The following is a 41,171-nucleotide window of genomic DNA, read 5'->3' as shown; positions in this document are numbered from 1 at the left end:
AACTCAGACGTCTAAACAACGCTTCATGAACCGCCCTGTACGGAACCGTTCGCACGGTCGTGTGGGAGGAGGGACGCCGCAAGGCTCCCTCCTACTCGATTGCGGGCACTGCCTTCGCCGTGGGGCCATGCGGGCATGACCGAAGCTCTAGGTCGTAAAGCGGGCGTCAACGACCGGGGTTGCGAGGCCGCAAAGGATCGTCGGATCGAGCTGCAGGCCGCAGGATTGTATCATGCGGCGCGAAACTGCATTGTCGGCGTGCACGAACTCAACCACTTCATCTGCGCCCAGCGTTTCGAATGCGGCCATGATCGCCAGAGCGTTGACAAGGCGGCCGAGCCCTTTTCCGCGCTGATCTGCCGTTACCGTTATCAAGCCGACCCAGGCCATGCCCCGATACCTGCTGTGGGTGTTGAAGGGCATATTCGCGTGAGCCGTGGCGACGATATTGCCATCTCCGTCTGCGAGGGCGACCGTCACAGCCGGCACGATCTTGCCAAGGAGCATGTAAGCGGAGAACGGCGCGATACCGTTGTCCGTCATGCAGATCTGTATACGCCGAATCGTCTCGTCCTCGTGACGATCCGAAAGCCCGAGGCACGTTAGCCCATTGGGTAGGTCGGCAGCCTGGATCGGGGTGCAAGCGGCGACTGCCATCGTGCGGTCCGCCCTACAGACGTTCCACACGTCAATACGGTAGGACGATCCGAGCTTCTGACGGATGTCTTCGATGTGCGTCGTCGGCATCATGCGAAAGCCAAAGACGCCGTCCTTCGCGAGGCGTTCATCGACAAAAGCCCAGTCAATGAGGTTGACATTGTCGACCGAGAAGAACCGACCTGCCTGCACGAGGCCAGGTGTGGCCGCAATCCTCGCCTGTGCCTCGTCGGACTGGCGCTGCAGTCGCTGTTGTTTTTCGGTGCCGTAGTAGTTCATTGCTCCCTCGCAACAGCTTTCCTACTTTGCAGGCAGTTCCACTATCCCCGAAATGAAGTCTGCGATCGCCTGTGTATCATCAAGATTGAATACCGGCAGAAAGCCTTCGGCAATCGGGTGATCGGCCGCGATGGCGGCGATGAAGGGATCCGTCGACGCAAGAGGCTCCCGGCTGGCTGCTTCCAGCCGCCGGGCTTCGATCTTCGGGATCGGCTCGCGCTTGTAGCCTTCGATCAGCACGAGGTCGCAGGGTGCAATCCGGCCAAGGATTTCTTCGAATGTCGGCTCGGGGGCGCCGCGCAATTCGTGCATGATGGCGTAGCGTGTACCTGAAACGATGGTGACTTCGTGTGCGCCGGCCTGTCGGTGGCGGTAGCTGTCGGCGCCGACCTTGTCGATATCGAAATCATGATGGGCGTGCTTGATCGTCGAAATGCTATAGCCGCGGCGGGTAAACTCCTCGACGAGGCGGACGGCCAGGCCGGTCTTGCCCGAGTTCTTCCAGCCTGCGATGCCAAAGACTTTCGGTTTTTCCATCAGACGAGCACCTTCAGCCAGCGTTCCGCCTCGGCGAGATCATCCGGCGTGTTGACATTGAAAAACGGATCGAGAAGGCTCGCCCGCGTCGGGCGCAGCGGAAAGGTAACTTCCGTAACGTCATGCCGTAAGAGGAAGTCTCGCACACGGCGTTTTTCGTCGGCAGCGATCCAGGCTTTCAGATCATCGGCAAGATCGATGGGCCACAAGCCGAACACCGGGTGGCTGCGGCCTTCCGAGGCGGCGATGGCAATCTTCTCGGGCGCATCGATAGCGGCGGCAAGCCAATCGACCAAGTCGCGGGGGAAGAATGGACTGTCGACCGATACCGTGACCACGTGCGTAACACCTCCGAGCGTCGCGCCATAGGCCATCGCGGCATGGATGCCAGCCATCGGTCCCGCTTTGCCGGGAACTATATCAGGAATGAACCGGTGGCGGCAATTTTCTGGCGTCGCGTCGGCGTTGACGGCAAGGGTACTCACCTGCGGCTCAAGTTGTTCGATGACGCGCTCTAGCAAGGTGCGGCCGCTGAGCCGCACGGAGGCTTTGTCGCGGCCCATCCGCGACGAGCGCCCCCCGGCCAGGACGACGCCTGGTATATTGGATCTATCCAGCGAAAAATCGTTCATGATTGCCTCAGACAGGTGTTCTCGGCTCGGACTCCTGGGCGACCGGCGGTACATGGCGTTTGGCCTCACGATAGAACGTATAGAGGCCGGAAGCGATGACGATGGCAGCGCCGGTGAGTGTCCAGAGATCGGGGAGTTCCGCAAAGAAGACGAAGCCCAGCAATGTCGAGAAGATCAGGCTTGTGTAGCGGAACGGCGCCACGAAGGAGATTTCGCCCGTTCGCATCGCCATGATGACGGACTGGTAGCCGATCAGGACGAGAATGGCGGCAAGCAGCAGATGCGAAAGTGAAGTCAGGCTGACTGGCTCCCATCCGCCAAGCAATGGCGTCAGCAACGCGCCGACGATCGTGACGGAGACGGCGGTGACCACGGTGATCATCAGCGAAGGGATCTCGGAGCCGATGCCGCGTGTGGCGAGGTCGCGGCCGGCCGTGGTGAGGACGCTGCCGACGCAGAGAAGTGCTGCCGCCGTAAAGCCGTCCGGTCCCGGTCGAATTATGATCAGCACGCCAAGCAGTCCCACAAGAATGGCCGACCAGCGACGCCAGCCGACCGGTTCCGAGAAAAACAGCGCCGCACCGAAGGTCACGACCAGCGGCAGCGATTGCAGGATGGCGGACGCGTTCGCGATCGGCATCATGCCAAGTGCCGTAATGTAAGTGACCGCTGCCAGTATCTCGCAAATGACGCGGACGATGACCATCGGCTTGAGCACAATGCGCCACGACCGCAATGCACCCATGTAGCGCGCGATGACATAGACAAAGATGCTGGTGAAGAGACCGCGCAGGCACATGATCTGGCCTGCATTCATGTAGGTAATGACTGACTTGGAAAGTGCGTCGCTGCAGGAAAATCCGGCCATGGCCGAACTCATGTAGATGGCGCCCTGGGTATTGCGGGACCGCGGCATGTCGATATTCCGATTCTCGTACACGTCCTTTTAGAGGGTGCCAGGCGGGATGGGAATCGAACGAAAGACACAGTCGAGATAATTCGATTGCGCAGTGCACAATAATGCAGGCCATGCGTGCGCCGGCGCGGCAGGAAACGGGTGGCTGCCAGGCCCGCTGTCTGAAATTTGGAATACCGCCAACAACAAGCGGAGGTTCCGACATGAGATATCTGAATGGCAAGGTTGCGATCATCACAGGCGCGAGCTCCGGCATCGGCCGGGCAGCGGCCAAGCTCTTCGCCGCGGAAGGCGCGCGGCTGGTCGTCGCGGCGCGGCGCGAGGCCAAACTCGGGATGCTGGTGGAAGAGATCGGGGATGCGGGCGGCGAGGCGGTTGCGGTCGCCGGCGACGTGCGCGAGGAGGCCTTGAACAGGCGGCTGGTCGAGGTGGCGGTGGAGCGCTTCGGCGGGCTTGATGTCGCCTTCAACAATGCCGGCAGCACCGGCCAATCCGCACCGGTGGCCGAGCTCTCGCTCGACGGCTGGAATGAGATGCTTGCGGTTAATCTGACCAGCGCCTTTCTGGCGGCGAGGTACCAGGTACCGGCGATGATCGCGCGCGGCGGCGGATCGATCGTCTTCACGTCGACGTTCGTTGGACATACGGCAGGGATGCCCGGCATGGGTGCTTATGCGGCCAGTAAGGCAGGACTGACCGGTCTTGTGCAGGTGCTTGCGGCGGAGCTCGGTCCGAAGAACATCCGTGTCAACGCGCTGTTGCCCGGCGGAACCGATACGGCGATGAATCCGGCCAATTTCGAGAATCCTGATAAGGAGCTCGTCGCCTTCATCCATGGGCTGCATGCGCTCAAGCGCCTGGCGCAGCCCGAGGAGATCGCCAAGGCAGCCCTTTTCCTGGGATCGGATCTGGCGAGCTTCGTAACAGGAACATCCATGCTGGCGGATGGCGGGGTGTCGATCAACCGGACGTAAGCTGCCCGAATCCGGTGAGCGTCACCCGCCGGTGACGCTCATATGGCGGGCAACGGCAGGGCGGTTATGGGTGCGGTCGATGATGAAGTCGTGGCCCTTCGGCTTGCGCGAGATCGCCTCGTCGATCGCGGCATAGAGCAGCCCGTTGTCGTCAGTGGCGCGGACGGCCGCGCGCAGGTCGGCGGCGTCGTTCTGGCCAAGGCACATGTAGAGTGTGCCGGTGCAGGTCAGCCGCACGCGGTTGCAGCTCTCGCAGAAATTATGCGTCATCGGCGTGATGAAGCCGAGCCGACCGCCGGTCTCCTTGACTTCGACATAGCGGGCCGGGCCGCCGGTGCGGTAGCCGATCTCCGAGAAGGTGAACTGCCGTTCGAGATCGGCGCGCAGCTTCGACAGCGGCAGGTAGCGGTCGGTGCGGTCTTCCTCGATCTCGCCCATCGGCATGGTTTCGATGACGGTCAGATCCATGCCGCGGCCATGCGCGAAGCGGATCATCTGGGGCATTTCGACGTCGTTAAAATCCTTCAGCGCCACTGCATTAAGCTTGACCTTGAGGCCGGCTTTCTGGGCCGCCTCGATGCCCTCCATCACCTTGCGGAAGTCGCCCCAGCGGGTGATCTGGCGGAACTTGTCCGGATCAAGCGTATCGAGCGAGACGTTGATTCGACGCACGCCGCAATCGTAGAGCTCGTCGGCAAAGCGGGAGAGCTGCGAGCCGTTGGTGGTCAGTGTCAGCTCGTCGAGGCCGGCGCCGATCTCTTTGCCGAGTTCGCGAACCAGATACATGATGTTCTTGCGCACCAGCGGTTCGCCGCCGGTGAGCCTCAGCTTGCGCACACCCTTGGCGATGAAGGCGGAACAGAGCCGGTGCAGTTCCTCGAGCGTCAAGAGTTCCTGCTTCGGCAGGAAAGTCATGTGCTCGGCCATGCAGTAGGTGCAGCGGAAGTCGCAGCGGTCGGTGACGGAGACGCGCAAATAGGTCACGGCCCGCTTGAACGGGTCGATCATCGGTTTTGCCTCTGCGACCAGTGGCGATGCGCTGCCTGTCGTTCCGACGTTGCTGTTCACGAATGCCTCCGCAATGCTACTAATGTGCGTATAGGTTATTGCCGCGTCAAGGGAAACGCTTCTTGGGCACGGCAAATTGAACTTGCCTCGCCACGCTGCATTGCCTACTCGTGATTTTGAAGGGGAATGGGATCATGAGCGATATTTGGCCGACTGAACTCAGAGTTTCGAAAGACCGGCAGCACCTCGTTGTCACGTTCAACGACGGGCAGAGCTTCGATCTTTCCGCCGAGATGCTGCGTGTGCTTTCTCCATCCGCCGAGGTGCAGGGGCACGGGCCGGGACAGAGGGTGACGGTGCCTGGCAAGCGCAATGTCGCGATCATCTCTCTGACACCGACCGGCAACTATGCGGTGCGCATCGGTTTCGACGACATGCACGATACCGGCATCTTTACCTGGACCTATCTGCGCGAACTTGGCGAGCGTGGCCAAGAGCTGTTTGCTGCCTATGAAGAAGAACTGCGCGAGAAGGGCATGAACCGCGACATCTCAGAAAAACCACGCTGAACGACAACTGCCGCAGGGGGAATGCATGGCGGGAATGACCAAACGAAACTGGCTGCGCGCAAAGGGCAGTCCAGGCGGGAGCAGGGTCACCTTTCTTGAACTGTTTTTCGATCTCGTTTTCGTTTTCTCGATTTCGCAGCTCTCGCATGCGCTTGCGGCGCATTATACCCCACTCGGCGCTGTTGAGGCTGGCCTGATGACCTTTGCGGTCTGGTGGGTCTGGATCTTCACGGCCTGGGTGACGAACTGGCTCGATCCCGACAAGATGCCTGTTCGGGGCATGCTCGTCGTGCTGATGCTGCTCGGCCTCGTTCTATCTGCCTCCATCCCCGAGGCCTTCGGCGACAAGGGGCTGCTCTTTGCGGGCGCCTACGTGCTGATGCAGGTCGGTCGCTCGCTCTTCACCACCTATGCCGTCAAGGAGGCGAGCGCTTCCAACTACCGCAATTTTCTCCGCATCAGCACCTGGTTGATCGTTTCCGGCATATTCTGGATCGCCGGTGGCTTCCTGGAACATGAAGCGCGGCTGATTGCGTGGCTGGTCGCTCTTGCGATCGAGTATGCGGGGCCGGCGAGCGGCTTTGCCGTACCGGGGCTTGGCAAGTCCACTGCTTCCGACTGGGATGTATCCGGGGCACATATGGCCGAGCGTTGCGCACTCTTCGTCATCATCTGCCTTGGCGAAGCGGTGCTGGTTTCGGGCCGGACATTCTCGGAAATGCCGTTTTCGCCCTTGACCGCGGTCGTCTTCGGGACCGGATTTGTCGGAACGGTGGCGATGTGGTGGCTCTATTTCCGCTTCGGCCACGAGCGGGCGGCGCATCGGATCGAACACGACGAAACGCCGGGAAGCCTGGCGCGGCAGGCCTTTACCTATGCCCATATCCCGATCCTGGCAGGCATCATCGTTCACGCCGTCGCAGTCGAGTTCATGTTCTCGCATCCGCACGAGGCCGGCAATCTCGGCGTCATGGCCTCGGTGCTTGGTGGCTCCGGGCTATTTCTCGCCGGCAACCTCTGGTTCAAGGGGGCGACCAGCGGGCGCTTGCCGCTCTCGCATCTGGCCGGCCTCGTCCTCCTAATCCTGCTCGCCTTCATTGCGCCGTTCATCGAGGTCTACATCGCCGGCATGCTCGCGACGGCGGTACTGATCGTTGTGGCCGCCTGGGAGTACAAGTCCCTAGCGGGGCATTCGGTTGGCCATACCGTGCACTAGGAAGTGTGGACTCTTAGGATTCCCAAATCTGAGCAAATCAGATTCAGGACTGTCTTTTGGAGGCAGTCATGGGTGTTTTGGACCGTTTCGTACTTCGTGACGACCAGTGGGAGCGGATGGCTCCGCATATCATCGGTGATGATCGCACGCGCGGTTCTTCGGGTCGCGACAATCGCATGTTCGTGGAAGCGGTGTTGTGGATCGTGCGAACCGGCTCGCCCTGGCGCGATCTGCCTGACGTGTTCGGCGATTGGAACAGCGTCTTTCACCGCTTCAGCGGCTGGAGCCAAAAGGGCGTCTGGTGGCGGCTCTTCGACGCTATGTCAGACGATGGCGACTTTGAATATCTGATCGTCGATTCCACAATCATCCGGGCCCACCAACACGCCTCTGGCGCAAAAAAAGGGGCTGAAGATCAGGCCCTTGGACGCTCGCGCGGCGGCCTGAGCACAAAAATCCATATTGCGGTGCGGGGCCTGGGATGCCTGGTGCGCTTTGTGCTCACTGCCGGCCAGAAGGGCGATGCGCCGCAAGCTGATGGCTCGATCGAAGACCTCCCTGCCAATGTCGTCATGGCCGATACCGCCTACGATAGTGATCGGCTACGCAAGGCTATCGCCGACAAAGGCGCACAAGCCGTCATCCCAAACAATCCTTCGCGTGCCCGGAAATATCCGCTCGACAAGCAACTCTATGCCCAGCGCCACCTGATCGAGTGCTGCTTTTCAAAACTCAAGCAATTCCGACGCATTGCCACCCGATACGAGAAAACTGCGCGAAACTCGATGATCGCTCTTGCCGCGACAATACTATGGCTAAGGTAACTGTCCACACTTCCTAGGGTCAGTCTTCGTCGATAAGGTCGTGCTGCAGCACGCGGATAATCCGCTCCATCGAATCGCCCATCGCCATGCATTGCTCGATCGGTTCGGGTGACAGCACGCGTTCGATGAGGTCGATCTGAATGACCATGGCTTTCTCCGTGACTTCGCGGCCTTCCTGAGTGAGGAAGAGCCGCAGCACGCGCTTGTCCTTCGTGTCGCCACGCCGCTCGATCAGGCCGCGCTTTTCCATCTGCGGCAGCAGCATGCTCATGTTCGAGCGGCCGACCAGCAGTTTGTGGGCTAATTCCTGCTGCGAGATGCCTTCGAAGCGGTAGAGGTTGATCAGAATGTCGAGATGCGGGGTCTTGATATCGAGTTCGGATAGCGAGCGACCGAGTGACTGCTGCATGAGCTGGCAGGCGCGGGCGACGGCGATCCAGCTACGAAAACGCGGATGATCCCAAGGTAGGGATTGATTTTTGTTCATCGTTGTACTTTATTGTTCAGTGTTGAACATTGTTGGATTCCCACTATGACAAACTTTACGCTGAAGGTCACCCGCCTCGGATTTTCCCTGCTGCAGTCGGTTTCGCCGCGCATGGCTGGAAAGGCGGCGTTTCGACTGTTCTGCCTGACGCCGTCGCGCAGACCCAAGGGCGAGAAGGCGAAGGCGGCGCATGCAGCCGGTGCGGCAAAGCTTGCCAGCGCAGAGCGATTCGTGCTTCCCCTTGCCGGCGGCGGCGGCCGGGCGCATGCGTATCGGCTGAATGGCGGTGCGCTGGGACGCCGGCCGCGTTACCTCGTGACGCACGGCTGGGGATCGAGCGGCGAATACATGGCCGATCTTGTCGAGGCGCTGGTGGCGACCGGCGCCGAGGTGATCGTCGTCGATTTTCCCGGACACGGACGCGCGCCAGGGCGGTCCCTCCATATGGGCATTGCGGTGAAGGCGATCGCTGCGGCTGAACGTCGGTTCGGTGCCTTCGACGCCACACTCGGCCATTCTTTCGGTGGCGCTGCGCTGATGGTGGCTGCGTCTGGCATGCTTCCCGGGACTGCCGCCGTGCTGCCGGAAAGGCTGGTGCTCATCGGCTCGCCGAGCGAGATGCACTGGCTCTTCAAGGATTTCGGTAAGATGATCGGGCTTGCGAAGCCCGCGCAGCAAGCGTTGGAGAACGAAGTGCGTTGTGTCGCCGGCCGGAGACTTGAGGAATTCGATGCGGGCAGGGCGGCCGGCGCGATCCGGCGTCCGGTGCTGGTCGTCCATGCGGAGGACGACAAGGAAGTGGGCGCCAACCATGCGCGCCGCTACGCGGCGGCGAGCAATGACGTCAGGCTCCACTGGGCGAATGGGTTCGGCCATCGCCGGATTGTCAGCGCGGCCCCCGTTCTGGAAGCGATCACAGATTTTCTTGCCAGCTCTATTTCCGGCAAAGATGCTGAGATCATTCCACTTTTCGACCTTTCCGCACGGCGCGCGTCATTGTAGCGTTACGTTGGGCAGCTAAAGGCTGCGACAACAACGCGGCAGGTCGATCATGAAAATCATCGAAACGGTGGAAGAACTCGCGGCCATCTATGCTGGCGGGCTGACGCAGGCGTCGGTGGCCAAGGTGACGGACTACCTGACGCCGCTATACCAAGAGATGATCGAGGCCTCGCCTTTTGTGGCGCTTGCGACGGTGGGACCCGAGGGGCTCGACTGTTCGCCGCGGGGCGATATCGGCGGCGTCGTGCGCATCATTGACGACAGAACGCTGCATCTGCCTGACTGGCGCGGCAACAACCGCGTCGATTCGCTCTCTAACATCGTACGCGACCCGCGCCTGGCGCTGATGTTTCTTATTCCCGGCTCGAATACCACGATGCGCGTCAACGGGCGCGGCGTTGTGACGAACGACGAAGCGGTCCTGTCCAGCTTTGTGATGGACGGCAAGTACCCGCGGACGGTGATCGTCATCACAATCGACGAGGTCTATTTCCAGTGTGCCCGCGCGCTGATCCGTTCCGAGCTTTGGAATCCCGAAACCTTCGTTGATCCAAAGAGCTTGCCGACGCCGGGGCTGATGCTGAAGGCGGCGACCGGGGATTTCGACTACGAGACCTATGATCGCGAATGGCCGGAGCGTGCGGCCAAGACGATGTGGTAACTTCAGTAGCTCTTCCAATGGGCTCGCATGCAGGCCATCGATAGCTGTGCTTGCGATAGCGAGGAGTGATCGCGACAAACGCAGATCATCGACTGTGACCGGGAAGGCCAGGGCAGTGTCGCCCAAGACCTATCCCTTGTAGATCAGCCAGCTCTTCGTGAAGTCTTTCTGCATACCGTCTTCAAAGAGGACGCTGCAGTTGCGGCCCGAATTCTTGGCGCCATAAAGCGCAACATCGGCCTTATGGTAAAGCTCACCGGCGTCCTCCGCGTAGGATGCCATACAGACGCCGACCGACACGGTAACAGGTCCGTAATTGATCCTCGTGCGCGAGTTCGTGAAGGGGGTCGTTTCCAGCGTACGGCGGATGCGCTCGGCCGTGCCCATCACTTCCTCGGCAGTATTGCCTTCGATGATCAGGGCGAATTCCTCGCCGCCGGTGCGGGCGACGAAAACGTCGCGGCGCACGTTGGCGCGGATGACCGAGGCAACGGTCGCAAGGATCTTGTCACCGACCGGATGACCATAGGTGTCGTTGATCTTCTTGAAGTTGTCGATGTCAGCGAGTACGAGCGCGGTGACTGGGCGCATGGTCGGATTGTTGAAGACGGCCGACAGGCGGTCGTCGAAGGCGCGACGGTTCGACAGGCGCGTCAACGAGTCGGTGTTGGCGATGCGCTTGTACTCGTCGAGTTCCTTGCGGACCTGATCCATTTCCTGTGAACGCTGGACGACGTTTTCGACCGTGCGTTCGCCGTGCGCCATTGTGTCGCCAGTTGCCTCGGTCAGCAGGGTGAGCGCGTTCTCGATAAGCTCTACGCTTGTGTGGTTCTTCGAACTGATCCGCTTGTAGGTTTCGCCAAGCAGCTTGTTGTAGCTTTCCAGCGATATCTGCTCCTGGCGCAGGACGCGCAGCAGCGTCTCGAGCTCGGCGGCGATGCGGCCATGGGCGTCATCAAACACGCGGGCGGGGCTGTGCGCGAAATATTGCGCGCCGAGGGCGTCCAATTCCTCTTGCGTCGCCTGGCTGCCGAGGGCTGCCAGGTCCCGCGTCAGCGCCGGGTTGGAGCCGATGTAGGCTTCGTAGAAGAGCTCGTAGTTGCGCGGGATCGGCGCAACGCCCATGGAGCGCATGGCGAACGTGATCTGACCTGCCACGTCAGGAACCTGCGCCCTCGTTGGCGCTGCGGCCGTCGTCATGCGACTACTCCTCAATTGAATGTCAAATGCAGTGTTTAATTTGTTAGCTTACAAATATTGGGAAATGATTAAGGGGGGATATACCAATGATTACATGTGAGATTTGGCCGATCTTCTCCATATTTGCTTATCGCATTGATTTTATCTGAGAATTTTTGTCGATTTAACGATCGTTGCGTCTTATGCGCGAATAACGCGAAATAAAGAATCCCACAAGCCGTTTTGGTTGCTTTTGATCGTCTCCAAATTGTTGACAGTCGGTGTCGATTGGAAGCTCTGTTGTGCGTCGCTGAGAAGGCGCACGTTCCTTCCCAGCGAGCCGCGGGGCTCCACTGGAAGGCCAGAGAAGATGGAAACGTCTCGTCACACTTCACCCATCGTACTCGCCGCCGCCGTTATCGCCGGATCTGTCGCGCTGATCCAGCAGAACGGCTTCTTCGACGGGGTCTTCCGCAGCGACATCCTCGCTAGTGTGAAGGCAGAGGAGGTATTCAGCACTGCGGGCTCCAAGAGCCAAAGCGATAGCGCCGCGCTCGACCATGGGGCAACCGCGGCGATCCATTGAGGTCGGTCAGCCGAGGTTGAATTCCTGGAAGAAGTCATTGCCCTTATCATCGGTGACGATAAAAGCCGGGAAGTCTTCGACCTCGATCTTCCAGACGGCTTCCATCCCGAGTTCCGGATATTCCAACACCTCGACTTTCTTGATGCAATCCTGCGCCAGCCGCGCAGCCGGTCCGCCGATGGAGCCGAGGTAGAAGCCGCCGTGCTTCTTGCAGGCTTCGCGCACGGCGCGCGAGCGGTTGCCCTTGGCAAGCATCACCATCGATCCGCCGAAAGACTGGAATTGGTCGACATAGGAATCCATGCGGCCGGCTGTGGTCGGACCGAAGGAGCCGGAGGCATATCCTACCGGGGTCTTGGCCGGGCCGGCGTAATAGACCGGGTGGTTCTTCATGTAATCAGGCATGCCTTCGCCTTTTTCCAGCCGTTCGCGGATCCTGGCGTGGGCAAGGTCGCGCGCGACGATAATCGTTCCCGTCAGGGACAGCCGTGTCTTGACCGGGTGCTTCGTCAGTTCGGCAAGGATCGCGGTCATCGGCTGGTTGAGATCGATACGGACCATCGAGTCCGATAGCTTCGACTCGTCGATTTCAGGCATGTACTTCGACGGATCCGTCTCCAGTTGCTCGACGAAGATGCCGTCGCGGGTGATCTTGCCCTTCGCCTGACGGTCGGCGGAGCAGGAGACGCCGAGACCGATCGGCAGCGAAGCGCCGTGGCGGGGCAGGCGGACGACACGCACGTCATGACAGAAGTACTTGCCCCCGAACTGGGCGCCGACGCCCATCTGTTGCGTCAGCTTGTGGATTTCCCTCTCCATCTCGATATCGCGGAAGGCATGGCCGCTGTCGGAGCCTTCGGTCGGCAGATCGTCGAGATAGCGCGTCGAGGCGAGCTTGACGGTCTTCAGGTTCATTTCGGCCGACGTGCCGCCGATGACGATCGCCAGATGGTAAGGGGGGCAGGCTGCCGTACCTAAGGTGAGGATCTTCTCCTTGAGGAAGTCGATCATCCGGTCGTGCGTCAAGAGCGACGGGGTGCCCTGATAGAGGAAGGTCTTGTTGGCCGATCCGCCACCCTTGGCGACGAATAGAAAGTCGTAGGAATCCGTGCCTTCCTCATAGATGTCGATCTGCGCCGGGAGATTGTTCTTGGTGTTCCTTTCCTCGAACATCTTGATGGGCGCCAGCTGCGAATAGCGCAGGTTCTTCTTCTCGTAGGCGTCCATGACGCCCTTGGCGAGAGCCGAGTAATCCTCTCCTTCGGTCCACACCCTGCGGCCCTTCTTGGCCATGATGATCGCCGTGCCGGTATCCTGACACATCGGCAGGATGCCGCCTGCGGCGATGTTGGCGTTCTTCAAGAGATCGTAGGCAACGAAACGGTCGTTGTCGGTTGCTTCCGGGTCCTCAAGGATCGAGGCGAGCTGCTTCAGGTGGCCGGGCCGCAGCAGATGGTTGATGTCGGCGAAGGCCGTTTCGGCGAGCAGGCGAATGCCTTCCGGCTCGACGGTCAGGATATCCTGTCCCTTGAAGCTGTCGACGGAGACGTAGTCGCTGCTGATCTTGCGGTATTGGGTGGAGTCTTTGCTGAGGGGGAAAAGATCGTCAGCCATCGAAGGACCTTTCATGCGGACCGAAATCGCAGATGGTCTATTCGGGCGCCTTCGCAATTGCAATAATTCTAAAACTTGTCTGTTTTAGTCATGAAAATCCATGAAGACATCGCCGCGAGGGCGGCGCTGTCTGCTATTTTGATGGGGCTCGGCGGCGGATTTACTTCGGGCCGATCATCGTTTCGGGACGGACGATCGTGTCATATTCCTCAACAGTGACGAGGCCGCTCGCCAATGCTTCTTCCTTCAGTGTCGTGCCGTTCTTGTGTGCCGTCTTGGCGATCTTGGCGGCATTGTCATAGCCGATCTTCGGGGCGAGCGCCGTGACCAGCATCAGCGACCGCTCGAGCCCAGCCTTGATGTTGTCCTCACGTGCCTCGATGCCGACGACGCAATTGTCGGTGAAGGAGACGGCGGCGTCGCCGAGCAGCTGTACCGACTGGAGAAAATTGTAGGCCATCATCGGATTGTAGACGTTGAGTTCGAAGTGGCCCTGGCTGTCGGCAAAGGTCAGCGCCGCGTTGTTGCCGAAGATATGAATGCAGACCTGGGTCAACGCTTCGCACTGGGTCGGATTGACCTTGCCGGGCATGATGGAAGAGCCGGGCTCGTTTTCCGGAAGGGCCAACTCGCCGAGGCCGGCGCGCGGGCCAGAGCCTAACAAGCGGATGTCGTTGGCGATCTTGAAGAGCGCGGCGGCGGCGGCATTGATGGCGCCATGGCTGAACACCATGGAGTCATGAGCGGCGAGCGCCTCGAACTTGTTCGGGGCGGTGACGAAAGGCAGGCCGGTGATCTCGGCGATCTCGTCTGCGACCTTTTCGGCAAAACCGCTCGGCGCGTTGAGGCCAGTGCCGACCGCGGTGCCGCCCTGGGCCAGTTCACAAAGACCGGGGAGCGTCAATTCAATGCGCTTGATCGCGGAGCCGACCTGCGCCGCATAGCCGGAAAATTCCTGGCCAAGCGTCAATGGCGTTGCGTCCTGCGTATGCGTGCGGCCGATCTTGATGATGTGGCTGAACTCGGTGACCTTCATGTCGAGCGCGGCGTGCAGGTGCTTCAGGCTCGGAAGCAGGTGCCGCACGATCTGCTCTGCGCAGGCGATATGCATCGCCGTCGGATAAGTGTCGTTCGACGACTGGCTCATGTTGACGTGATCGTTCGGATGCACCGGCTTTTTGGAGCCCATAACGCCGCCCATCAACTCGATGGCGCGGTTGGAGATCACCTCGTTGGCGTTCATGTTCGACTGTGTGCCGGAGCCCGTCTGCCAGACGACCAGAGGGAAGTGGTTGTCGAGCTTACCCTCGATGACTTCCTGTGCGGCACCAACGATGGCGTTCCCGATCTCCGGATTGAGCTGGCCAAGCGCCATGTTCGCGCGGGCCGCTGCCTGCTTGACGATGCCGAGGGCGCGGACGATCGAAAGCGGCTGCTTTTCCCAGCCGATCTTGAAATTGCCGAGCGAGCGTTGCGCCTGTGCACCCCAATATCGGTCATTTTGCACTTCGATCGGGCCGAACGTATCTGTTTCGGTGCGGGTGGAAGTCATGGCCATGCCTTTCTGTCGCGGTGCCTCTCAAAGATGTGGTCTTATAGGTCCGAAACGGGCCGAAGAAAACCGTCCAGGAATGCAAATATGAGTAGAATATTCATGTTAGTTTCTGGGATCCGTGATCTTTTAGACACGGCTGAATTTTTATCTTTCAGCGGCTTTTTGGCCACTGTGTCTGAAGGCAAAAATAAAGTAAAAAATTAACCAATAATTTCATAATTTTGTGTGAACTGCGGATCAACGGAAGGGTTTGTCGCGTTACTGTAGGTTGAGTTGGCTGAGGCTGGCGGCGGCGCCTGCTTTCTGCCATGTGACGCTCGCGCCGGATGAAACGAGTTCTGAGGCGGGTCTCGCCCGCGATTTTAAGACAGCATGACACTGGGACTGGATAAAAGCATGACATTCCTTTTGAAAGGTGCGGCTTCCGCACTCGCGCTTTCCTGCGGTATGGCTGCGATGGGTGTCGCGCCCGCGCATGCCTACACGTTGATGGATATGATCCGCGGGGATCGCGCTCGGACCCAGAGCACGATTGTCAATCCGAGGCCGTCCATTCCTTCGTTCCTTCAGTCGGCGCCGGATGCACCTCTGCCGAAGGTATCGAGCCCGCGCTACTATACCTACCAGCCCGATGCGATGCGCCTCGTCGATACCGGCAAATTCACGGATCCTGTGGTCACCGGAGCAGTCGCCGACGCGTCGGCTGCGACCGAGACCATGCCATCGGTCCAACGCCGCTTCCTCATCGAGGCAAAGGTGCGCGCCCCTGTCGAAGTTGCCAAGGCCCTTGAGGTCTATTACGGCGACGTGAAGAACCCGCTGGTTTGGCTCACCGGAACAGATGTCAACAATCGCGCCAAGGCGGCGATGGCCGTATTGGCGGATGCGGCGTCGATTGGCCTTGACCCGGCTGACTATGCCGTGCAGGTGCCGACTGAGGATCCGGCCAATCCGGATCCAGCAATCCGCGACCGCGCCCTGACGCAGTTCGAGCTGGAGCTTTCTGCCAAGGTGCTCGCGTATGTGCAGGACACCATTCGCGGCCGCCTCGACCCGAACAAGCTGTCCGGCTATCATGATTTCAGGCGCAAGGATGTGAACCTTGCCCCCGTTCTCAAGCTCGCCCGAATGAGCCCGGATACCGCTGCTTATCTCAGAAGCCGCACGCCGGATGGTTCGCAGTTTGTTGCGCTCGAAAGTGAATTGACGAAGCTGAGGGCCGAAGGCGCAGGTGACGACCGCATCGATATCGCCCTGAATGGGTTGCTTCGTCCCGGCGACAACTCTTCCGAAATCCCGAACATCGTCAAGGCCATCGACAAGCACGGTTCGGCTGCGCTGAAGGCCGAGCATGCGGCAACGCTTGGCGCATATGCGGGTAGCACCGAGTATTCGCCGGAGATCGTTGCGCTCGTCGAAGGTTTCCAAAAGGAACATGGACTGAAGCCGGACGGCGTCGTCGGCCAAGCGACGGTTCGCATCATGATCGGCGGCGACAGCAATGCTTCGAAGGTTGAGAAGTTGATCGTCGCCATGGAGCAGGCGCGCTGGTTGCCAGCCGATCTCGGCTCGCGTTACGTCTTCATCAACCAGCCTGCCTATATGGTTTACTACCACAACGACAACAAGGAACAGTTGTCGATGCGTGTCGTCGTTGGTCAGCCGTCGCACCAGACCTTTTTCTTCCAGGATCAGATCGAGACAGTCGAGTTTAACCCGTTCTGGGGCGTGCCGCAGTCGATCATCATCAACGAGATGCTGCCGCGGCTGCGCTCCGATCCGAGTTATCTGGACCGGATGGGTTATGAAGTAACCGTTGGCGGTCGCGCCGTGGCGTCGTCCGGCGTCGACTGGTACGGGTCGACGACCAACGTCTCCGTACGCCAGCCGCCGAGCGACGACAATGCGCTTGGCGAACTCAAGATCCTGTTCCCGAACGCCCATGCCATCTACATGCATGACACGCCCTCGAAAAGCTTCTTCAAGCGCGACATGCGGGCGCTCAGCCACGGTTGCGTGCGCCTTGCGGAGCCGCGTGCAATGGCAGCGGCCGTGCTGAATACGTCGGTCGAACAGATCGGCAAGGAGATCGCGACGGGCAAGAACCACGCAATCCAAGTTCCGCAGAAGATACCGGTCTACGTGGCTTACTTCACGGCCTGGCCGAACAAGGATGGTGTCGTGCAATATTTCGACGACGTGTACGGCCGTGACGTCTATGTGCAGAAAGCATTCGATGCCACGACGAAGGCACGTGGCGCTCAGATCTGACCGCGCCGAGAGGGCGATATGAAAAAGGCGGCCGTTGAGCCGCCTTTTTTCGTTGTGCGCGAGGCATGGCGCGCACAAGGCGCCGCGTTTACGGATTGCGGCGTCGAGCGTGGCGAGGTTCAAGGGGAAGCTAAAGGCGGCCTTCCGGACGGGGCGCGGTCGCGCCCTGGTGCCACCATCAAAGACCTCACCCCGATCCTGCGTGGCTGGATTGCCTATTTCCGGCTGACCGAAGGCAAGGGGATCCTTGAGGAGCTGGATGGCTGGCTGCGGCGCAGGTTGTGCTGCATCCTGTGGCGGCAATGGAAGGAACCGGCCACGCGGGCCATGCGGTTGATGCAGCGGGGTCTGACGGAACAGCGTGCATGTGGATCGGCCTGCAATGGCCGCGGCCCCTGGTGGAATGCCGGGGCCCGCCACATGAACGATGCCTTCCGCAAGGCCTTCTTTGACCAACTCGGGCTGATCTCTCTCCAGCAGGAACTCAGACGTCTAAACAACGCTTCATGAACCGCCCTGTACGGAACCGTTCGCACACGGGTGTGGGAGGAGGGGGCTCCCTCCTACCCGATTGTCTCAGCCTACTGCGGCAGTCGGTCTTGCAGCAAAGTCCGCGATCAACTCGTCCACGAGCGCAGGCGTGAGCTCCTTGAAATGTGCGATCACACGGGTCGGCCCGAGTGTCTCGACGGGAACGTCGGAATAGCCGAATGGCACAGCGATCGAGGGCACCCCGGCATTTCGGGCAACGAGAATGTCGTTGGCGCTGTCGCCGATCATGACGGTGTTGCCGGCGTCGCCGCCGGCGCGCTCGATGGTTCCGAGGAGGTGCTGGGCGTCCGGTTTTCTGACCGTGAATGTATCGCCGCCGGTAATGGCGTCGAAATAGTGGGTGAGTTCAAGCTTCTCGATCAGGCTGCACGCCAGACCTTCGAGCTTGTTGGTGCAAACGGCAAGCTTGCAGCCCGCGCTCTTCAGTTGGTCCATTGCGTCGACTAGGCCCGGGTAGGGTACCGTGCGTCCAGGCATGTTGTTGGCATAGTAAGTGATGAACCGGTCGAGTAGAGCTGGGAGTTGCTCAGGCTGCAGCCCGTGCCCCCGAAGGTTGCAAGCCCGCTCGATCATGACCTTGGCACCGTGTCCGACCAGATGCGTGAGGTCGTCATAGCTGACTGGCGCCATGCCGAGCTCGGCAATCGTATGGTTTATACTTTCGACCAGATCGGAGTGAGTATCGAGCAGTGTTCCGTCGAGATCGAATACAACGAGGGCAGGGGTCAAGGATTCCGCCTTTCAGAAATGATGTTATCAGGCCGTAGGTGATGAGGACGGCAAAAGCAACGTTTCGCGGCAAAGGCGACCAGTTGCAGATGCCCACGGCTTTTCGAAAATCATTACGCTATTTTGGCTTTCGTTTGGCAAGCGAGCCGTGTAAACAGCACATCCAACGCAATAATCGGAGTCAGCGGCGCATGGATGCCCGCGAAATGAAGATCAAGGCCGCCGAGGCCGCACTCGCTCATGTCGAATACGGCATGCGACTTGGAATCGGAACCGGGAGTACTGCCGAGGAGTTCGTTCGGCTGCTTGCGGAGAAGGTTTCAACCGGTTTCAAGGTCGAAGGAGTGCCAACGTCCGAACGCACGGCAAGGCTTTGCGTCGAGCTCGGCGTGCCGCTGAAGTCACTCGATGAACTGCCGGAACTCGATCTGACGATCGATGGCGCGGACGAGGTCGATTCCGACCTGACGCTCATCAAGGGGGGCGGTGGTGCGCTACTGCGCGAGAAGATCGTTGCTGCGGCATCTCAGCGCATGATCGTCATTGCCGACGAAAGCAAACTGGTCGCGACGCTCGGCGCATTTCCACTGCCGATCGAGATAAATCCGTTCGGGTTGGTCTCCACGCGCATGGCAATCGAAAAGAAGGCCTCCAAACTGGGGTTGAGCGGCAGCCTGACGCTGCGCCAATCCGGTGGCGAAGACTTCATGACGGACGGCGGCCACTACATCATCGATGCATCTTTTGGCCGCATTCCTGATGCAGAGGCGCTTTCAAACGAGCTGAATTCAATACCCGGAGTCGTTGAACACGGGCTTTTTCTCAATATGGCGGCACTTGCGATCATTGCGGGTCCAGCAGGTGCACGCACGCTGCGGGCGAATAGGTAACAGGAGCATTGAAACTCATGATTAAATTTGCAGGTCTTGGCCGTTTTGCTGCTGCGACCGTTATTCTTTCGGGCGTCGCATTCGGCTCTGCCGCACACGCGCAGGAGGCTTCTCCGGAGCAGCTGAAGGCGGCGCGCGCTGCCATCGATGCAATCGGCGCCACCGCACAGTTCGACAACATCCTGCCGGGTCTCGCTGAGCGTCTGAAGGCCGATCTCATCCAGGATTCGCCGAACTACCAAGATGCGATCACCGCTGAGGTCGACAAGCAAGCCCTTGCCCTTGCTCCGCGTCGCGCCGACCTCGAGAAGGAAGCCGCGTTGACCTATGCCAAGGCATTCTCTGTCGAGGAACTCAACGCGATCGCCGAGTTCTACAACTCGCCGGTTGGCAAGAAGCTGCTGAAGGATGGCCCGATCGCATCGCGCGAGACGGTGAAGGCTGCCGACATCTGGGCGCAGGGAATTTCTCGCGACCTGCAGAAGCAGACGAGCACTGAGCTCAGCAAGGTCATTAAGGCGCCGCCACCGGCAGTTGATCCGGCCAACCCAGCCGCAACGACCGCGCCGAAGGCTGCGACGCCGGCGGCAAAGCCGAAGCCGTAAGCGGACGTCGATAAGAGATAGAAAAAGCCCGGCATCGTCCGGGCTTTTGTTTTTGCGACGGTCGATACTATATCACCTTCACCTCACAGCCGATTCCAGCCGGAGTTTTTCATGACATCCTACGATTACGATCTCTTTGTCATTGGCGGGGGCTCAGGCGGCGTGCGAAGCGCCCGCGTTGCAGCCTCGCTTGGTAAGAAGGTCGCGATTGCAGAGGAGTACCGCTACGGCGGAACATGCGTGATCCGTGGCTGCGTGCCCAAGAAGCTTTTCGTGTACGCGGCTCAGTTCCACGAGCACTTCGAGGATGCCGCCGGTTTCGGCTGGACAGTCGGCGAGAGTTCGTTCGATTGGAAGAAGCTGATTGCCGCCAAGGACAACGAGATCGCGCGCCTGGAAGGGCTCTACAAGAAGGGGCTTGCGGGCGCCAACGCCGAGATCCTGGAAACGCGCGCCGAGCTGGTCGATGCCCACACGGTTCGACTGATCAACACCGGCAAGACGGTGACCGCCAAGACGATCGTGATCGCGACCGGTGGGCGGCCGAACCCGCATGCGGCCTTGCCGGGGAATGACCTCTGCATTTCGTCGAACGAGGCCTTCGATCTGGAAGAACTGCCGAAGTCGATCGTGATCGCCGGTGGCGGTTACATCGCGGTGGAATTTGCCAATATCTTCCACGGCCTCGGCGTCGAGACGACGCTAATCTACCGTGGCGCCGAGATCCTGTCGCGCTTCGATCAGGACCTTCGCCAGGGGCTGCACGAGGCGATGGCCGCCAAGGGCATTCGCATTCTCTGCCACGACACGCTGCAGAAGGTTTCGAAAGAGAACGGCCGTCTTTCGGTCGGGACGCTGAAGAACGGCACGCTGGCGGCCGATGTCGTCATGCTGGCGCTTGGACGCATCCCCAATACGGAAGGCCTTGGCCTGGAAGCCGCCGGCGTGAAGACCGACGAGCGTGGAGCGGTGGTCGTCGACGAGTATTCGCGCACCAGCGTCCCGAATATCTATGCGCTCGGCGATGTCACCGACAGGGTACAGTTGACGCCGGTGGCGATCCACGAGGCGATGTGCTTCATCGAGACCGAGTACAAGGATAACCCGACCAAGCCGGATCACGACACGATCGCAACGGCGGTATTCTCGCAGCCGGAGATCGGCACCGTCGGGCTGACCGAGGAAGAGGCGAGCAAGCGCTACAAGGAGCTCGAGGTCTATCGCGCCCAGTTTCGGCCGTTGAAGGCAACGCTGTCGGGGCGGGGCGAGAAGATGATCATGAAGCTGATTGTCGACGCTTCCAGTCGCAAGGTCGTCGGTGCGCACATCCTCGGCCACGATGCCGGAGAAATGGCTCAGATCCTCGGCATCACTTTGAAGGCCGGCTGCACCAAGGACGATTTCGACCGGACCATGGCGGTGCATCCGACGGCAGCCGAAGAACTCGTCACAATGTATGCGCCGAACTATCGCATTCGGGACGGCGTTCGCGTTTAACGCCGATCAGCTGGTGATGCGGGGCATGCGGATGACCTTCAGGAACAGTGCCTGCATGGCGTCCGTGATCCCCTGTGTAGGCGTGACTTCGAAATAGAGACCGGGTGAAGCGCAGCTCTGCATCTTCGTCGGGATTTCGCTCTGGAAAGGCTTGATCCAGGTGTTGTACCAGCTGTTCTTCGGCAGCGGCAGGTAGGTCGTGTAGAGTACTGCGATCTTGACGCCCCGATCTTTCAGCGGCTTGCAGAAGGAAATGTCGATTGGCTCCTGGCAACGCTCGCCGGTCTTCGGTTTCGTGCAGTTCGACTTCTTGCTGTCACCGACACCGTCGGACACGAAGAACAGAATCTTCTGCGGCTGGGCCTCGGTGCTGCCATCTCCCGGTGTTGAAATGATCTTATTCATCTGTGTCAGTGAGTTGTCGAAGCTCGTCTGCTGATCGTTGTTGTAGCCCTGTCTCGGAATCGACATCAGAGTGACAGCGTTCGTGTATGTCGCGACCTTGTCGAGGTCCGTAATCGGCGCTGAAATTGTGGTCAGGTTCGCGTCTTCCGCCTTCTTGCCGAACGTGTAGACACCCATTCTGAACTGGTTGTCGGACTGGCGTTCGTTTTTTGCCGTTTCGGTCAGTTTTTGCGTAGCTTGGCGAACCACGTCGACGCGTAAGGTGACGCCATTGTTGCGGGCGATATTGTAATAGCTGTTCTTGTCCTCGACACCAGCTTCCGACACGATGTGGCAGGCAAAGGCACAGGTATCCGGAGTCTTCTGTTCCATGATAGCGACATCGGCCGGTGTCGCGCCGACGCCCATCGACGGCGTGTTGTCGAGCAGGATATAGAAATCCATGAAGGAGGCCGTCTGAAACATGGCCGTGGCGGTGCCAGATATTTCTACACTTTTCCGGCCAAAGATCTGCATGAACGACGTCGGGACTTGTGCGGTGAAGGTCACAGAGGAGTTGAGCTTGTTGGACGCGCGGCTCACCTGAACGTCAACGGCTACATCGCTTGCCGTCAGCTCACCCTGCATCTGCGCGACGAAAATGTTTCGCGCATCGTCTTTTCCGACCGAGATCGGGCCATCGCTTGTCATCTTCATTGCGGCGGTGGTTGCGGCCGACTTTGCCGCGATTGCGCCGACGGCTGCGGCGTCGGCGGCCGCGTAGAGCTGCGTGCGCAAGCTCAGCGCGTGGGCGAAGTCTACGGCCACGCCCGCCGAGCCGATGAGCGGCACCATCAAAATAGCCGTCAATAGACCGAAATTGCCGGAACGGTCAGTGCAGAAACGATACAAGCTGCGCACGAAATCAATCCCACGGTTCCACCTGCCATCGGTGCTCAAGCGGGAGTCATCATGACGCGCCATTAGAATTGAGGGTGTTTCTAAGGTATAAGCCTAAATTAGATACAAACTGTCTTGGTTTCTCGACCGTTAAATTGCGCGCCTATTGTTTGAAAACGCGCCGCGGAATTCCTTTATATCGCCTGTTGTTGGTCGATTGAATCAGTAACGCCAAAGAGCGGAACGCCGCTATGCAAGATGGCGCTAAAGGTTTATAAGCCGCGCAACATTTTTAGGACGGAACATCCGGACGGACCGGATGCGGAAACAGGTGAGTGAGATGGCACAGAATTGGACTCCGAGCAGTTGGCGGCAAAAACCGATCCAGCAGGTTCCGGACTATCCGGACCAGACGGCGTTGGCAGCAACGGAAGCCCAGCTCGCATCCTATCCCCCGCTCGTCTTTGCAGGTGAAGCGCGCCGGTTGAAGAAGCATCTCGCCAACGTTGCTGAAGGCAACGGTTTCCTCTTGCAAGGCGGGGACTGTGCCGAGAGTTTCGCCGAGCATGGTGCAGACAATATCCGCGACTTCTTCCGTGCCTTCCTGCAGATGGCCGTCGTGCTGACGTTCGGTGCGCAACTGCCGGTCGTCAAGGTTGGCCGCATCGCCGGCCAGTTTGCCAAGCCGCGCTCTTCCGGCATTGAGACGCAGGACGGCGTATCGCTGCCGAGCTACCGCGGCGACATCATCAACGGCATCGAGTTCACTGAGGAAGCACGCATCCCGAACCCGGAGCGTCAGGCCATGGCATATCGCCAGTCGGCTGCCACGCTGAACCTGCTGCGCGCCTTCGCGATGGGTGGCTATGCCAACCTGGAGAATGTGCATCAGTGGATGCTTGGCTTCGTCAAGGATAGCCCACAGGGCGAGCGCTACCGCAAGCTTGCCGGTCGCATCAGCGAAACGATGGACTTCATGAAGGCCATCGGCATCACCTCGGAAAACAATCCTAGTCTGCGCGAGACGGATTTCTTCACCAGCCACGAAGCGCTGCTGCTTGGCTACGAGGAAGCATTGACCCGCGTCGACTCTACATCCGGCGACTGGTACGCGACGTCAGGCCACATGATCTGGATCGGCGACCGTACGCGTCAGGCCGACCACGCGCATGTCGAATACTGCCGCGGCATCAAAAACCCGATCGGCCTCAAGTGCGGTCCGTCGCTGCAGGCCGACGATCTGTTGAACCTGATCGACATCCTCAATCCGCAAAATGAAGCGGGCCGGTTGACGCTGATTTGCCGCTTCGGCCACGATAAGGTTGCCGAGCATCTACCGCGTCTTATCCGCGCAGTCGAGCGGGAAGGTCGCAAGGTCGTGTGGTCCTGCGATCCGATGCACGGCAATACGATCACGTTGAACAACTACAAGACCCGCCCGTTCGAGAGGATCCTGTCGGAAGTCGAGAGCTTCTTCCAGATTCATCGCGCCGAGGGCTCGCATCCGGGCGGTATCCACATCGAGATGACCGGCAAGGATGTGACCGAATGCACAGGCGGCGCCCGCGCGGTGACGGCTGAAGATCTGCACGATCGCTACCACACGCATTGCGACCCGCGTCTCAATGCCGATCAGGCGCTGGAGCTTGCCTTCCTGCTGGCCGAGCGCATGAAGGGTGGCCGCGACGAAAAGCGGATGGCCGTCAACGGCTAATAAAACAAGATGGACAAAAAAAGCCCGGTTGATGCCGTCCGGCTGATGCCGGGCTTTTTTATTGGGCAAGGACGGATTGTTGGCAGCAGGCGTCAGGTGGCACGCACGTCGGCCTCGCCGATCTTGATGCCGAGCGTCTCCGCTGCCATCTGGCATGGGCAGCTATGCGACGATTGGTGGTGTGTGCTAGCGGATTTGGCCGGCCGCCCAGTGGATGGCGCTGTCCAATTCGGCGAATTTCGCGGAACTGCCAGTAGAAATAGTCTTCGATGAATATGCGCGAGAGCCACAATGCGCCGCGGTTGCGGGGACTTTCCCAGCCAAGCAGGTTATCGGTTTCGGCTTTCTTGAACATCCGCTTCAGATTGGTGAGGGAGATGCCGAATTCATTGGCGATTTCGCTGATGCTCACGCCTTTGAGCAGAATGCGGTCGTGTTCCCGCGCGTCGTTGGGGAGGCGACTGATTAGATCGTGCAGCACGAGGCCGCCGACATCGGACCAGAGAAAGTGGCCGATACTGCTCCGTGGCTCCTTCCAGATCGGTTCCTGGATGAGAGCACGCGCAGCACGCGGCTGCGCGAGATGAAAGAGCCGGGGGCTGTCTGCAGTCAGCTTTGCACGATTGCCGCCATCGAGTTGATCGAGGCAGGCCATATGCCCCTGGAACCAGGACGCCATGGCCTCCTCGCTGAGTTCGGTCGTTTCGAGGCGACGGAGGCGCCGATCGGGCGTTTCATCAGGAGCATCCCGTAGAAATTTGTAGGCGATGAGTTCGGCAAGAAACGAGGCCGCGGTATTTTTGCTGGCGAGGTCAAACTCCTTGGCGACCTGCATCATGCGACCGGCCGTGAGCCCTGAAACGGGATTGCCTCGATCGCGTCCGGTATGCATGGCGAACAGCGTTTGTGTCAGCAGCCACTTTTGATGCGAAGCGGCGAGGCGGGCAAGACGAGGAGCGCGCTTGTAAATGCCGATAAGATGGAGCGCTATCTGGCGTTCGATCGACAGAAACAGGGGGTGATCAAGAATTTCCTCGCGTGTATGCGGTCGGCCAGTGAGCATCGTCTCGTACGGTCGGTCGGATTGGTTCCAATTGCTCCTCTTACATTTGTGACGGTGTTTCAATGCGAGACTTGGTTAGCGGATCGTTAATCGGTCGGTATAGTTAAATTCAAGCGATCCCCGATCGTTCCATCAACTGGGCAGGCGCTGATTCAGTCGCTCGATGTCTTCGCGCAGTGCTGCAATTTCGGTGAGCACACGCATATCTATCTTCTGATGTAGAGAAAGAACTTCCAGTTCAGCTTTGAGATTGACTTCGTAGTCTTTCGCCGCCTCGAAGCGATCGCGCTCTGCTTGCCGGTTCTGCGACATCATGATGATGGGAGCCTGGATTGCGGCAAGCATCGAGAGCACGAGATTGAGGAAGATAAAGGGATAGGGATCGAAGGCGCGTGTGAGTAGTACGACCGTATTTACGACGCACCAGAAGACCAGGAACAAGAAGAAGGCGACAATGAACGACCATGAGCCGCCGACGCGGGCAATCGAATCCGCAAGGCGCTGTCCGGTGGATGATTCCGCCTGCAAGGCCGCATTGATGTCGGTCGAGATTATCTTACGCTCATGGGCTTTTGCGAGAACGCGCTTCTCGATCTCACCGAGTTCGTCAACAGGTTTGTCGAAGTGATGGTGGATGAAGTCCGATAGATTATGCATGGCTAACTCCGAATGCTAGATCGCTCGGGCGCCAGTATTCCGTAATGTTTTCAAATTGCAATGCGGGCTTGTGCCGCTCTCTTACGTGCCTTGCGCATACAGCCGGGCATGCTGTGGGAAGAAGCGGCCGAGCGTCTGAGCCTTGCCAAACATGATGTCGTGCTGGAGATATCGATAGTCCCGTACGAGAGGATCGAGGTTCTTCGGCTTCAGGACCCAATCGGGCGACGGCGTGTTGTCACGCGCAATCAGTTGGTAACGATCGATGACACTGTACTTCTTCCGCACGCGGCCGAGAAAGCCGGTGTAGTAGGGATGCTCGAAGCCTGCGAACTTCAAGAGATGGTAGGGCAGCAGCGATGGGCTGATCGTGCCGACGTCCTTCTTGCTGCCTTTCTTGTTGGACCAGATGACGAGCGGCGTCTCGTGTTCCTGCTTCATGACGCTGACCGATGCCTTACGCGTGGCAACCTGGTCCGGCATGTAGCCGGTCGCCATATAGACGTTGCCGAGCGGCGGAAGGTGATCGCCCCAGAGGACGATGATCGTCTCGCGATCGCGCTTCTCGGCCCAATTCATCAGCATCTTGAGGCTGTCGTCGGCTTCCTTGATCCCCTGCGTGTAGGTGGCCAGCGTGGCCCGGTCCGCATCGTTCAGGTTGCCCTTGATGTCGACGGTGTTGTGTACGTAACGGTTCGGCTCGTAGGGACCATGTCCCTGCAGGGTGACACCAAAGAAGAAGAACGGACGATCAATACCGTCGGCCTCGCGCATGATCTCCTTCATAAGGGACTCGTCCGAAGCGAAGATGCCCCTCTTTTCCATCGGAGGCATGGTTTCTTCAGAGCGGAACTGCTCGAAACCGAAGTCCTTGTAGACTTCGTTGCGGTTCCAGAACCAGCCGCTGAATGGATGAAGTGAGCGGGCGGCATAGCCTTCGCCGCGGAAGAACGTGGCGAGCGAGGGAACATCGCGACGGATGTATTGCTGATAGGGGATGCTGCCATATGGGAGGAAGGCATTGGAAAAGCCTGTCAACGCCTCGAATTCGACGTTGGCGGTCATGCCGCCGAACTCCGGTGAGAATACATGGCCAGACTGCTCGGCGCGAATAGTCGGCATGGGATCGGGCGACAGGCTCAGCGTCTTCAGTCGGGTCGGATCCCAGAACGATTCACTCATCAGCATGATCACGTCGGGCTTTTCTCGTGGGCCGCTGAGATAGCCGTAGTTGCGGCCGGGGATAGCATCAAGCGCCTGCGTACCGAAGCCGGCCGGTGCTGCAACGTCGGCCATCGGAATATTGAAGATGAAGGCGAGGATGAAGCCGTTGCTCCGGTAGTTTTCCTTCTGGTCCCACATCATCGGGACCACCTGAAGGCGGTCACGGATGAAGGAATACTGTGAATAGTCCATCAATGACCCGAAAGTCGCGATAACGGGCAGGCCGACGCACAGGTGGCGGAGGCGAGAGGTCCTTGAGAGTTTCGGGAAGTTGCGCCAGGCGAAGCGCCAGAGGATGACAAGCGCGCCAGCGGAAAGGGCAATGCCGACAACCATCGCAACGGCAGTCCAGGGGCGGTCGCGCACCATGACAGGAAGCAGTTCCATGATCTGGCGCCCGAAAAGAACGTCGGATGGATAAAGGGGGTCCGTGAGGTAATGCTGCTTCTGGTTGGAGACAATGGCGGGAACGAAGACCAGCGGGAGAACGATCAATGCCGAAATGAATTGTCTTCCCAAGGCGGCATCGAGCGACAGCATCAGGACAGTCAACATTACAACGGTCGTCATTCCGGGACGCGCCGGCGATATCAGGAATTCGCGCACGTCGGCCAGCCCATCGCGGGCAATTATCTCGACGGCGGCCGTAGCAAAGAGAGCAAGCAGGGCGCAAAGAGCGACGCCGAGCGCTGTGCGTATAGCAGGCGACCGGACGCTTCCTCCGAAATCGGTGGAAAGCGACGCAAAGCGCGCTGCCACTGCAGACCTCATTACCAACGCGATCAACCGGAAAACTCCAACGTCATAAAAGCTTCACCGAACTGTCACATCCTCGTCATGAACGCTAGATGAACCGTTAGGTTTCCCGCATTTGTGATTAGTGGATAAGGCGCCGGTCGCCCAAGAGACACGTCCTGTGGTGCAAGCTGGCCTGGTGCATTTGCTTGTGCTGAGTGGCGGGCCGTCGTAGGTCTGACGGAGTCGATGTCAGGAGGATTCAGATTGCGCAGTTCCGTCGAGATCTACAACATCAGGACAGGCGAGGCGCGCGTCGTCTGGCAAACCACGCAACTCGTGGAGGCGCCGAACTTTTCACCCGACGGTAGCTATCTTCTGCTGAACGGTGACGGTCTTCTGTACCGTCTGGCGCTTGACGGTTCGGGCAAGGTCGAAAAGGTCGATACCGGCTTTGCCACGGCCTGTAACAATGATCATGGCATTTCGCCTGATGGCCGTCAGATCGTCATTTCCGATAAGACTGAGTTCGGTAAGTCGACGATTTATGTGCTACCCGCCGAAGGCGGCACGCCGCGTCTGGTGACGCAAAATCAGCCGTCCTACTGGCATGGCTGGTCGCCCGACGGGAAACAACTGGCCTATTGCGGCATCCGCAACGACGTATTCGATATCTACACGATCTCCGTGGACGGCGGCGAAGAAAAGCGGTTGACGCACGGCGAGGTGCGCAATGACGGGCCGGATTATTCAGCCGACGGCCAGTGGATCTACTTCAATTCCAGCCGCACCGGCCTCATGCAGATCTGGCGCATTCACCCGGATGGGACCGGCCTCGAGCAGATCACCAGCGACAATTGTGGGAATTGGTTTGCTCATCCGTCGCCAAACAACGATAAGGTCCTGATCCTTTCCTACGATCCCGACGTCTTCGACCACCCGCGCGATCTCAATGTACGGCTGCGGCTGATGGACATGGATGGGGGCAAGCTGACAACACTCTTCGATCTCTTCGGCGGGCAGGGAACGATCAACGTGCCGAACTGGTCGCCGTCGGGCGATGAGTTCGCCTATGTGCGTTACTACCCAGTCTCTGTGTGAGGGATTGCATCGCGTGATTTTTGCCGGCATAGACCCTTCCGTCGGGTGCCCGTCTTAGGCGGGAGAATCGGGAATTCGGTGTGAGACCGAAACGTGCCCAACGCTGTAAGGCTGACGACTGCCGCAACACGCCACTGGTCCAGTACCGGGAAGGCGCGGCAGTCGGATGACGCCAAGTCAGAAGACCGGCCCGACATCATAGACTGACCCGCGTGGACGGCGGGCGGTTGTGTTGTTGGGGATTGACGATGCGACCAGACCATTCAGGCTCCCTGTCGGGAGCTGCAGCCTTTTCGACCGAGGACCGCGACGCCGTCTACAGGGCGATTTCGACGCGCCGTGACGTGCGTTCGGAGTTTCGCCCGGATCCCATACCCGACGACGTCGTCAGCAGGCTTTTGACGGCTGCGCACCACGCCCCGTCTGTTGGATTCATGCAGCCCTGGAACTTCGTCCTGGTGCGCGATCAGCAGATGAAGGAGGCTGTTTGGCAGGCGTTCGATCGCGCTAATCGCGAGGCCGGCGAGATGTTTCAGGGGGAGCGACAGCAGCTCTACCGGTCGCTGAAGCTGGAGGGCATCCGAGCCGCACCGCTCAGCATTTGCGTCACCTGTGATCCCGATCGCTGCGGTGATGTCGTTCTCGGACGGACCCACAACCGGCGAATGGACTCCTACTCCACAGTCTGCGCCGTGCAGAATTTGTGGCTGGCAGCGCGTGCCGAAGGCGTCGGGGTCGGCTGGGTGAGCATCTTTCACGAGTCCGATATCAAGGGGATTCTCGGCGTTCCGGAGCGGGTGGAGATCGTTGCCTGGCTGTGCCTAGGTTACGTCGATCAGCTCTATGACCAACCGGAACTGGCGGTCAAAGGATGGCGCCAGCGCCTGCCGCTGGAGGAGCTTGTGTTTATGGATCGTTGGGGCAAGTCTGCAGACTAGGCAGCGACTATTGCTGCGGCTGGGGACCTGGCTTTGCCGGGTTCTTGAGGTCGATCGTGCCTTGGTCGCCCGCCAGGAACTGCGGACCGATCTGACGGACCTTGTTTGCCGGGTCGTAAGGCCTGTCCGGCACCTGTGGCAGCGGAACCGCGGGTGCTGCGGTCGGGCTCTTGGTCTCGGGCTTCTTGGTTTCGATCGTGGTGATCGACCCCTGCGGCGGTTCGCTGATCGTTTGGCTTTTTCGCATCCGCTCGTAGTAGGCGTTTAGATCGCAGCTGCAGGACGATCTTTCGCCGGGCTTGCGGTTCTTGTAGGCGAAGGCATTCGGCATGGCGCTGTAGGGCGCGCCTGTCGCCGCGGAGATCATCTGCGATGTCTCCGTGCTGGAGACGTCATGATAGAAGAGCTCGGTGTCGATGCCGGGACACATCTTCGAGCAGGTGTCGGCATCGCGGGCAAAGTCCTGGGATGTTGCGTTCGAGCTCAACGGAAAAAAGCCGCCGTCACAGCTTCGCACGCAGACGGTGTTCAGATGAGAGAGCGGCGACATGCCCGGGAGACCATAGCGGCGCCGGCTGGGATCACGACCCAACGGAATGAACGTGTCGCTTCGCAGCGCCTGATCTTCGATACTCGGTGGCTGCGCATACCCTTCGGCGCTGTCGGCGGGCCATTGTTCCTCGTTGCAGCCATTGTCATCGAGTGCGGCAAGAAGTTCGTTCCTCGTGCGGACATCCTCGCTCTGACCGCGCAGTTCGTCGCGACGCTGCTGGAGATAGCGGATATTGTCGACCATCTTGGATTCTGCGCGCTCGAGTTCCCCGCAGTATCCGTCATCGTCGCCGATCACCACCATGCTGCCGCTCGTGCAGCCGCTCTGGCGCAGATCGCTGCGGACCTTGCGAAGCTCAAGGTTCTGCTCTGCGATAGCGCTGGCGTACTTGCGCACCTCGGACGTGCTGCCGATGATCTGCGGCAGGTCGGCAAGGCGGGCGCGCAGATCGCCACAGATTGCCGGCATCTGGGCGTAGCTCGGGCCGGTCAAAGTAAATGCGGCTATGAGTGACAGAATCCAGCGGTTCAAGGCATCGTCCCATCGATGAGCAAATAGCAGGGTCGTCTGGCGCGGCTTTTTCGCCGCGCCTTCATTGCTAGCTCGTTTGTCTTAACGAGCTGCGGTCAGAATCCTACCGCATTTTCTCGATCTGCGGCAAATCACGCCGGTTGTGAAGCCTCCACGACGGCGAGGGCGGCCATGTTGACTACGCCGCGGGAAGTGACGGACGGCGCCAGGATGTGCGCGGGCAGCGCTGCACCAAGCAAGATCGGCCCGACGTGCAACCCGTCGATCATCGACTTTACGACGCCGAGCGTGATGTTGGCTGCATCGAGGTTCGGGAAAACCAGCAGGTTTGCTTCGTCGTGCAGGGTCGTGTCGGGCATGACGCGCTTGCGCAGGGCGTCGGAGATCGCGCTTTCGCCGTGCATTTCGCCGTCGACTTCGAGATCCGGCGCCGCCTCACGCACGAGCTTGAGAGCGGCACGCATCTTCGTCGCGCTCTCGGACTCACGCGAACCGAAATTCGAATGGGATACGAGGGCAGCTCGCGGCGTGATGCCGAAGCGCTTGATTTCCTCGGCGGCAAGAACAGCGGACTCCGCAATCTCCTCCGCAGTCGGATTAAAGGTGACGTAGGTGTCGGTGAAGAAGGCGGCACCGCGCTGCGAGATCAGCAGGCTGAGCGCCGAGAAGTCGCACACGTCGTGTCGCTTGCCGATGATCTGGCGAACGTCGCGCAGATGTTTCTCGTAGCGGCCCTCCAGCCCACAGATGAGCGCATCTGCCTCACCCCGCTTCAGGGCCAGGGCGCCGATGACAGTCGTGTTGGTACGAACGATGGTACGGGCTGCCTCCGGAATGACGCCGCGACGTCCAACGAGCGAGAAGTAGAGATCGACATATTCGCGGAAGCGTGGATCGTCTTCCGGGTTGATGACATCGAAATCGGCCAGTGGACGAATGCGTAGGCCGTAGCGCTTTAGGCGAGTCTCGATGACTTGCGGGCGACCGATCAGGATCGGTTTGGCAATTCCTTCTTCCAGCAGGACCTGTGCGGCGCGCAACACCCGCTCGTCCTCGCCTTCGGAGAAGATCACGCGCTTGCGCTCGGCATTCTTCGCCGCGGCAAAGATCGGCTTCATGATGAAACCGGAGCGGAAGACGAAACGGTTGAGCTGGTCGAGGTAGGCGTCGAAGTCGCTGATCGGGCGCAGGGCGACACCGCTCTCGGCGGCTGCCTTCGCGACGGCCGGGGCGATGCGCAGGATCAGGCGCGGGTCGAAAGGCGAGGGAATCAGGTAGTTCGGGCCGAAGACCGGCGTTTCACCCGAGTAGGCGCGTGCGGCGACGTCGGAAGGTTCCTCGCGCGCAAGTGCTGCGATGGCGCGCACGGCCGCCATTTTCATTTCTTCGTTGATCGTCACTGCGCCGCAATCGAGCGCGCCGCGGAAAATATAGGGGAAGCAGAGAACGTTGTTCACCTGGTTCGGGAAGTCGGAACGGCCGGTGCAGATCATGGCATCGGGGCGCGCGGCGCGAGCGAGATCGGGCATGATCTCGGGCGTCGGGTTGGCGAGCGCCATGATCAGCGGGTTTTCGGCCATCTGCGCCAGCAGTTCCGACTTCAGCACGCCGGCGGCGGAAAGTCCAAGGAAGACGTCGGCACCGCCGATGTTTTCGGCGAGTGTGCGTGTGTCGCTCTTCTGCGTGTAGACGCTCTTCCATTCGTCCATCAATTCGGTGCGGCCTTCGTAGACGAGGCCCTCGATGTCATGGACCCAGATGTTTTCCCGCTTGGCGCCGAGCGTGACGAGGAGATTGAGGCAGGCAAGGGCGGCAGCACCGGCACCCGAGGCGACGATCTTGACCTCGTCGATCTTCTTGTTCGCCAGTTCCAGACCATTGAGGATGGCGGCGGCAACGATGATGGCGGTGCCATGCTGGTCATCGTGGAAGACCGGGATCTTCATGGTTTCGCGCAGCTGACGCTCGATCTCGAAACATTCCGGTGCCTTGATGTCCTCGAGATTGATGCCGCCGAAGGTCGGCTCGAGCGAGGCGACGGTCGACACCATCTGCTCGACGCTCGATGCATCGACCTCGATGTCGAAGACGTCGATGTTGGCGAACTTCTTGAAGAGGACGGCCTTGCCCTCCATGACCGGCTTCGATGCCAACGGGCCGATATTGCCGAGGCCGAGAACGGCCGTACCGTTGGAAATGACCGCTACGAGATTTGCGCGAGACGTATAGTCGGCGGCCGTCTCGGGATTGTCGCGGATCGCCAGGCAGGGCGCTGCAACGCCCGGAGAATAGGCGAGTGCCAGGTCGCGCTGGTTGCCGAGCGGCTTGATCGCCTGGATTTCGAGCTTGCCCGGACGCGGATAGCGATGGAAGTAGAGCGCCTGCTCGTCGAGACTTCCACCTGCCAGATTTTTTTCCGTCTTGGACTTTTCCTGATGATCCATCATCGCCTCCGGGCTGCCGCATGCTGTCTTTGAACTGCCTTCAATACATCAAACGGGGTGGCGGAACAGTCGGAATTTCCGTTCGAAATGCGAAAACAGCGCAAATCTGCCGCGGCCGCGGCGAGGCTCGATGGAAACCGGGAAAATCAGCCGTAGCGCCGGCATGTCATCTTCCTGAAACACGACTCTGGTTTTGGAAGGGCAGGTGAACAATGGGACATGAGCAGGATGCTTGTGAGGGACAATATGGATACGCGGCACTTCCGTACGCTTTTCATTTCCGATGTGCATCTCGGCTCCAAGGCCGCGAAGGTGGACTTCCTGCTGGATTTTCTCAAGCATCACGAGGCGGATACCATCTTTCTTGTCGGCGATATCGTCGACGGCTGGCGGTTGAAGCGTTGCTGGTACTGGCCGCAGGATTGCAACGATGTGGTCCAGAAGCTACTGCGCAAGGCGCGCAAGGGCACGCGGGTCATCTATATCCCGGGCAATCACGACGAATTCCTTCGCGACTTTCCGGGCACCCATTTCGGCGGCATCGAGGTTGCTGAGCGGATGATGCATGAGGCGGCCGACGGCAAGAAATACCTCGTGTTGCATGGCGACGAGTTCGACGTCGTCGTGCGCAACGCGCGCCTGCTCGCTTATCTCGGCGACTGGGCCTACGACATGGCGATCATGATCAATGTCGGCCTGGCAGCCATCCGCCGCCGGATGGGCATGCCCTATTGGTCGTTTTCCGCATGGGCCAAGCTGCAGGTCAAACACGCAGTCAACTTCATCGGCGAGTTCCAGCGGGTCGTCGCCGAAGAAGCTCGCAAGCACGGTGCCGACGGCGTGATCTGTGGCCATATCCACCACGCGGTGATGGAGGACATGGACGGCATCCGTTACATTAATACCGGCGACTGGGTCGAAAGCTGCACGGCGATTGCCGAGCATCAGGACGGCACGTTTGAATTGATCGAGTGGCGTGCAACGAGCGGCATGCAGCCGATCCCGATGGCGATCGGCCATCACGAAAAGGAAGTCGCGCAGCAGGCCGCCTGAACGCGGCCTTTCGATCCCCAATTCCATGCATCAATTTAGCCCGTTGTGTCTTTGCGACAGGCCTATTTATTTTCTAAAACGTTTCAGATGGGCAATTTCTTGCCATAGTCGCCCTTAGGTTGACGTGATAGGCAACGTTCAGTTTCCTGCAGGTCACCCCATGATTCCCGCTCAAAATCCTCCAGCAAGTGAGGGGGCGCCACCGCGCTTCCGGCTTCTCAGTGCTTTGTCCTACTGTGCGCCTTTGCTCGTCAATGGTGTGGCCTTGCCGTTCTTCCCGATGTGGCTTGCGCTGCACGCGTTCAACGACCATGAGATCGGCGTCATCCTAGCCGTGCCGATGGTCGTGCGTGTCCTCGTCGCTCCGATCGTCGCGATGTATGCCGACCGGATGAATGAGCGGGCGGATGTGCTGTTGTTTTCAGGTTGCCTATCGCTGCTGACGGCGATCGCGCTCTACTGGACGAACACATTCTGGCCGGTGCTGATCGTCTATACGATCCAGGGAGCGACCTTTGCCTGCTACGTCCCGGTCGTCGAATCGATCGTGATTTCGGGCGTCCGGCGCTGGGGTCTGGATTATGGCTCGATGAGGGTCTGGGGCTCGATCGCGTTTATCGTTTCCACCCTGATCGGCGGGGAGCTGATCGGCTATTGGGGTGGCGAGATGGTGCTCCCTGTGATGACGTTCGGCTTCGTCATGACCGTGGTGATGGCGATCTATTGCCCGCGGATAGGCCCGACGCGCCGGCGTGGCACACCCGTCGATATCTCGGCTGCGACAGGAAGTTCGCTGCGACAGCCGCATTTGCTGGCCTTGTTGATCGGCGTCGCGATCCAGCAGTCGAGCCACGCGGTCCTGCAGGCCTTCGCGTCGCTCTACTGGCGCGATCTCGGCTTCTCCGGGACACAGATCGCGGTCCTGTGGAGCGCCGGCGTCGCTGCGGAGGTGACCGTGTTCTTTCTGTCCCGGCGGCTCAGCCGCCGATTCAGCGCCTGGACGCTCATTCGATTTGGGGCGGCGGTCAGCGTCTGTCGCTGGATCCTGTTTCCGATGCATTGGGGATTTTGGGGTTTCTTTCTGCTCCAGTGCATGCATTCCTGCACCTATGCGTTCGTGCACACGGGCGTCCAACGGCGGATCGTGGCCTCCGTGCAAGAGACCCAGGAGTCGTCGGCGCAGGGCGCCTATTTCTTCTACAACGGCATGTTCATGGGGCTGATGACGATTGCTTCCGGCTACGTCTACGCCTTGCTTGGGCTCGCAAGCTATTATGTGATGGCGCTGGTGGCGCTGACCGGGCTAGGCCTTGTCATCGTCGCCTACTATCTTCAGCCCCAAAGCGCGGCATCCGGCGGCCAGACAAGAGAGGCGGCGTAGCGCAGACCGGGTTCACGGTCGCGCGCAAGCAGCAGCGGTCCGTCGAGATCGACGAAATCGACGCCCTGCGCCAGCAGTACAGCCGGCGCCATCGCCAGCGATGTGCCGACCATGCAGCCGACCATGATTTCGAAATCAAGGCGCTGCGCCTCTTTCTTCATTGCCAACGCCTCGGTGAGTCCGCCTGTCTTGTCGAGCTTGATGTTGATCGCGTCATAGCGATCGCGAAGGCTTGCGAGGTCGCCTGTGTGGTGGACACTTTCGTCGGCGCAAACGAGCAGCGGGCGGCGGATTTCGGCGAGGAGCTCATCCTTGCCAGCCGGCAACGGCTGTTCGACGAGGGCGATGCCAGCTTCGGCTGCGACGCGCAGATGATGCTCCAGCGTGTCTTCCGGCCAGCCCTCGTTGGCATCGAGGATGATGGCCACATCGGGTGCGGCAAGACGAACGGCGCGGATACGACTCTCATCGTCGCCGGTGCCCACCTTGACCTTCAGCAAGGCGCGATCGGCGTTTGCACGCGCCTGGTCGGCCATGACATCGGGTTCGCCGAGCGATATCGTGAAGGCTGTCGTCAACGGCTGTGGCGCTGCGAGACGCAGTTCAGCGATGACCGAGTTGCCGGAGCGCTTGGCTTCCAGATCCCAAAGGGCGCAATCGACTGCGTTGCGTGCGGCTCCCGGGGGCATTGCGCGCTGCAGTTCCGGGCGAGTCAAGCCACCTTCGATTAGTGGCCTTACAGCTTCGATCTGAGCGGCGACACTTTCCAGCGTCTCTCCATAGCGGCGATAGGGAACGCACTCGCCCCGACCGACCGCGCCGCCGTCGCGTATGGTGCAGAGGATCACCTCCGCCGATGTCTTGGCGCCGCGCGAGATCGTAAATGTGCCTGATATGGGAAAGGATTCCGTCTGAATTTCAAGTGACCGTGGCATATTTGCAATCCTGCGCGCATGGAAATTTGGTGTGGCTTGGGTATATTGATCCGAAGCGGCGAACCGTTAGTTCGCGAGTCGGCAATGTCGCCGTAAGCCTTGAAAGACACAAGCGTTTTGAAGTCGGAAACCCGTAGCGCTGCCTCTCTGCATGTGGACGATCACGCCCATGGTTCGGGCCAGCACGTTCAGCTCGAGGGAAATTGGCGAAGCGCTAATCTGCACCTCGTTCTGCGCGACTTCGAGAAGCTCACTGCCGGTCGAAGAGGCGAGGTGACCCTCGACCTGTCAGGCGTGACGGATATCGACACGGCAGGTGTCTGGTTGCTCTGCCGCCTGAAGAAGCAGGTAGAGGGTGCCGGCGGCACCGTGCACTTCGAAGGCAGCAACGCGCATATCGACGAAATGATTGCCGAGTTTTCCGAGGAGCCCCCGGAGGCGGAGCAGGAACCTCAGCAAAAGGCAAGCTGGCAGGAAAAGATCTTCGCCCCGATCGGCAAGATCACCTTCGATATCTGGAACAATCTCGCCGCCGCCATGTATATCCTAGGGTCCGCTGTGCGCGGCGCGCAGATGAAATTCGGGCGCGGCAGCGGCGTCTCGCCGGCGTCGATCGTCAACCAGATCGACCATATGGGCGTACGCGCGGTACCGATCATATTGCTGATGTCGTTCCTGATCGGCGCGATCATTGCGCAACAGGGCGCCTTTCAGCTCCGCTATTTCGGCGCCGAAGTCTTCGTCGTCGACCTCGTCGGCATCCTGCAGCTTCGCGAAATCGGCGTGCTTCTGACGGCAATTATGATCGCCGGCCGGTCCGGCAGCGCCATCACCGCCGAGATCGGCTCGATGAAGATGCGCGAGGAGGTCGATGCGCTAAAGGTGATGGGGCTCAATCCTGTTGGGGTGCTCATCTTCCCGCGCCTGGTTGCCCTGACCGTCGCATTGCCGCTGCTGACCGTGCTTGCGAACTTTGCTTCGCTCGCCGGCGCAGCCGTGGTCGCTTGGGCCTACTCCGGCATCACCTTCGCGAATTTCATCGCACGCCTGCATGAAGCGATCACGCTATCGACGGTCTTGTCCGGGATGATCAAGGCGCCATTCATGGCGCTGGTTATTGGTATCGTTGCGGCGGTTGAAGGCTTAAAGGTAGGCGGCAGTGCTGAGTCGCTTGGCCAGCACGTGACCGCGTCGGTGGTGAAGGCGATTTTCGTCGTTATCCTCATGGACGGGCTTTTTGCCATGTTCTATGCGGCCATCAATTTCTAAGGATCGTACGTGGACGGACAGCAGACAGAGACCAGAAACGATCAAGGACGGGATGTCGTGCTGTCTGCGCGCGGCGTGACCGTAGGTTTCGGCTCGAAGGTCGTTCTCGATAATCTGAACCTCGATATCTATCGCGGCGAAATCCTCGGTTTTGTCGGCGCGTCGGGAACCGGCAAGTCGGTCCTGATGCGGACAGTGCTTCGGTTGCTGCCGCGCCGCTCGGGTAACATCAAGATCCTCGGTCAGGACTTCGATGAACTGGACGAGCCGCAGCGCAATGCGCTCGACATGCGGCTCGGTGTGCTCTTCCAGCAAGGCGCGCTATTCTCCTCGCTCACCGTGAAGGAGAATATCCAGGTGCCGATGCGTGAGTATCTGGACCTGCCCCAATCACTGATGGACGAACTGGCTCAACTCAAGATCCGGCTGGTCGGGCTCGCGGCGGATGCCGCCGACAAATACCCGTCGGAGCTTTCGGGCGGCATGATCAAGCGCGCGGCGCTGGCGCGCGCCCTGGCGCTCGACCCGGAACTGGTGTTCCTCGACGAGCCGACCTCGGGCCTCGATCCGATCGGGGCAGCGGAGTTCGATGAGCTCATCGCGAGGCTTAGGGACACGCTCGGTCTGACCGTCTACATGGTTACCCACGACCTCGACAGCCTCTTCTCCGTCTGCGACCGCATTGCCGTGCTTGGCAAGAAGCGGGTATTGGTCGAGGGAACGATCGACGACATGCTGACCTTCGATGATCCGTGGGTTCAGGCTTATTTCAAGGGCAAGCGGGCGCGTTCGATCGTGCCCCAGAACGGCCATGCCGGCGACGACAGCCTGGCGCAAGATAGCCGCGGGAAGTGAGCGGATACGATGGAAACAAAAGCGAACTACACGATTGTCGGCTTTTTCACGGTGCTCGTTATCGCGGCAGCGTTCGGCTTCGTCTACTGGATGGCCGAATATGGGCGTGGCGGGCCCATGGCTGAGCTGATCGTCCGCATTCCGGGCTCCGCGAACGGCTTGAGCGTCGGCTCGCCTGTGCGGTTTAACGGTATTCAGGTGGGTTCGGTCAAATCGCTGTCGATTGATGCTGACGATCCGAGCTTCTCGCTGGCGTTCACGGAGGTGCGGGTCGATGCACCGATCTATCCGTCGACGAAAGCGATCCTTGAAATCCAGGGCTTGACGGGTGCGGCCTATATCGAACTGTCGGGCGGCAAGATCGGCGAAAAGAATATTCTTCAGCAGTCGCTCGACACCGGCAAGCGAGCGGTGATCGTCGCGGATCAATCGAGTGTCACGAACCTTCTGGCGACGGCGGACAAGATTCTCGACCGCGCCAACGATGCCATCGGGCAGGTTCAGGGGTTTGTGAAGGACGCGCGTGGGCCGCTGACGAAGACATTGCAGAACGCCGAGACGTTCTCCGACGCGTTAGCAAAGAACTCCGGCAACATTGATTCATTCCTACAAAGTGTCGGGCAACTGTCCGATACGGTTCGCAAGGTCTCGGGTCGTGTCGACTCGACGCTGGAGGCGGTCGAAGCCCTCGTGAAGGCCGTCGATGCGAAGAAGATCGATACCATTCTCAGCAATGCCGAGAAGGTCAGCCGCGACGTCGCCGATGCGTCGGGCGACTTCAAGGGGGCGATCCAGAGGTTCGAGGAAACAGCGACGACCTACAATGACCTCGGCAAGAAGGCGCAGGCGACGCTCGATCGGGTGGACACACTGGTAGCACAAATCGACCCGGCGAAGGTCAAGGGATCCGTCGACGACATCTCGCAGGCGACGAAAGATGCACGCGCTGCCGTCGCATCGATCAAGGATGTCGCGAACACCGTTTCGGCTCGGCAAAAGGACATTGATCAGACGATCCAGGACGTTTCGCAGATGGCGAACAAGCTGAACTCGGCGTCCACCCGCGTCGACGGTATTCTGATCAAGCTGGATGCACTGCTCGGGACAGATAATACGCAGTCGCTTTTTGCGCAGGCGCGTGACACGCTTACCTCGTTCAAGAAGGTTGCCGACAACCTCAACTCGCGGATTGGCCCGATTGCCGACAATCTGCAGAAATTTTCCAGCGGTGGGCTGCGCGACATGCAGTCGCTCATCAACGACACGCGCTCCACCGTACAGAACCTTAGTAATGCGATCAGCGATTTCGACCGCAATCCGCAGCGGCTGATCTTCGGCGGGGATACTGTAAAGCAATATGACGGCCGGACGCGGCGTTAACAGGGATATTAGGGGAGCGCATATGGCCGTATCGGATGTGTTGCAGCGCCGTTCGTGGATATCGATAGCCGCGATCGCGTTGCCGCTATTGGCAGGCCTTGCGGGCTGCGGGACGGCTGCGAAGAACGACACTTACGATCTCTCAGCGTCGGCGACCGGCAGTGGACCGGCGGCAAAGGGCCGGCAGATCCTGGTGCAGCAACCGACCGCGCTGAAGGCGATCGACAGCGAGCAGATTGTCATTCGGGTGGCTCCGTCGCAAATACAGTACCTTTCTAAAGCGCAATGGGGCGACAAGCTGCCGCGCATGGTTCAGGCGAAGCTGGTCGAGGCCTATGAGAACTCCGGCAAGCTCGGCGGCGTCGGCGTCCCCGGCCAGGGGCTTGCGATCGATTATCAGCTCGTGACAGATATCCGCTCCTTCGAGATCGACACGACCGGCGGCAGCCGCGCGGTGGTGGAGATTTCAGCCAAGATCCTGAACGACCGCAACGGTTCTGTGAGAGCTCAGAAGGTGTTCAGACAAGAGGTGTCTGCCGGTGGATCGAACGATGGTCTTGTGAAGGGCCTCGATCGCGCGTTCGCAGGCGTATCGGCTGAGATCGTCAACTGGACGCTGCAGTCGATCTGATTGTCCATGTCGGGGTTGGCGTGGCGCTTCAATGGGATGCCACCATGAACAATGCCCTGAAACGAAAATGGCCGCCTTTTGGCGGCCATCAGAGCGCTGACAAACCCGTCGATTTTTCGGCGGGTTTTGTTTTTCGGATAGGATTTTTCTGGCTGCAGGATTTCTGGCGGAGGAAAGTCGGGT

38 protein-coding genes and 1 riboswitch are annotated in these 41,171 nt (G+C 59.8%); of the genes, 21 read left to right on the top strand and 17 right to left on the bottom strand.

The window, feature by feature from the left end; genetic code table 11:
* Positions 1-147 precede the first annotated feature (147 nt).
* The 4 genes from FHX09_RS27970 to FHX09_RS27955 are packed head-to-tail and all read right to left on the bottom strand — an operon-like array spanning position 148 to position 3,021.
* A complete protein-coding gene (locus FHX09_RS27970) occupies positions 148-936 on the bottom strand; it encodes a GNAT family N-acetyltransferase (protein WP_183723198.1) in 789 nt (262 codons plus the stop codon).
* A gap of 21 nt (positions 937-957) precedes the next feature.
* Entirely contained in the window at positions 958-1,473 is a 516-nt protein-coding gene (mobB, locus tag FHX09_RS27965; protein ID WP_007801848.1) for a molybdopterin-guanine dinucleotide biosynthesis protein B, read from the bottom strand.
* The gene (gene mobA / locus FHX09_RS27960) at positions 1,473-2,105 is read right to left on the bottom strand and encodes a molybdenum cofactor guanylyltransferase MobA (protein ID WP_183723200.1); all 633 of its coding nucleotides are present in this window, start codon (positions 2,103-2,105) and stop codon (positions 1,473-1,475) included. The genes mobB and mobA overlap by 1 nt, the downstream gene beginning before the upstream one ends.
* Before the next feature lie 7 nt (positions 2,106-2,112).
* Positions 2,113-3,021, bottom strand: a complete 909-nt coding sequence (locus FHX09_RS27955; protein ID WP_132595151.1) for a DMT family transporter — start codon at positions 3,019-3,021, stop codon at positions 2,113-2,115.
* 203 nt (positions 3,022-3,224) lie between these two features.
* On the opposite strand from FHX09_RS27955, the gene FHX09_RS27950 reads away from it, so the two are divergent.
* The gene (locus tag FHX09_RS27950) at positions 3,225-3,995 is read left to right on the top strand and encodes an SDR family oxidoreductase (protein WP_132595153.1); all 771 of its coding nucleotides are present in this window, start codon (positions 3,225-3,227) and stop codon (positions 3,993-3,995) included.
* A 21-nt stretch (positions 3,996-4,016) separates the two neighbouring features.
* On the opposite strand, the gene moaA is transcribed toward FHX09_RS27950, so the two are convergent.
* The gene (gene moaA / locus FHX09_RS27945) at positions 4,017-5,063 is read right to left on the bottom strand and encodes a GTP 3',8-cyclase MoaA (protein WP_132595155.1); all 1,047 of its coding nucleotides are present in this window, start codon (positions 5,061-5,063) and stop codon (positions 4,017-4,019) included.
* Positions 5,064-5,197: 134 nt separating this feature from the next.
* Between moaA and FHX09_RS27940 the strand changes: the two genes are divergently transcribed.
* From FHX09_RS27940 to FHX09_RS27930, 3 genes are all read left to right on the top strand, one after another.
* Positions 5,198-5,572: a DUF971 domain-containing protein gene (locus tag FHX09_RS27940; RefSeq protein ID WP_184450977.1), complete on the top strand. Its 375-nt coding sequence runs from the start codon at positions 5,198-5,200 to the stop codon at positions 5,570-5,572.
* Positions 5,573-5,597: 25 nt separating this feature from the next.
* Positions 5,598-6,788 carry a low temperature requirement protein A gene (locus FHX09_RS27935; protein WP_132595159.1) on the top strand — a complete coding sequence of 397 codons (1,191 nt, stop codon included), beginning with the start codon at positions 5,598-5,600 and terminating at the stop codon, positions 6,786-6,788.
* Positions 6,789-6,856: 68 nt separating this feature from the next.
* Positions 6,857-7,612: an IS5 family transposase gene (locus FHX09_RS27930; protein WP_184450975.1), complete on the top strand. Its 756-nt coding sequence runs from the start codon at positions 6,857-6,859 to the stop codon at positions 7,610-7,612.
* Positions 7,613-7,631: 19 nt separating this feature from the next.
* Here FHX09_RS27930 and FHX09_RS27925 read toward each other — a convergent pair whose 3' ends face one another.
* Positions 7,632-8,099, bottom strand: coding sequence for a MarR family transcriptional regulator (locus FHX09_RS27925; protein WP_132595163.1), 468 nt, complete (start codon positions 8,097-8,099; stop codon positions 7,632-7,634).
* A gap of 45 nt (positions 8,100-8,144) precedes the next feature.
* Between FHX09_RS27925 and FHX09_RS27920 the strand changes: the two genes are divergently transcribed.
* The gene (locus FHX09_RS27920; RefSeq protein ID WP_184450973.1) at positions 8,145-9,101 is read left to right on the top strand and encodes an alpha/beta fold hydrolase; all 957 of its coding nucleotides are present in this window, start codon (positions 8,145-8,147) and stop codon (positions 9,099-9,101) included.
* 49 nt (positions 9,102-9,150) lie between these two features.
* Entirely contained in the window at positions 9,151-9,762 is a 612-nt protein-coding gene (locus FHX09_RS27915) for a pyridoxamine 5'-phosphate oxidase family protein (protein WP_132595167.1), read from the top strand.
* A gap of 129 nt (positions 9,763-9,891) precedes the next feature.
* On the opposite strand, the gene FHX09_RS27910 is transcribed toward FHX09_RS27915, so the two are convergent.
* On the bottom strand, positions 9,892-10,962 hold the full coding sequence (locus FHX09_RS27910) for a GGDEF domain-containing protein (protein ID WP_007801825.1): 1,071 nt from the start codon (positions 10,960-10,962) through the stop codon (positions 9,892-9,894).
* Positions 10,963-11,311: 349 nt separating this feature from the next.
* Between FHX09_RS27910 and FHX09_RS27905 the strand changes: the two genes are divergently transcribed.
* Entirely contained in the window at positions 11,312-11,527 is a 216-nt protein-coding gene (locus FHX09_RS27905) for a hypothetical protein (protein WP_132595169.1), read from the top strand.
* Between the two features lie 6 nt (positions 11,528-11,533).
* Here the strand turns inward: FHX09_RS27905 and FHX09_RS27900 are convergent, their stop codons facing one another.
* Together FHX09_RS27900 and fumC are read right to left on the bottom strand one after the other, a co-directional pair.
* On the bottom strand, positions 11,534-13,141 hold the full coding sequence (locus FHX09_RS27900; RefSeq protein ID WP_007801820.1) for a fumarate hydratase: 1,608 nt from the start codon (positions 13,139-13,141) through the stop codon (positions 11,534-11,536).
* Positions 13,142-13,301: 160 nt separating this feature from the next.
* Entirely contained in the window at positions 13,302-14,693 is a 1,392-nt protein-coding gene (gene fumC, locus FHX09_RS27895; RefSeq protein WP_132595171.1) for a class II fumarate hydratase, read from the bottom strand.
* Positions 14,694-15,092: 399 nt separating this feature from the next.
* Here fumC and FHX09_RS27890 point away from each other — a divergent pair, with 399 nt between their 5' ends.
* Together FHX09_RS27890 and FHX09_RS27885 are read left to right on the top strand one after the other, a co-directional pair.
* The gene (locus tag FHX09_RS27890; protein WP_132595173.1) at positions 15,093-16,967 is read left to right on the top strand and encodes a L,D-transpeptidase family protein; all 1,875 of its coding nucleotides are present in this window, start codon (positions 15,093-15,095) and stop codon (positions 16,965-16,967) included.
* An 18-nt stretch (positions 16,968-16,985) separates the two neighbouring features.
* On the top strand, positions 16,986-17,477 hold the full coding sequence (locus tag FHX09_RS27885) for a group II intron maturase-specific domain-containing protein (protein WP_246699525.1): 492 nt from the start codon (positions 16,986-16,988) through the stop codon (positions 17,475-17,477).
* A 66-nt stretch (positions 17,478-17,543) separates the two neighbouring features.
* Here FHX09_RS27885 and FHX09_RS27880 read toward each other — a convergent pair whose 3' ends face one another.
* Positions 17,544-18,248, bottom strand: coding sequence for an HAD family hydrolase (locus FHX09_RS27880; RefSeq protein ID WP_132594999.1), 705 nt, complete (start codon positions 18,246-18,248; stop codon positions 17,544-17,546).
* Positions 18,249-18,439: 191 nt separating this feature from the next.
* Here FHX09_RS27880 and rpiA point away from each other — a divergent pair, with 191 nt between their 5' ends.
* The 3 genes from rpiA to gor all read left to right on the top strand — a co-directional run bounded on the left by rpiA (position 18,440) and on the right by gor (position 21,240).
* Positions 18,440-19,138: a ribose-5-phosphate isomerase RpiA gene (gene rpiA / locus FHX09_RS27875; protein ID WP_007792884.1), complete on the top strand. Its 699-nt coding sequence runs from the start codon at positions 18,440-18,442 to the stop codon at positions 19,136-19,138.
* Positions 19,139-19,155: 17 nt separating this feature from the next.
* Positions 19,156-19,743 (top strand): DUF2059 domain-containing protein, encoded by a 588-nt coding sequence (locus FHX09_RS27870; RefSeq protein ID WP_007792886.1) that lies wholly within the window; start codon positions 19,156-19,158, stop codon positions 19,741-19,743.
* A gap of 111 nt (positions 19,744-19,854) precedes the next feature.
* Complete coding sequence (gene gor / locus FHX09_RS27865; protein ID WP_183722989.1) at positions 19,855-21,240, top strand: glutathione-disulfide reductase; 1,386 nt, start codon at positions 19,855-19,857, stop codon at positions 21,238-21,240.
* Between the two features lie 6 nt (positions 21,241-21,246).
* On the opposite strand, the gene FHX09_RS27860 is transcribed toward gor, so the two are convergent.
* Positions 21,247-22,545, bottom strand: coding sequence for a pilus assembly protein TadG-related protein (locus FHX09_RS27860; protein WP_184450971.1), 1,299 nt, complete (start codon positions 22,543-22,545; stop codon positions 21,247-21,249).
* A gap of 319 nt (positions 22,546-22,864) precedes the next feature.
* On the opposite strand from FHX09_RS27860, the gene FHX09_RS27855 reads away from it, so the two are divergent.
* On the top strand, positions 22,865-24,238 hold the full coding sequence (locus tag FHX09_RS27855; RefSeq protein ID WP_037082744.1) for a 3-deoxy-7-phosphoheptulonate synthase class II: 1,374 nt from the start codon (positions 22,865-22,867) through the stop codon (positions 24,236-24,238).
* A 58-nt stretch (positions 24,239-24,296) separates the two neighbouring features.
* Here FHX09_RS27855 and FHX09_RS27850 read toward each other — a convergent pair whose 3' ends face one another.
* From FHX09_RS27850 to FHX09_RS27840, 3 genes are all read right to left on the bottom strand, one after another.
* Entirely contained in the window at positions 24,297-25,301 is a 1,005-nt protein-coding gene (locus FHX09_RS27850; protein WP_246699524.1) for a hypothetical protein, read from the bottom strand.
* Between the two features lie 132 nt (positions 25,302-25,433).
* Positions 25,434-25,958, bottom strand: a complete 525-nt coding sequence (locus tag FHX09_RS27845) for a DUF1003 domain-containing protein (protein ID WP_007792901.1) — start codon at positions 25,956-25,958, stop codon at positions 25,434-25,436.
* 81 nt (positions 25,959-26,039) lie between these two features.
* Complete coding sequence (locus FHX09_RS27840) at positions 26,040-27,968, bottom strand: LTA synthase family protein (protein ID WP_184450969.1); 1,929 nt, start codon at positions 27,966-27,968, stop codon at positions 26,040-26,042.
* A gap of 216 nt (positions 27,969-28,184) precedes the next feature.
* Here FHX09_RS27840 and FHX09_RS27835 point away from each other — a divergent pair, with 216 nt between their 5' ends.
* On the top strand, positions 28,185-29,018 hold the full coding sequence (locus FHX09_RS27835) for a PD40 domain-containing protein (protein ID WP_184450968.1): 834 nt from the start codon (positions 28,185-28,187) through the stop codon (positions 29,016-29,018).
* A 26-nt stretch (positions 29,019-29,044) separates the two neighbouring features.
* A riboswitch (cobalamin riboswitch) is annotated at positions 29,045-29,227 on the top strand.
* A 39-nt stretch (positions 29,228-29,266) separates the two neighbouring features.
* Entirely contained in the window at positions 29,267-29,956 is a 690-nt protein-coding gene (bluB, locus tag FHX09_RS27830; RefSeq protein ID WP_132594987.1) for a 5,6-dimethylbenzimidazole synthase, read from the top strand.
* 7 nt (positions 29,957-29,963) lie between these two features.
* Here bluB and FHX09_RS27825 read toward each other — a convergent pair whose 3' ends face one another.
* Positions 29,964-31,040 (bottom strand): DUF2865 domain-containing protein, encoded by a 1,077-nt coding sequence (locus FHX09_RS27825; protein ID WP_132594986.1) that lies wholly within the window; start codon positions 31,038-31,040, stop codon positions 29,964-29,966.
* Positions 31,041-31,171: 131 nt separating this feature from the next.
* Complete coding sequence (locus tag FHX09_RS27820; protein WP_183722997.1) at positions 31,172-33,484, bottom strand: NADP-dependent malic enzyme; 2,313 nt, start codon at positions 33,482-33,484, stop codon at positions 31,172-31,174.
* Between the two features lie 246 nt (positions 33,485-33,730).
* Here FHX09_RS27820 and FHX09_RS27815 point away from each other — a divergent pair, with 246 nt between their 5' ends.
* Both FHX09_RS27815 and FHX09_RS27810 read left to right on the top strand, forming a co-directional pair.
* A complete protein-coding gene (locus FHX09_RS27815; protein WP_184450978.1) occupies positions 33,731-34,537 on the top strand; it encodes a UDP-2,3-diacylglucosamine diphosphatase in 807 nt (268 codons plus the stop codon).
* A 160-nt stretch (positions 34,538-34,697) separates the two neighbouring features.
* Positions 34,698-35,918, top strand: coding sequence for an MFS transporter (locus FHX09_RS27810; RefSeq protein ID WP_007792919.1), 1,221 nt, complete (start codon positions 34,698-34,700; stop codon positions 35,916-35,918).
* Here FHX09_RS27810 and dgcA read toward each other — a convergent pair.
* Positions 35,870-36,853, bottom strand: a complete 984-nt coding sequence (gene dgcA / locus FHX09_RS27805) for an N-acetyl-D-Glu racemase DgcA (RefSeq protein ID WP_132594982.1) — start codon at positions 36,851-36,853, stop codon at positions 35,870-35,872. The two genes, FHX09_RS27810 and dgcA, sit on opposite strands and share 49 nt — an antisense overlap.
* 99 nt (positions 36,854-36,952) lie before the next feature.
* On the opposite strand from dgcA, the gene FHX09_RS27800 reads away from it, so the two are divergent.
* From FHX09_RS27800 to FHX09_RS27785, 4 genes are read left to right on the top strand one after another with little or no spacing between them, the layout of a single operon-like run.
* The gene (locus FHX09_RS27800) at positions 36,953-38,122 is read left to right on the top strand and encodes an MlaE family lipid ABC transporter permease subunit (RefSeq protein WP_183722999.1); all 1,170 of its coding nucleotides are present in this window, start codon (positions 36,953-36,955) and stop codon (positions 38,120-38,122) included.
* 9 nt (positions 38,123-38,131) lie between these two features.
* Positions 38,132-38,977, top strand: a complete 846-nt coding sequence (locus FHX09_RS27795; protein ID WP_007792927.1) for an ABC transporter ATP-binding protein — start codon at positions 38,132-38,134, stop codon at positions 38,975-38,977.
* A 9-nt stretch (positions 38,978-38,986) separates the two neighbouring features.
* On the top strand, positions 38,987-40,357 hold the full coding sequence (locus FHX09_RS27790) for an MlaD family protein (RefSeq protein ID WP_132594976.1): 1,371 nt from the start codon (positions 38,987-38,989) through the stop codon (positions 40,355-40,357).
* A gap of 22 nt (positions 40,358-40,379) precedes the next feature.
* Positions 40,380-40,988: an ABC-type transport auxiliary lipoprotein family protein gene (locus tag FHX09_RS27785; protein ID WP_132594974.1), complete on the top strand. Its 609-nt coding sequence runs from the start codon at positions 40,380-40,382 to the stop codon at positions 40,986-40,988.
* The last annotated feature ends 183 nt before the right edge of the window (positions 40,989-41,171 follow it).

Source organism: Rhizobium sp. BK538 (genome assembly GCF_014197575.1).
In the GTDB taxonomy this organism is placed as follows: domain Bacteria; phylum Pseudomonadota; class Alphaproteobacteria; order Rhizobiales; family Rhizobiaceae; genus Rhizobium.
Note: the sequence above shows the minus strand (reverse complement) of the source record. Positions and strands in the feature narration are given on the sequence as shown.

Excerpts from the sequence above, each read along its gene's own strand:
- FHX09_RS27970 (WP_183723198.1), bottom strand. The coding sequence starts at position 936 with ATGAACTACTACGGCACCGAAAAACAACAGCGACTGCAGCGCCAGTCC.
- mobB (WP_007801848.1), bottom strand. The coding sequence starts at position 1,473 with ATGGAAAAACCGAAAGTCTTTGGCATCGCAGGCTGGAAGAACTCGGGC.
- mobA (WP_183723200.1), bottom strand. The coding sequence starts at position 2,105 with ATGAACGATTTTTCGCTGGATAGATCCAATATACCAGGCGTCGTCCTG.
- FHX09_RS27955 (WP_132595151.1), bottom strand. The coding sequence starts at position 3,021 with ATGCCGCGGTCCCGCAATACCCAGGGCGCCATCTACATGAGTTCGGCC.
- FHX09_RS27950 (WP_132595153.1), top strand. The coding sequence starts at position 3,225 with ATGAGATATCTGAATGGCAAGGTTGCGATCATCACAGGCGCGAGCTCC.
- FHX09_RS27940 (WP_184450977.1), top strand. The coding sequence starts at position 5,198 with ATGAGCGATATTTGGCCGACTGAACTCAGAGTTTCGAAAGACCGGCAG.
- FHX09_RS27935 (WP_132595159.1), top strand. The coding sequence starts at position 5,598 with ATGGCGGGAATGACCAAACGAAACTGGCTGCGCGCAAAGGGCAGTCCA.
- FHX09_RS27930 (WP_184450975.1), top strand. The coding sequence starts at position 6,857 with ATGGGTGTTTTGGACCGTTTCGTACTTCGTGACGACCAGTGGGAGCGG.
- FHX09_RS27925 (WP_132595163.1), bottom strand. The coding sequence starts at position 8,099 with ATGAACAAAAATCAATCCCTACCTTGGGATCATCCGCGTTTTCGTAGC.
- FHX09_RS27920 (WP_184450973.1), top strand. The coding sequence starts at position 8,145 with ATGACAAACTTTACGCTGAAGGTCACCCGCCTCGGATTTTCCCTGCTG.
- FHX09_RS27915 (WP_132595167.1), top strand. The coding sequence starts at position 9,151 with ATGAAAATCATCGAAACGGTGGAAGAACTCGCGGCCATCTATGCTGGC.
- FHX09_RS27910 (WP_007801825.1), bottom strand. The coding sequence starts at position 10,962 with ATGACGACGGCCGCAGCGCCAACGAGGGCGCAGGTTCCTGACGTGGCA.
- FHX09_RS27905 (WP_132595169.1), top strand. The coding sequence starts at position 11,312 with ATGGAAACGTCTCGTCACACTTCACCCATCGTACTCGCCGCCGCCGTT.
- FHX09_RS27900 (WP_007801820.1), bottom strand. The coding sequence starts at position 13,141 with ATGGCTGACGATCTTTTCCCCCTCAGCAAAGACTCCACCCAATACCGC.
- fumC (WP_132595171.1), bottom strand. The coding sequence starts at position 14,693 with ATGACTTCCACCCGCACCGAAACAGATACGTTCGGCCCGATCGAAGTG.
- FHX09_RS27890 (WP_132595173.1), top strand. The coding sequence starts at position 15,093 with ATGACATTCCTTTTGAAAGGTGCGGCTTCCGCACTCGCGCTTTCCTGC.
- FHX09_RS27885 (WP_246699525.1), top strand. The coding sequence starts at position 16,986 with ATGAAAAAGGCGGCCGTTGAGCCGCCTTTTTTCGTTGTGCGCGAGGCA.
- rpiA (WP_007792884.1), top strand. The coding sequence starts at position 18,440 with ATGGATGCCCGCGAAATGAAGATCAAGGCCGCCGAGGCCGCACTCGCT.
- FHX09_RS27870 (WP_007792886.1), top strand. The coding sequence starts at position 19,156 with ATGATTAAATTTGCAGGTCTTGGCCGTTTTGCTGCTGCGACCGTTATT.
- gor (WP_183722989.1), top strand. The coding sequence starts at position 19,855 with ATGACATCCTACGATTACGATCTCTTTGTCATTGGCGGGGGCTCAGGC.
- FHX09_RS27855 (WP_037082744.1), top strand. The coding sequence starts at position 22,865 with ATGGCACAGAATTGGACTCCGAGCAGTTGGCGGCAAAAACCGATCCAG.
- FHX09_RS27850 (WP_246699524.1), bottom strand. The coding sequence starts at position 25,301 with ATGCTCACTGGCCGACCGCATACACGCGAGGAAATTCTTGATCACCCC.
- FHX09_RS27845 (WP_007792901.1), bottom strand. The coding sequence starts at position 25,958 with ATGCATAATCTATCGGACTTCATCCACCATCACTTCGACAAACCTGTT.
- bluB (WP_132594987.1), top strand. The coding sequence starts at position 29,267 with ATGCGACCAGACCATTCAGGCTCCCTGTCGGGAGCTGCAGCCTTTTCG.
- FHX09_RS27820 (WP_183722997.1), bottom strand. The coding sequence starts at position 33,484 with ATGGATCATCAGGAAAAGTCCAAGACGGAAAAAAATCTGGCAGGTGGA.
- FHX09_RS27815 (WP_184450978.1), top strand. The coding sequence starts at position 33,731 with ATGGATACGCGGCACTTCCGTACGCTTTTCATTTCCGATGTGCATCTC.
- FHX09_RS27810 (WP_007792919.1), top strand. The coding sequence starts at position 34,698 with ATGATTCCCGCTCAAAATCCTCCAGCAAGTGAGGGGGCGCCACCGCGC.
- dgcA (WP_132594982.1), bottom strand. The coding sequence starts at position 36,853 with ATGCCACGGTCACTTGAAATTCAGACGGAATCCTTTCCCATATCAGGC.
- FHX09_RS27790 (WP_132594976.1), top strand. The coding sequence starts at position 38,987 with ATGGAAACAAAAGCGAACTACACGATTGTCGGCTTTTTCACGGTGCTC.
- FHX09_RS27785 (WP_132594974.1), top strand. The coding sequence starts at position 40,380 with ATGGCCGTATCGGATGTGTTGCAGCGCCGTTCGTGGATATCGATAGCC.